Source organism: Marinobacter persicus, from assembly GCF_002934325.1.
GTDB classification, from domain to species: Bacteria; Pseudomonadota; Gammaproteobacteria; order Pseudomonadales; family Oleiphilaceae; genus Marinobacter; species Marinobacter persicus_A.
This window is the reverse complement of the sequence record NZ_PTIV01000020.1, coordinates 1-57,671: the sequence shown is the minus strand read 5'-3', so window position 1 is coordinate 57,671 and position 57,671 is coordinate 1. Positions and strand designations below refer to the sequence as shown.

Annotated in this window: 46 protein-coding genes (1 of these 46 running past the window's edge); 24 read left to right on the top strand and 22 right to left on the bottom strand. The window is 57.9% G+C overall.

Features of this window, described 5'->3' with window-relative positions:
- The 4 genes from metF to BY454_RS11185 form a co-directional block, all read right to left on the bottom strand.
- Window positions 1-530 carry the 5' portion of a methylenetetrahydrofolate reductase [NAD(P)H] gene (gene metF / locus BY454_RS11200; protein ID WP_104416625.1) on the bottom strand. The gene continues 340 nt to the left of window position 1, outside the view, so only the first 530 of its 870 coding nucleotides appear in the window; it begins with the start codon at window positions 528-530; its stop codon lies off the left edge, out of view.
- A gap of 12 nt (window positions 531-542) precedes the next feature.
- The gene (gene ahcY / locus BY454_RS11195) at window positions 543-1,925 is read right to left on the bottom strand and encodes an adenosylhomocysteinase (RefSeq protein ID WP_104416624.1); all 1,383 of its coding nucleotides are present in this window, start codon (window positions 1,923-1,925) and stop codon (window positions 543-545) included.
- 512 nt (window positions 1,926-2,437) lie between these two features.
- Window positions 2,438-3,628, bottom strand: a complete 1,191-nt coding sequence (gene metK, locus BY454_RS11190; protein WP_104416623.1) for a methionine adenosyltransferase — start codon at window positions 3,626-3,628, stop codon at window positions 2,438-2,440.
- 29 nt (window positions 3,629-3,657) lie between these two features.
- Window positions 3,658-4,650, bottom strand: coding sequence for a metalloregulator ArsR/SmtB family transcription factor (locus BY454_RS11185; protein ID WP_104416622.1), 993 nt, complete (start codon window positions 4,648-4,650; stop codon window positions 3,658-3,660).
- Between the two features lie 200 nt (window positions 4,651-4,850).
- Here BY454_RS11185 and tkt point away from each other — a divergent pair, with 200 nt between their 5' ends.
- The 5 genes from tkt (at window position 4,851) to BY454_RS11160 (ending at window position 11,153) form a co-directional block, all read left to right on the top strand.
- Window positions 4,851-6,851 (top strand): transketolase, encoded by a 2,001-nt coding sequence (gene tkt / locus BY454_RS11180; RefSeq protein WP_104416621.1) that lies wholly within the window; start codon window positions 4,851-4,853, stop codon window positions 6,849-6,851.
- Window positions 6,851-7,882, top strand: a complete 1,032-nt coding sequence (gap, locus tag BY454_RS11175; RefSeq protein ID WP_104416620.1) for a type I glyceraldehyde-3-phosphate dehydrogenase — start codon at window positions 6,851-6,853, stop codon at window positions 7,880-7,882. Before tkt ends, gap begins: the two co-directional genes overlap by 1 nt.
- 48 nt (window positions 7,883-7,930) lie before the next feature.
- On the top strand, window positions 7,931-9,091 hold the full coding sequence (locus tag BY454_RS11170) for a phosphoglycerate kinase (RefSeq protein ID WP_104416619.1): 1,161 nt from the start codon (window positions 7,931-7,933) through the stop codon (window positions 9,089-9,091).
- A 222-nt stretch (window positions 9,092-9,313) separates the two neighbouring features.
- Complete coding sequence (fba, locus tag BY454_RS11165; RefSeq protein WP_104416618.1) at window positions 9,314-10,378, top strand: class II fructose-bisphosphate aldolase; 1,065 nt, start codon at window positions 9,314-9,316, stop codon at window positions 10,376-10,378.
- A 121-nt stretch (window positions 10,379-10,499) separates the two neighbouring features.
- Window positions 10,500-11,153: a glutathione S-transferase gene (locus BY454_RS11160; RefSeq protein WP_258075633.1), complete on the top strand. Its 654-nt coding sequence runs from the start codon at window positions 10,500-10,502 to the stop codon at window positions 11,151-11,153.
- A gap of 24 nt (window positions 11,154-11,177) precedes the next feature.
- Here the strand turns inward: BY454_RS11160 and BY454_RS11155 are convergent, their stop codons facing one another.
- The 4 genes from BY454_RS11155 to BY454_RS11140 are packed head-to-tail and all read right to left on the bottom strand — an operon-like array spanning window position 11,178 to window position 14,894.
- A complete protein-coding gene (locus BY454_RS11155; RefSeq protein WP_104416616.1) occupies window positions 11,178-11,801 on the bottom strand; it encodes a DUF2894 domain-containing protein in 624 nt (207 codons plus the stop codon).
- Window positions 11,801-12,457, bottom strand: a complete 657-nt coding sequence (locus BY454_RS11150) for an OmpA family protein (protein ID WP_104416615.1) — start codon at window positions 12,455-12,457, stop codon at window positions 11,801-11,803. Before BY454_RS11150 ends, BY454_RS11155 begins: the two co-directional genes overlap by 1 nt.
- Window positions 12,457-14,193 (bottom strand): DUF802 domain-containing protein, encoded by a 1,737-nt coding sequence (locus BY454_RS11145; RefSeq protein ID WP_374953551.1) that lies wholly within the window; start codon window positions 14,191-14,193, stop codon window positions 12,457-12,459. Before BY454_RS11145 ends, BY454_RS11150 begins: the two co-directional genes overlap by 1 nt.
- Window positions 14,194-14,237: 44 nt before the next feature.
- Entirely contained in the window at window positions 14,238-14,894 is a 657-nt protein-coding gene (locus BY454_RS11140; RefSeq protein WP_104416613.1) for a DUF3348 family protein, read from the bottom strand.
- A gap of 196 nt (window positions 14,895-15,090) precedes the next feature.
- Here BY454_RS11140 and BY454_RS11135 point away from each other — a divergent pair, with 196 nt between their 5' ends.
- Both BY454_RS11135 and BY454_RS11130 read left to right on the top strand, forming a co-directional pair.
- On the top strand, window positions 15,091-16,065 hold the full coding sequence (locus BY454_RS11135) for a DnaJ C-terminal domain-containing protein (RefSeq protein WP_104416612.1): 975 nt from the start codon (window positions 15,091-15,093) through the stop codon (window positions 16,063-16,065).
- A gap of 11 nt (window positions 16,066-16,076) precedes the next feature.
- A complete protein-coding gene (locus tag BY454_RS11130; RefSeq protein WP_104416611.1) occupies window positions 16,077-16,421 on the top strand; it encodes a chaperone modulator CbpM in 345 nt (114 codons plus the stop codon).
- Between the two features lie 35 nt (window positions 16,422-16,456).
- On the opposite strand, the gene BY454_RS11125 is transcribed toward BY454_RS11130, so the two are convergent.
- A complete protein-coding gene (locus BY454_RS11125) occupies window positions 16,457-16,633 on the bottom strand; it encodes a DUF6435 family protein (RefSeq protein ID WP_104416635.1) in 177 nt (58 codons plus the stop codon).
- Between the two features lie 81 nt (window positions 16,634-16,714).
- Here BY454_RS11125 and BY454_RS11120 point away from each other — a divergent pair, with 81 nt between their 5' ends.
- From BY454_RS11120 to trhO, 3 genes are all read left to right on the top strand, one after another.
- Entirely contained in the window at window positions 16,715-17,293 is a 579-nt protein-coding gene (locus BY454_RS11120; protein ID WP_104416610.1) for an acyl carrier protein phosphodiesterase, read from the top strand.
- A complete protein-coding gene (locus BY454_RS11115) occupies window positions 17,286-18,011 on the top strand; it encodes a thioredoxin domain-containing protein (RefSeq protein ID WP_104416609.1) in 726 nt (241 codons plus the stop codon). The genes BY454_RS11120 and BY454_RS11115 overlap by 8 nt, the downstream gene beginning before the upstream one ends.
- A 341-nt stretch (window positions 18,012-18,352) precedes the next feature.
- Window positions 18,353-19,360 carry an oxygen-dependent tRNA uridine(34) hydroxylase TrhO gene (gene trhO / locus BY454_RS11110; RefSeq protein WP_104416608.1) on the top strand — a complete coding sequence of 336 codons (1,008 nt, stop codon included), beginning with the start codon at window positions 18,353-18,355 and terminating at the stop codon, window positions 19,358-19,360.
- Window positions 19,361-19,429: 69 nt separating this feature from the next.
- Here the strand turns inward: trhO and BY454_RS11105 are convergent, their stop codons facing one another.
- The 3 genes from BY454_RS11105 to BY454_RS11095 form a co-directional block, all read right to left on the bottom strand.
- Window positions 19,430-20,377, bottom strand: coding sequence for a YbgA family protein (locus tag BY454_RS11105; RefSeq protein WP_104416607.1), 948 nt, complete (start codon window positions 20,375-20,377; stop codon window positions 19,430-19,432).
- A gap of 263 nt (window positions 20,378-20,640) precedes the next feature.
- Window positions 20,641-22,896 carry a glycosyltransferase gene (locus BY454_RS11100; RefSeq protein WP_104416606.1) on the bottom strand — a complete coding sequence of 752 codons (2,256 nt, stop codon included), beginning with the start codon at window positions 22,894-22,896 and terminating at the stop codon, window positions 20,641-20,643.
- A complete protein-coding gene (locus tag BY454_RS11095; RefSeq protein WP_104416605.1) occupies window positions 22,893-23,951 on the bottom strand; it encodes a lysylphosphatidylglycerol synthase transmembrane domain-containing protein in 1,059 nt (352 codons plus the stop codon). The genes BY454_RS11100 and BY454_RS11095 overlap by 4 nt, the downstream gene beginning before the upstream one ends.
- A gap of 143 nt (window positions 23,952-24,094) precedes the next feature.
- Here BY454_RS11095 and gloA point away from each other — a divergent pair, with 143 nt between their 5' ends.
- Window positions 24,095-24,646, top strand: a complete 552-nt coding sequence (gloA, locus tag BY454_RS11090) for a lactoylglutathione lyase (protein WP_104416604.1) — start codon at window positions 24,095-24,097, stop codon at window positions 24,644-24,646.
- Window positions 24,647-24,673: 27 nt separating this feature from the next.
- Here the strand turns inward: gloA and BY454_RS11085 are convergent, their stop codons facing one another.
- The 9 genes from BY454_RS11085 to BY454_RS11045 form a co-directional block, all read right to left on the bottom strand.
- Window positions 24,674-25,618 (bottom strand): DMT family transporter, encoded by a 945-nt coding sequence (locus BY454_RS11085; protein ID WP_104416603.1) that lies wholly within the window; start codon window positions 25,616-25,618, stop codon window positions 24,674-24,676.
- A gap of 110 nt (window positions 25,619-25,728) precedes the next feature.
- Window positions 25,729-28,395, bottom strand: coding sequence for a type VI secretion system ATPase TssH (gene tssH, locus BY454_RS11080; RefSeq protein ID WP_104416602.1), 2,667 nt, complete (start codon window positions 28,393-28,395; stop codon window positions 25,729-25,731).
- The gene (gene tssG / locus BY454_RS11075; RefSeq protein WP_104416601.1) at window positions 28,392-29,468 is read right to left on the bottom strand and encodes a type VI secretion system baseplate subunit TssG; all 1,077 of its coding nucleotides are present in this window, start codon (window positions 29,466-29,468) and stop codon (window positions 28,392-28,394) included. Before tssG ends, tssH begins: the two co-directional genes overlap by 4 nt.
- Window positions 29,432-31,267 carry a type VI secretion system baseplate subunit TssF gene (gene tssF, locus BY454_RS11070; protein ID WP_104416600.1) on the bottom strand — a complete coding sequence of 612 codons (1,836 nt, stop codon included), beginning with the start codon at window positions 31,265-31,267 and terminating at the stop codon, window positions 29,432-29,434. Before tssF ends, tssG begins: the two co-directional genes overlap by 37 nt.
- On the bottom strand, window positions 31,267-31,749 hold the full coding sequence (tssE, locus tag BY454_RS11065) for a type VI secretion system baseplate subunit TssE (protein WP_104416599.1): 483 nt from the start codon (window positions 31,747-31,749) through the stop codon (window positions 31,267-31,269). Before tssE ends, tssF begins: the two co-directional genes overlap by 1 nt.
- 82 nt (window positions 31,750-31,831) lie before the next feature.
- Window positions 31,832-33,331: a type VI secretion system contractile sheath large subunit gene (tssC, locus tag BY454_RS11060; protein ID WP_104416598.1), complete on the bottom strand. Its 1,500-nt coding sequence runs from the start codon at window positions 33,329-33,331 to the stop codon at window positions 31,832-31,834.
- A gap of 12 nt (window positions 33,332-33,343) precedes the next feature.
- Complete coding sequence (gene tssB, locus BY454_RS11055; RefSeq protein WP_104416597.1) at window positions 33,344-33,877, bottom strand: type VI secretion system contractile sheath small subunit; 534 nt, start codon at window positions 33,875-33,877, stop codon at window positions 33,344-33,346.
- Window positions 33,878-33,930: 53 nt separating this feature from the next.
- Window positions 33,931-34,686 (bottom strand): hypothetical protein, encoded by a 756-nt coding sequence (locus BY454_RS11050; protein WP_104416596.1) that lies wholly within the window; start codon window positions 34,684-34,686, stop codon window positions 33,931-33,933.
- Window positions 34,687-34,739: 53 nt separating this feature from the next.
- Window positions 34,740-35,201, bottom strand: a complete 462-nt coding sequence (locus BY454_RS11045; protein WP_181049696.1) for a copper resistance protein NlpE N-terminal domain-containing protein — start codon at window positions 35,199-35,201, stop codon at window positions 34,740-34,742.
- A gap of 203 nt (window positions 35,202-35,404) precedes the next feature.
- Between BY454_RS11045 and tssJ the strand changes: the two genes are divergently transcribed.
- The 9 genes from tssJ to BY454_RS11000 all read left to right on the top strand — a co-directional run bounded on the left by tssJ (window position 35,405) and on the right by BY454_RS11000 (window position 48,674).
- Window positions 35,405-35,953, top strand: a complete 549-nt coding sequence (gene tssJ, locus BY454_RS11040; RefSeq protein ID WP_104416594.1) for a type VI secretion system lipoprotein TssJ — start codon at window positions 35,405-35,407, stop codon at window positions 35,951-35,953.
- An 86-nt stretch (window positions 35,954-36,039) separates the two neighbouring features.
- Entirely contained in the window at window positions 36,040-37,386 is a 1,347-nt protein-coding gene (gene tssK / locus BY454_RS11035; RefSeq protein WP_104416593.1) for a type VI secretion system baseplate subunit TssK, read from the top strand.
- Window positions 37,383-38,102, top strand: coding sequence for a type IVB secretion system protein IcmH/DotU (gene icmH / locus BY454_RS11030; protein ID WP_104416592.1), 720 nt, complete (start codon window positions 37,383-37,385; stop codon window positions 38,100-38,102). Before tssK ends, icmH begins: the two co-directional genes overlap by 4 nt.
- A gap of 14 nt (window positions 38,103-38,116) precedes the next feature.
- Window positions 38,117-42,115 carry a type VI secretion protein IcmF/TssM N-terminal domain-containing protein gene (locus BY454_RS11025; RefSeq protein ID WP_104416591.1) on the top strand — a complete coding sequence of 1,333 codons (3,999 nt, stop codon included), beginning with the start codon at window positions 38,117-38,119 and terminating at the stop codon, window positions 42,113-42,115.
- A 24-nt stretch (window positions 42,116-42,139) separates the two neighbouring features.
- Window positions 42,140-43,087: a type VI secretion system-associated protein TagF gene (tagF, locus tag BY454_RS11020; protein ID WP_104416590.1), complete on the top strand. Its 948-nt coding sequence runs from the start codon at window positions 42,140-42,142 to the stop codon at window positions 43,085-43,087.
- The gene (gene tssM, locus BY454_RS11015) at window positions 43,087-45,579 is read left to right on the top strand and encodes a type VI secretion system membrane subunit TssM (RefSeq protein ID WP_104416589.1); all 2,493 of its coding nucleotides are present in this window, start codon (window positions 43,087-43,089) and stop codon (window positions 45,577-45,579) included. The genes tagF and tssM overlap by 1 nt, the downstream gene beginning before the upstream one ends.
- A 192-nt stretch (window positions 45,580-45,771) precedes the next feature.
- Window positions 45,772-46,302 (top strand): Hcp family type VI secretion system effector, encoded by a 531-nt coding sequence (locus BY454_RS11010; RefSeq protein ID WP_104416588.1) that lies wholly within the window; start codon window positions 45,772-45,774, stop codon window positions 46,300-46,302.
- Between the two features lie 111 nt (window positions 46,303-46,413).
- Window positions 46,414-47,529, top strand: coding sequence for a type VI secretion system protein TssA (tssA, locus tag BY454_RS11005; protein WP_104416587.1), 1,116 nt, complete (start codon window positions 46,414-46,416; stop codon window positions 47,527-47,529).
- 2 nt (window positions 47,530-47,531) lie between these two features.
- Window positions 47,532-48,674, top strand: coding sequence for a hypothetical protein (locus tag BY454_RS11000; protein ID WP_104416586.1), 1,143 nt, complete (start codon window positions 47,532-47,534; stop codon window positions 48,672-48,674).
- Here the strand turns inward: BY454_RS11000 and BY454_RS10995 are convergent.
- Complete coding sequence (locus tag BY454_RS10995) at window positions 48,665-48,934, bottom strand: PAAR domain-containing protein (protein WP_104416585.1); 270 nt, start codon at window positions 48,932-48,934, stop codon at window positions 48,665-48,667. The genes BY454_RS11000 and BY454_RS10995 overlap by 10 nt on opposite strands.
- A gap of 127 nt (window positions 48,935-49,061) precedes the next feature.
- Between BY454_RS10995 and BY454_RS10990 the strand changes: the two genes are divergently transcribed.
- Genes BY454_RS10990 through BY454_RS10975 form a run of 4 tightly spaced genes read left to right on the top strand, consistent with a single transcriptional unit; the run spans window position 49,062 to window position 57,034 of the window.
- Complete coding sequence (locus BY454_RS10990; RefSeq protein WP_104416584.1) at window positions 49,062-51,692, top strand: type VI secretion system Vgr family protein; 2,631 nt, start codon at window positions 49,062-49,064, stop codon at window positions 51,690-51,692.
- Window positions 51,693-51,694: 2 nt separating this feature from the next.
- Window positions 51,695-52,579 (top strand): DUF4123 domain-containing protein, encoded by an 885-nt coding sequence (locus tag BY454_RS10985; RefSeq protein ID WP_181049695.1) that lies wholly within the window; start codon window positions 51,695-51,697, stop codon window positions 52,577-52,579.
- Between the two features lies 1 nt (window position 52,580).
- Window positions 52,581-56,171: a T6SS effector BTH_I2691 family protein gene (locus BY454_RS10980; RefSeq protein WP_146082709.1), complete on the top strand. Its 3,591-nt coding sequence runs from the start codon at window positions 52,581-52,583 to the stop codon at window positions 56,169-56,171.
- A complete protein-coding gene (locus BY454_RS10975) occupies window positions 56,168-57,034 on the top strand; it encodes a tetratricopeptide repeat protein (RefSeq protein ID WP_104416581.1) in 867 nt (288 codons plus the stop codon). Before BY454_RS10980 ends, BY454_RS10975 begins: the two co-directional genes overlap by 4 nt.
- Window positions 57,035-57,671: the final 637 nt, after the last annotated feature.

The following is a 57,671-nucleotide window of genomic DNA, read 5'->3' as shown; positions in this document are numbered from 1 at the left end:
GCATTGAAAAAGTACTGGGTGATGGCACTGTTGGCGCCGGCCTGTACTTTGCGCGCGAAGTTCTTCAGGTCATCCTCGGCGCTGCGGGCCTGGGGATGGAATTCCGGGTAGGCGGCCACTTCCAGGTTGAAGTGATCGCCGCTGTGTTCCCGGATGAATTCCACCAGCTCGTTGGCGTAGCGCAACTCACCGGAGGCGCCCATGCCCGAGGGCATGTCGCCCCGCAGGGCGACGATCCGGTTGATGCCGTTCTCTTTATACAGATCCAGCAGTTCGCCGATTTCCTGGCGGGTGCCACCCACGCAGGACAGGTGCGGCGCCGTGGAAATGCCCTGCCTGTGCAGGCTCAGTACGGTCTCGATGGTGCGGTCCCGGGTGGAGCCGCCCGCGCCGAAGGTGACCGAAAAGAAATCCGGGTTCACCTCGGCCAGTTGATTGCGCACGTTCTGCAGCTTCTCCCGCCCCTTGTCCGTCTTGGGCGGGAAGAATTCGAAGCTGAAGCGGCGCTTGAATTGCTTCTGGGATTCCATGGGTGCTTCCGTTTAGTACCTGTAGGTTTCCGGCTTGTACGGGCCTTCGACCGGCACGCCGATGTATTGCGCCTGCTCCGGGGTCATCTTGGTGATCACGCCACCAAAGCCCTCGACCATGGCCCGGGCCACTTCTTCGTCCAGCTGCTTGGGCAGCACCTGGACGTAAACGCCCTTGGCCTTGGAATCTTCCGGCAGGTCGCCGAACTTGCGCTCGAACAGGTACATCTGCGCCAGCACCTGGTTGGCAAAGGAACCGTCCATGATGCGGGACGGGTGACCCGTGGCGTTGCCCAGGTTCACCAGGCGGCCTTCGGACAGCAGGATCAGGTGGTCGTTGGCGGCCTTGTCACGGTAGATCACGTGGACCTGCGGCTTGACCTCGTCCCACTCCCAGTTCTTGCGCATGAAGGCGGTGTCGATTTCATTGTCGAAGTGACCGATGTTGCACACCACGGCGCCGCTCTTCAGGGCTTTGAGCATGTTGGCGTCGCACACGTTCACGTTACCGGTGGTGGTCACCAGCAGATCGGTGCTGCCCAGCAGCTCGGTGTTGATGCCCTGTTCGGTGCCGGTGTTGATACCGTCAATATACGGGGACACGACTTCAAAGCCGTCCATGCAAGCCTGCATGGCGCAGATCGGGTCAGCTTCGGTGACCTTCACGATCATGCCTTCCTGGCGCAGGGACAGGGCAGAGCCCTTGCCTACGTCACCGTAACCAATCACCAGGGCCTTCTTGCCGGACATCAGGTGGTCGGTGGCACGCTTGATGGCGTCGTTCAGGCTGTGGCGACAACCATACTTGTTGTCGTTCTTGGACTTGGTGACTGAGTCATTCACGTTGATGGCCGGCACCTTCAGGGTGGCATCGCGCAGCATTTCCTGCAGGCGGTGCACGCCGGTGGTGGTCTCTTCGGTCACGCCGTGGCAGTTGTTCAGGATGGCCGGGTATTCGTTGTGCAGCAGCTCGGTCAGGTCGCCGCCGTCGTCCAGGATCATGTTCGGCTCCCAGCCGTCCACATCCGCGCCGACAGTCTTGTGCAGGCACCATTCGTACTCTTCTTCGGTCTCACCTTTCCAGGCAAACACGGGAATGCCCTGGGCGGCGATGGCGGCGGCCGCCTGGTCCTGGGTGGAGAAGATGTTGCACGAAGACCAGCGAACGCTCGCGCCCAGCTCAATCAAGGTTTCGATCAGCACGGCGGTCTGGATGGTCATGTGGATGCAGCCCATGATGTTGGCGCCTTTCAGCGGCTGCTCGGCCTTGTACTTCTCGCGCAGGGCCATCAGGGCCGGCATTTCGCCCTCGGCAATCTTGATTTCCTTGCGGCCCCAGTCGGCGAGTTCGATATCGCGGACTTTGTAGTCGTCGAAGTTGTTCGGAGTGCTCATGGTGTTCTCCTGTTAGCCTTTTTCTGCGGTCCCGGAACCAGTTTTGGGTACCGCTTGTATGGGTGTCGGCGGAGATGGGGAACGTCTTTCGCGGAACCGCTACAAGCACCCCTTCGGGGTCCGGCCAGCAATCATAGATTGCTGTCGTTCGGCTGCGCATGAAGCTCCGCTTCATAAACGCTTGCCTCACCCCTGTGCGCTTCTCTCAGGCCATCCATGGCCTTCGAAATTCCGCGAAAGACGTTCCCCATCTCCTCATTCAAACTGTTGGCGCTTGCCATCTCCGGTACGCCGGAATACTTGATGTAGCCTTGTTACTTAAATCGACGGCTGTTTTTAATTCGATAAGCCCTCACCACTTGTTCTGAAGCGGTGGTGAGGTAAGTCTTTTGGGGACTGTTGAGGGCCATGGACGGCCCGAAACAAGCGCACATGGATGTGCTTGTAGCGTGTCCCCGAAAGACTTACCTCGGCGCCGCTACCCTCCATAAAGGTAGCGGGCCGGGCCAGAGTCAAACTCCAGCAGCGTCTTTCAGCGCGGCCGCGCGATCCGTCTTTTCCCATGGGAACGCGGTAAAGGTGTCGTTACCCACGGTCATCTCGAACGGGTCACGGCCGAAGTGGCCGTAGGCCGCAGTCTGACGGTACATCGGGTGCAGCAGGTCGAGCATGTTGGTGATCGCGTACGGGCGCAGGTCGAAGTTGTCGCGAACCAATTGGACGATTTTCTCGTCGCTGATCTTGCCGGTGCCGAAGGTATTCAGGGAAATCGAGGTGGGCTGGGCCACGCCGATGGCGTAGGACACCTGGATTTCGCACTTGTCGGCCAGACCGGCGGCGACGATGTTCTTGGCCACGTAGCGGCCGGCGTAGGCCGCGGAACGGTCCACCTTGGACGGGTCCTTGCCGGAGAACGCGCCGCCACCGTGGCGCGCCATGCCGCCGTAGGTGTCGACGATGATCTTGCGGCCGGTCAGGCCACAATCGCCAACGGGGCCGCCGATCACGAACTTGCCGGTCGGGTTGATGTGGAACTGGGTGTCCTTGTGCAGCAGTTCGGCCGGCAGGGCGTGCTTGACGATCAGCTCCATCACCGCTTCTTTCAGGTCTTCCTGGGTCACGTCTTCGTCGTGCTGGGTGGACAGTACCACCGCGTCGATGCCTGCAACCTTGCCGTTTTCATAGCGGCAGGTGACCTGGCTCTTGGCGTCCGGGCGCAGCCACGGCAGCAGGCCGCTCTTGCGGGCCTCGGCCTGGCGCTGCACCAGACGGTGCGAGAAGTTGATCGGGGCCGGCATCAGTACGTCGGTTTCGTTGCTGGCAAAGCCGAACATCAGGCCCTGATCGCCCGCACCCTGATCTTCCGGCTTCTGGCGGTCAACGCCCTGGGCAATATCAACAGACTGCTTGCCGATGATGTTGATCACGCCGCAAGTGTCGCCGTCGTAGCCCACGTCTGAGGAGGTGTAGCCGATGTCCTTGATCACGCCGCGCACCAGGTCTTCCAGGTCGACCCAGGCGTTAGTGGTGATCTCACCGCCAACGATGGCCACGCCGGTTTTAACCATGGTTTCACAGGCTACGCGGGCGTGCTTGTCTTCGGTCAGGATGGCGTCCAGAACCGCGTCAGAAATCTGGTCAGCCAGTTTGTCCGGATGGCCTTCGGAGACCGATTCGGAAGTAAAAATGCTGTAGTCAGACATAGGTTTGCTCCTCGTTGAGCGTTTGCAATCTATTGTTGTTTCCAGAATTCCCGGACCTGCACCTGAAAGCCGTTGCGCAGGCCGATAAAAAGTTGTTCTCCGGCTTCCAGGCCCGCGTCCGCCGCCCAGGCGGTCAGTTCCTCGGGTTCGAAGCCCAGCCACAGGTCGCCGCAGTTGTCCTTGGCCCAGTCCTGATCGTGGCTGCACAGGTCGCTGACAATGAAGCAGCCACCAGAATTCATCAGCGCCGCCGCATCCAGAAAAATGTCGGCGGGGCTGGGTACGTGGTGCAACACCATGTTGGCGACGATCAGATCGAAGGTTTGGCCGTTTGCCAGAACGGTGTCGGTGACTCCCTCGATCAATCCCACGTTATTCAGCCCTGTCGCCTGACAGGTGGCAGAGGCCTTGGCCAGCATGTCCTGGCTATTGTCCACCGCGACCACCTGCTCAAACAGCTCTGCCAACACCGGCAGGAAGCCACCTTCACCCGGGCCGATTTCCAGCACGCTCTGCCAGTGTTCGCGGGCGTGACGCTTGCGGATCAGATCGGCGGTTGGCTCCGCGTACAGATCGAAAGCTGCGATCAACTCCTGTTGTTCCCGAAATTGCTCAGCGTGCCGGGCGAAGAAGGCCCGGGATTGTTCCGCCCGCTGTTCCCGGATGGACTCGATGTTGGCTTCCAGCTGAACGGGCAGCGGCGCCCGGTCCACGGTTTCGAAAATCTGGCGGATGGCCAGGTCTGTCAGCTTGTCGGTGTTCAGGTTCAGCGGCCGGCGATAGAAAATGGCGTTGCCTTCGCGCTGCGGCTCCAGCAGTCCCGCCTTGTGCATCACCTTTAAATGGTGGCTCATGCCGGACTGGCGCATATCAAACAGCTGGCTCAGTTCCAGTACCCCGAAGGTGTCCCGGCGCAGCACGCGCAGAATCTCCAAGCGCAGCGGGTCTCCGCTCGCCTTGAAGATCGGTGCCAAGTCGTCCACGGAGGACGAAGCAGGTTCGGTAGTGCTGGTTGATGTCATAGAGCGCAGTTTAGGAGGCTTGGTTTGGTTATTCAATATCCATATCAAAATTTTTTGATATAGATTTATGGCGTTGGCATTTGCCCCCGCATACCCTAATCAGCGAAAATACGCGCTTTATTTTTGACCAGCTAAACAGAGGTGCATCCAAGCCCCTCTGAAAAGTCATTTTTTTCCTGAAAACCACTGGAGAATAGTCAATGCCGTCCCGTAAAGATCTCGCCAACGCCATTCGCGCGCTGAGCATGGATGCGGTTCAGAAAGCCAAATCCGGCCACCCGGGTGCGCCCATGGGCATGGCGGATATCGCCGAGGTGCTGTGGAACGATTACCTGAGCCACAACCCGGCCAACCCGCACTGGGCTAACCGCGATCGCTTCGTGCTGTCCAATGGTCATGGCTCCATGCTGCAGTATTCCCTGCTGCACCTGAGCGGGTACGACGTTAGCATTGACGACATCAAGAACTTCCGTCAGCTGCACTCCAAAACTCCGGGCCACCCGGAATACGGCTATACGCCGGGCGTTGAGACCACCACCGGCCCGCTGGGTCAGGGCATTGCCAACGCCGTTGGCTTCGCCGTGGCGGAAAAAGCGATGGCCGCCCAGTTCAACCGTCCGGGCCACGAGATTGTGGACCACTACACCTACGCGTTCCTGGGCGATGGCTGCCTGATGGAAGGCATCTCCCACGAAGTGGCCTCCCTGGCTGGCACTCTGGGCCTGGGCAAGCTGATCTTCTTCTATGACGACAACGGCATCTCCATCGACGGTGAAGTGGACGGCTGGTTCACCGACGACACGCCCAAGCGTTTCGAGTCCTACGGCTGGCAGGTGATCCCGGCGGTTGACGGCCACGATCCGGAAGCCGTGCGTGCAGCCATCGAGGCTGGTCGCGCCAACACGGAGCAGCCCACCATCATCTGCTGCAAGACCATCATTGGTTTTGGTTCCCCCAACAAGCAGGGTACCGAATCCTGCCACGGCGCGGCACTGGGTGAAGACGAAGTACAGCTGACCCGTGAACAGCTGGGCTGGGAATACGGTCCGTTCGAAGTGCCTTCTGAAATCTACGCCGGCTGGGACGCGAAAGAAAAAGGCGCCGCCGCGCAAAGCGCCTGGGAAGCCAAGCTGGCTGCCTACGAGGAAGCCGAGCCGGAACTGGCTGCCGAGTTCAAGCGTCGCATGAGCGGTGAGCTGCCGGCGGACTTCTCCGAGAAGGCGCAGGCCTATATCCAGGAGTGCCAGGACAAGGGCGAGACCGTAGCTTCGCGTAAGGCTTCCCAGAATACCCTGAACGCCTACGGCCCGCTGCTTCCGGAACTGATGGGCGGCTCCGCCGATTTGGCCGGCTCCAACCTGACCATCTGGTCCGGCTGCAAGGGCCTGAGCAAAGACGACGCCTCCGGCAACTACATCTACTACGGCGTGCGCGAATTCGGCATGGCCGCGATCATGAACGGCATCGCCCTGCACGGTGGCCTGGTGCCTTACGGCGCCACCTTCCTGATCTTCATGGAATACTGCCGCAACGCCGTACGCATGGCCGCGCTGATGAAGCAGCGTTCCATCTTCGTGTTCACCCACGACTCCATCGGCCTGGGCGAAGACGGTCCCACGCACCAGCCCATCGAACAGCTGGCCAGCCTGCGCACCACGCCGAACATGAGCACCTGGCGCCCGGCCGATACCGTGGAAACCGCCGTGGCCTGGAAATCTGCCCTGGAACGCACCGACGGCCCGACCGCCATGGTCTATTCCCGTCAGGGCCTGCCGCACCAGCAGCGTGACGCCGAGCAGCTGGCCAACGTGGCCAAGGGTGGTTATATCCTGTCTGACAGCGAAGGCATGCCCGAGCTGATCCTGATCGCCACCGGTGGCGAAGTAGGCCTGGCTCAAGACGCTGCCGCCAAGCTGCGGGAGCAGGGCAAAGCCGTCCGTGTTGTTTCCATGCCATCCACTGACGTGTTCGACGCCCAGAGCGCCGAGTACAAGCAGCAGGTGCTGCCGCTGGAAGTCACCAGCCGCATCGCCGTGGAAGCGGGCATTGCCGACTACTGGTACAAGTACGTGGGCCTCGACGGCCGGGTGGTGGGCATGACCACCTTCGGCGAATCCGCTCCGGCCGGTGAGCTGTTCAAGGAATTCGGCTTTACCGTCGACAACATCCTGGAAGTGGCCGACGAACTGCTGGACGCCTGATGAACCGAGCCAAGCCTTTTCGAGTTGCCATCAACGGCTATGGGCGTATCGGCCAGTGCGTGTTGCGGGCACTCTATGAAAACGGCTATCGCGACCATCTACAAGTGGTCGCGATCAACGAACTTTCCGACATCGACACCATCGCCCACCTGACCCGCTACGACTCCACCCACGGGCGGTTCCAGGGCGAAGTGTCGGTGGACGGCAGCGATCTGGTGGTAAACGGCGATCACATCCGCGTGCTGCGCCACGCGGACCCGGAAGATTTGCCCTGGGGCCTGCTGGACGTGGACCTGGTGCTGGAGTGCTCCGGCTCCTTTTCCGATCGAGCCATGGCCGAGAAACATCTGGACTCCGGCGCCAAACGCCTGCTGTTCTCCCAGCCGGCCGAATCCGACGTGGACCGTACCGTGGTCTTCGGTGTCAACGAAGCCGACCTGGACGCCTCGGACCGCATCGTGGCCGCCGCTTCCTGCACCACCAACTGCCTGGTGCCAGTCATTCACGAACTGGACCGGGCCTTTGGCGTCGAGCAGGGCAGCACCACCACCATCCACGCCGCCATGAACGACCAGCCGGTGATCGATGCCTACCACCACCAGGACCTGCGCCGAACCCGCAGCGCCCTGCACAACATCGTGCCGGTGGACACCGGCCTGGCACGGGGCATCGAACGCCTGCTGCCGGCGATGAAAGGCAAATTCAGCTCCGTGGCCATGCGCGTGCCCACGCTGAACGTGTCTGCCATCGACATGGTGGTCAATGTGCGCGAAAGCACCGACGTGACTTCGGTGAATAGCTTGCTACAACAGGCGGCGCACGGATCGTTGAAAGGCATACTCGGTTATACCGACGAACTACTGGCCAGCTCAGACTTCAACCACGATGCCCATTCCGGCGTGGTCGACGGCGGCCAGACACGAGTGACCGGCGGCACCATGGTGAAAGTGCTGTGCTGGTTCGATAATGAATGGGGATTTGCCAACCGGATGCTGGATGTGAGCCGGTGTTGGCTGGGGAAGACACAGTAGCCCCTCTCCCGGATTTTCCTGACAATTTCAAATAACGGAACTGCGATTATGGCCATCAAAAAAATGACCGACCTGGACCTCGCTGGCAAGCGGGTTCTCATCCGTGAAGACCTGAACGTGCCGGTAAAAGACGGCAAAGTGTCCAGCGACGCCCGCATCCGCGCCTCGCTGCCAACCATCAAGGCGGCCAAAGACGCCGGCGCCAAAGTCATGCTGATGTCCCACCTCGGTCGCCCGGAAGAAGGCGTTTACGACGAAGCCTCCTCCATGAAACCCGTGGCCGAACACCTCTCCGGCCTGCTGGGCCAGGAAGTGCGCCTGATCAAAGACTACCTGGATGGCGTTGAAGTCGCCGACGGCGAAGTCGTGTTGTTCGAAAACGTCCGCTTCAACAAGGGCGAAAAGAAAGACAACGAAGATCTGTCCAAACAGTACGCCGCCCTGTGTGACGTGTATGTGATGGACGCCTTCGGCACCGCCCACCGCGCCCAGGCTTCCACCCACGGTGTCGCCAAGTTCGCCCCCGAAGCCTGCGCCGGCCCGCTGCTGGCCGCCGAACTCGACGCTTTGGGCAAGGCCCTCGACAACCCGGCCAAGCCGGTCGTGGCTATCGTTGGTGGCTCCAAGGTCTCCACCAAGCTGGATGTGCTCAACGCCCTGGAAAAAGTCTGTGACCAGATCATCGTGGGTGGCGGCATCGCCAACACCTTCCTGGCTGCCGCCGGCCACCCGGTGGGCAAATCCCTGTGCGAGCACGACCTGATCGACACCGCTAAAGACATCGCCAGCCGCGTCGAAATCCCGCTGCCGGTAGACGTGGTGGTCGCCCCGGAATTCGCCGAAACCGCCACCGCCACCACCAAGAACATCTCCGACGTCTCCGACGACGACATGATCCTGGACGTGGGCCCCGAAACCGCCGGTCAGTTTGCCGAATTGCTGAAAAACGCCAAGACTATCCTGTGGAACGGTCCGGTGGGCGTGTTTGAATTCGACCAGTTCGGCAGCGGCACCAAAGCCCTCGCCGAGGCCATCGCCGAAAGCGACGCATTCTCCCTGGCCGGCGGCGGTGACACCGTGGCTGCCGTTGACAAATACGGTGTAGCTGACAAGATTTCCTATATCTCCACCGGTGGCGGCGCCTTCCTGGAATTCGTGGAAGGCAAAACCCTGCCAGCGGTAGCTGTACTGGAAGAACGCGGAAACTAAGGGGATTGCCGCCCAAAAACGTCGGCGGCAAACCATAAAAGCCAGAATCGCAAAGAGGGAGGGGGAACGGTTTCGCGGAATTTCGAAGGCCATGGATGGCCTGAGAGAAGCGCACATGGATGTGCTAGTAGCGGTTCCGCGAAACCGTTCCCCCTCCCTCTGCAGCAGACTCCGACAATCCGGTCTGCCCCCAAACATCTTAGAGAACGAAGGAGAAAACCCATGGCCCTGATATCGCTGCGGCAACTACTCGACCACGCCGCCGAGCATGGTTACGGTGTACCCGCCTTTAACGTCAACAACCTGGAACAAATGCGCGCCATCATGGAAGCCGCCGACAAAACCGACTCCCCGGTGATTGTCCAGGCCTCCGCCGGTGCCCGCAAATACGCCGGCGCGCCGTTCCTGCGCCACCTTATCCTGTCCGCCATCGAAGAATGGCCGCACATTCCCGTGGTTATGCACCAGGACCACGGCACCAGCCCCGGCGTTTGCCAGCGTTCTATCCAGCTGGGCTTCAGTTCCGTCATGATGGACGGCTCCCTGGGTGAAGATGGTAAAACCCCGACCAGCTACGAATACAACGTCGACGTCACCCGTCGCGCCGTGGAAATGGCGCACTCCTGTGGCGTTTCCGTCGAAGGCGAGCTGGGCTGCCTGGGCTCCCTGGAAACCGGCCAGGCCGGCGAAGAAGACGGCGTTGGTGCCGAAGGCACACTGGATCACAGCCAGATGCTGACCGATCCGGAAGAAGCGGCCGACTTCGTCAAGAAAACCCAGGTTGACGCGCTTGCCATCGCCATCGGCACCAGCCACGGCGCCTACAAGTTCACCCGTCCGCCGACAGGTGACATCCTGGCCATCGACCAGATCAAAGCCATCCATGCCCGCATTCCGGACACCCATCTGGTCATGCACGGCTCCAGCTCCGTGCCCCAGGATTGGCTGAAGATCATCAACGAATACGGTGGCGAGATCCCGGAAACCTACGGCGTGCCCGTTGAGGAAATCGTGGAAGGCATCAAGCACGGCGTGCGTAAGGTGAACATTGACACCGATCTGCGCCTCGCTTCTACCGGTGCGATCCGTCGCTTCCTGGCGGAAAACCCGGCCGAGTTCGATCCGCGCAAATACCTGAAAGCCTCCATGAAGGCCATGACGGATCTGTGCATTGCCCGTTATGAGGCATTCGGTACAGCTGGCAACGCCAGCAAGATTAAGCCGATCAACCTCGAAGGCATGTTCGAGCGTTACGCGGCTGGCGAGCTGGACCCGAAGGTCAAGTAAACCTGCTGTTCAGCAGTCCCGGACTCGTGTCCGGGGCTGCAATCTCTCCCTTTCGAAAAGCCTCCCGCATCCGTTTCCCGTTTCAGCTAATTCAGTCAGGAGGTGCGTCATCATCGACTCTCTGCCTCGTTTGTACTCATTCCGTCGCTGCCCCTACGCCATGCGTGCCCGGCTAGGCATCCTGTTTGCCGGTTTGGAAGTGGAGCTGCGGGAAATCGTCCTGAAAAACAAGCCGGCGCAGATGCTTGCCATCAGCCCCAAGGGCACGGTTCCCGTGCTGGAACTCGCCGAAGACCACAATGGCAACCGACCGGTTATCGAGGAAAGCCGGGAAATACTGGAATGGGCCCTGCAGCAGAATGATCCACAGGGTTTGCGGAACGTCGACCTGGCCGGGGCGAACGCCCTGATGGAACGGAACGACACCGAATTCAAACACTGGCTCGATCGCTATAAGTACGCCGATCGTCACCCGGAATTGAGCCAACTGGAATACCGCCAGAAGGGCGAAGTGTTTCTGCAGGAGTTGGAGAATTTGCTGGCCAGTAGCCGGTATCTGCTGGGTGAGGCCGTCAGTATCGCGGATATAGGCATCCTGCCGTTTGTACGTCAGTTCGCGCACGTGGATCGGGAGACGTTTTACGATCTGCCTTATCCGAATCTGCAGCAATGGCTGAGAGAGTGGTTGGAGCATCCGACCTTCAAACAGACCATGGTCAAATACCAACCGTGGCAGGAAGGCGACGACGTGGTGCGGTTTCCCAGCAAACAATAATTCCCTTCCGCGCGCGTTGGCTGGTCAGTTCTTTCTCGCCAGCTGTTCCAGCGCCATCAACGTATCCGCGTAACGGGCAAACCGGTCCAGATACTCCGGTGACAGGCTCTGCATCCTGGCAATGGCCCGACTGACCAGTCGATGGGCGTTCATCGGCCCGGCATCCTCGGGCGTTTGCTCTATGGCGTGACGAATGCGCGCTTTACGCACTTCAGAACCACGATCAGCCTGGGCCCTGGCCATCGCTCTCAATGGTTGCGGGTGTTGAGCTGCCAGCTCGCCGTTGCCCGGCGTGGGCTCATTTTCCGTAGGACCGAAGATCAACTGCTCCAGGGCAGAGCAACGGTTGTCTGTCGGAGCCGATGCCTGAACCTGGTTGAGCTGTTCAGTGAGTACGGCAAGAAGCGAGGGTTTGTCGGTCTCTGCCAGTTGGGGTTCGGGTTCTGGCTGATCGTATCTGGCGTGGTAATCAGAAACCGCCTGTTCCAGTTTCTGCCAATGTACACTTCCCTGAAGTCCTCGGGCCCGCAGGCGCTGCTCCAGTGATTCCAGGTATCGAAAGCGAACGGGGTCCGCCCGATCTGCACAGGTTTCCCGCAGGTGCCTGAGCAGGGATAGATCAGAAGTGGAGGTAATTGCGCCAGGCATCAGTCCCCGGCTCCCACATTGTTTCCGGTGGGCGCATCATCAGGCGCCCGGGGCACGGTGCTGATCTCCACCCGCCGGTTCTTGGCCCGGGATTCGGCATCTTCATTGGGCACCGCCGGCTGGTGCGGGCCGAAGGCGGCGGCAAACACCCGGTCCTCCGGCAGGCCCTTGGCAATCAGCGTGCGGGTCACGGTCAGTGCCCGCTGGGCCGACAAACCCCAGTTATCCTCGTAACGATTGCCGCTGAGCAGGGGCAGGTCGTCGGTGAAACCACTGACCATCAGTAGTTCGTCGTGCTCGGCCAGGTACACCTGCAATGGTTCCACCAGCGAGGCCAGGACTTGCTCGCCGTCCGCCTGCAGGGCGTCGGAATTCAGTTGAAACAGCACGTTGCCACTGATGCCAATGCGCCCGTTGCGGAAAGTCACCAGGCCCTTGGTCACCGGGTCTTCCAGTGCCTGTTCCAAAGCCACCCGGCGCTCCTGCTCGGCTTCGCGCTTGGCTTTCTCCTCAGCGAGGGACTGGCTCAGCTCCAGCTGCAGGCCGATCACCCACACCAGCAGCAGTACCAGAAGACCCACCAGCGCGGCCATCAGGTCCGAGAAAATCGCCCACACCGGGGCGGATTGCTGTTCACCGCCTTCCAGGTGCTCCATCACACGGCCTCGGTTGCCGGTTTGCACAGCGCGGCGGCGGCATCAATCACGTCTTTCTGGGCGCTCACACTCAGGTCAATCACCTCGCGGGCCTGGGCCACGTAGTAGGCCAACTGTTCGTCGTGGCGGGTGCCGGCGTTATCCAGCGCCTTCTGGATATCCGCGAGACTGGCAATGACCTGCTCGTTCGACCGACTGAACTGCTCAATGGCCGTGCCGAAGGCATCGCTCAGGGCGCCCACTTCCTGGCTGCTGCCAGTGAGGTGTTCACCCAGTTGGCCCAGTTGCTGGCTCTGCTCTTCAATCAGCGTATGGAAGCGTTCACCAATACCGCTGAGGGTGTCGCCCGCGCCGTTCACCAGATTATCCACCGCCTGGCGCTGGCTGTTGATCTGCTCCCGCTGGTTGGCCAGCAGGGCATCCAGTTCGCTGACCAGCTGCTTGCGTTCTTCCAGCAGATCGTTATCGCGCTCGCTGTTGCGGGCCATTTCCGCCTGCAACTGGCGGATCACCTCGGCGGCGGCCTTCGGGGTTTCAGACGCGGTTTCAATCAGCCGGGTCATGGGCGCTTCCAGACCTTCACCCAGCTCCCGCAGGTGTTTGGCCGCAGTGGCTTCCAACGCTTCCAGGCGTTGGCTGATGGCGTCGGTCCGGTTGGCTTCCTGCGTTTGCAGTGCTGACAAATGCTCCGCGGTGGTGGCCGTCAGTTGTTCCAGGCCGGTTGTCTGGCTCTCCAGCCACTTGGTCTGCTGGTGCTGTTGTTCGGCCAGGGTTTGTTGCCAGTGTTCGGTGGCTTCCGTCGTGGTGGCCTGGAAACGGTTGGCCAGCTCCGCCAGTTGCTCACCGGCGGCCGACGACCAGTTCCGGTGTTGGGCATCGGCGTCTGCCCGCAACTGGTCCATCGCTTCGCGCACCACGGGCTGAATCTGCTCGGCGGTTTGCCGGGTGCCTGCCTGAACGGCGGCTTCCAGTGAGCGCGCCACCGAGTGGGCAAGTTCCTGGTATTGGGCTTCGACGTTTTTGTGGAAGGCCTGCTGGTTCTGCGTGAGGGACTGCTCCAGTCGTTCGCCCAGCTGCTCCATGCGGGCAGTCATGCGTTCCATGGCAGAGGCCATTTCCGGCAGCGCCCGGGCCTGGCTCTCGATGGCCTGGAAAGCCTGTTCACGCTGGTAGTCGCCGGACAGGTGGCGCAATTTACTGCGCAAGTCGCCATCCAGGCGGCGGGACACATTCACCCGCTCGCGGCGGCTCAGGGTGGAGGCGAGCCCGAGCATGGCAGAGGCGGCCACACCGGCGATGGAAGTGCCGAACGCCAGGCTCAGGCCCGCAATCGGGGCGGCCAGGGCGCTGCGAACGGCGCTCAGCTCGGTGCTGTTGTCCAGCGCGGAAGCCGCGCCGCTGAGGGTGACGATCATGCCGGCAAAGGTGCCCAGCAAACCGAGCATCACCAGCAGGCTGGTCAAATAGGGAGTGAGTTGTGGGCCGGACAGCGCGGCCGAGTGGCCTTCAATGCGACGCTGGATGGGCAGTTGCATGGCTCCGGGCAGGTCGTTGAGCCAGCTGCGCACTTCATCGGTTTTTGACGGCAGGGTGTCCAGGGCCTGGTCCAGTTGCCCGGTGCTGCGGCGAAAGTTCACCAGTTCCCCAAAGCCCAGGCAGTAGACCAGGGCAATCACCCCGGTAAAGGCCAGCGCCAGGGGATCGGAGCCCACAAAGCCGGCGCCGATCCAGGCCACCACGGCCAGGCCGAGGGCAAAGGCAACAACAAAAAACAGTCTGCTCATGAATATTCACTCACTTCGTTATGACAGGCCTCCAGCAACCCCAATATCGGTTCCAGCCGAACGTCCAGTTCGGCGAGCAACAGATTCTGCGCTTCCTGGCAGTAACGGTGGAGCCAGTCATTGTTGTCGGGTGTTGGGCTGTCGGCGTCTTTCAGTGTCTGGAATCGCTGCTCCAGTTCTTTGGGAACGGTGGCGAAACACTGGCTGGTGTAGCTGGCCATGGCGTGGTCGAAAACCGAATCCAGCTCGGCCAGGTGTGCCAGTGCCGGGTTCTGATCTTTCATGGCTTTGCGCACCTTGTCTCGCAGTTGCCGACTGGCGGCGGCCACTTTCCGCTGCACACCGAGCCAGGCATTCTGCAAGGGCTCGAATGTCGGTTCGTCGTCAAAGGTGACGTCACCGGCCCAGTCTTCGATCCGCCGGATCAGAGCCCTGCGGCTGGTCGCCAGTTCTTCGGTCAGTCGCTCGATCACCGCCGGTTGCGGGCTGCCCGGGCACCGTGAGCGCCAGGCGATGGCTGCATCCAGCGTCATGGTGTCGCCCAGACCGAACAGGCGGCCCAGACGCTCAGCAAGACAGGGCAGGTTGCCAATGTCCGGTGAACGGGGCAGTTGCTGTAGAAGCCAGCTTTGCGGTGAATGATTGGTGGTCACAGCGGATGAAATTCCCAACGTTTCTGGAACGCAAAGGCGGCTATTCTACTGGCTATCCCGGGCTAATGATAATGTCGGAAAGGCGGACAGAGGTTCCCGAACCTGCCAGCGGAAAGACGGGCTCCCTTGTAATTTTCCCGGCAGCGTCAAATATAGGTAGACAGAGATTGATATTTGATCACCTGCGAGGAGTGCCATGGACTTCAAGGATTATTACGCCGCCCTGGGGGTGAGCGAATCCGCCACGCCCGAAGAGATCAAGAAGGCCTATCGCAAGCTGGCGCGCAAGTACCACCCGGATGTCAGCAAGGAGGAGAACGCCAGTGACAAGTTCAAGGAAGTCGGTGAAGCCTATGAGGTACTGAAAGACCCCGAAAAACGCGCTGAATACGATCAACTGCGCAAATACGGCGCCCGCGACGATGGCTCCTTCCAGCCGCCCCCGGGCTGGCAGAGCGCTTCGGGCTTTGGTGGCGGCGGTTACACGGAGGCCGACGCCCGGCAATTCAGCGATTTCTTTGAGGAAATCTTTGGCGGCGGCCGGCACGGCGGCTTTTCTGGCACCGGCTTCGGCGGTGGTGGTTTCCGTCAGAACATGCGCATGCGTGGGGAAGATGTACACGCGAAACTGGCCCTGTTCCTGGAAGAGGCCATTAACGGCTGCGAGAAGCAGGTTTCGTTCACCGTTCAGGAGGCCGATCAGCATGGCCGCGTGATGCCGCGCCAGAAAACCCTGAAAGTGAAAATCCCGGCCGGCATGCGCGAAGGCCAGCACATCCGCCTCAAAGGCCAGGGCGCGCCAGGTGTTGGCGGGGGTGAAGCCGGTGACCTGTTCATTGAAGTGGAACTGGCTCCGCACCCGCACTTCACCGTGGAAGGCCGTGATGTCATGCTCACCCTGCCCATTGCCCCCTGGGAGGCCGCGTTGGGTGCTACTGTCACGGCGCCAACGGTGAGTGGCAAGGTGAACGTAAAAGTGCCCAAGGGCTCCACCAGTGGCCGCAAACTTCGGCTCAAGGGCAAGGGCTTCCCCGGCAAACACCCGGGCGACCAGATCATCGTGCTGCAGGTGGCCATGCCGGAGCAGCATAACCCCGAGGCGGAAAAGCTCTACGAGCAGCTGGCCGAGCTTGAGAAGAACTTCAATCCACGTAGCAAACTGCACGTGTGAGGGAGCAAGCCATGACGAAGCATAATACGACACTGACCGTGGAAGTCCTGGACAATAATGGCAGCACCTTCACCCTGCGCGAAGTGTGCGAGCGCGGTGACTGTCACGCCGAGTTCATCATCAAACTGGTGGATTATGGGATCATCGCTCCGGTGGAAGAGGCAGAGGAAGCCCTGCAATGGCAGTTCGACGTGGCGGCGCTGAGCCGGCTGCAAAAGGCCATGCGCCTGCAGAGGGATCTGAACCTGAACCTGCCGGGCCTGGCCCTGTCACTGGATTTGCTGGATGAAGTGAACGCCATGCGCCGGGACATGGCCCGCCTGGAGCAGCGGCTGAGGCACCTTACCGGCGAGTGATGGCCGTCAACCGACCCCGCGATAGTTGCGCGGGGTCACGATTTCTTTTGCTCCAGTTCCCGTATCTCGGCGTACAGTTTTTCGGCTTCTTCCATCAGGGTGCCATGGGTGCGAAGATCGCCATTACGCTGCGCATGTAACGCTTCTGCAAGCTTACTTTCATAGGCTTTGCGAAGTTTCTTCTCTGGGTCGCCTTTCAGAAAACCAAACATGATCATGGCCTGTGTTGCTAAAGTGTAAATGGGTATACGCAAACACACAGCCAGAGTTCACCCACCAATCAGGGTATAGCTATGAACCACCTGGCCCATCTGTTCCTGGCGCCGGATTCACCGGAAGCTCGAGTTGGCAGCGTGATGGGTGATTTTGTGCGCGGAGTAGACCTGTCCACCTACCCGGATGAAATCGTTCACGGCGTTCATCACCATCGAGCCGTGGACAGTTTTACCGACAGCCATCCAGCAGTACTCGACAGCAAACGCCTGTTCTCCCAGCGCCGCCGCCGTTTTGCAGGCGTGGCGCTGGACATCCTGTACGACCACTACCTGCTGCGCCACTGGTGCCGGTTTGCCGAAACCGACCGTGATAGGTTCATCCAGCAGGTCTATGGTGAGTTTGAGAACTACGAACACCTGATGCCCGAAACCATGGCCCGGGTCACCCGGCGCATGGTGGCCGGCGACTGGTTTGGCGCCTACCAGAGCCTGGACAGCATCGGCCATGCCCTGGACCGGGTGGCCAGTCGCATACGCTTTGCCAACCGTTTTGACGGTATGATTGAGGAAATTTACGAGCACGAGGAAGAACTTGAAGCCAACTTCCTGGTCTTCTTCCCCGAGCTAAAACACTTTGCAGGAGAGCATCATGGGTGAAGCAAAACGCAGGAAACAGACGGGAACACCATCCTCCAGACGAAACCGCAGCCTGGCCCCCAAGCTGGTAGGCGCCGCTGCCCTGGTGGCTTTGATCATGACCGGGCTGTACATCCTGACCAAGCCTCCCACCCCCGATGACGAGGCTTTGCCGGTGGCCGGCCCGGATACTCCACCGTTCCCCGAGGAAATGGACCGGTATGGCGTCTCCATCGGCCCGGAAGAAGCACCGGTGGTCGTACGTGAATTCGCCGACTACCAGTGCCCCGGCTGCGCCAATTTCGCTGAAGTCAGCCAGCGCCTGAAGCGGGAATACGTGGCAAATGGTCAGGTACGCTTCGTGTACTTCGATCTGCCCCTACAACAACACCAGAACGCCATGCCAGCAGCCATGGCCGCCCGCTGCGCGGGTGACCAGGACAGCTACTGGGGCATGCACGACAAACTTTTTGCGGCCCAGATCGAATGGAACGACGCCGGCGACCCGCTGCCGATCTTCACCCGCTACGCCAATGAGCTGGGGCTGAACGAACGTCGCTTCCAACGCTGCATGAACACCGAACTGCACCGTGAAGACATCGAGCAGAGTGCGCAGGTGGCCCGGCAGTTGCGGGTGATGAGCACGCCGACTGTGATGGTCGACAACATTCGGCTGACCCGGCCCGGCTGGGGGCAGTTGTCGGCGGTTGTGGAAAGAGAGTTAGATAAAGCGGAGTAAGTTCTTAGGCAACTGAACCGTGAGCAGCTGGACGGGGTGGGCCTCCCAAAAGTCTTCGTAGCCATGGGTGAAGAGCGACTAGCTCTTCACGGGCTGGCCAAGGACGGCCAGCCCAGGACCTTCAGCGCGACGCAGGAGCAATAAGCGCTGAAGGGCGGAGAGAAGCGTACAGGGATGTATTTACAGCGTCTTTCGGAAAGCCACCCCGCACTGAGGCGCAAAGGATGCTCCGGATAAGAGAGTCTGCGGCCACCCCTCATTTGAAACCACCCCACACTTGGGTAAACTCCCGCTCCCCAAATCATGCTCCGGATTTACGTTCCGGCCCGCAGGAGAACACTATGAGCAACAACGTTGTGGTCTGCGCCATGTACAAATTCGCAGTCCTGAACGACTACAAACAGCTGCGCCAGCCGCTGCTGAACCTGATGCTGGAAAACGACGTGCACGGCACCCTGTTGCTGGCCCGTGAAGGCATCAACGGCACCATCGCCGGCAGTCGCGAAGGCATCGATGCCGTCAAACACTGGATCGCCAGCGACGAACGGTTCAACGGCATCGACTACAAAGAGTCCTTCGTCGACATCCAGCCGTTCAAACGCACCAAGGTCAAACTCAAGAAAGAGATCGTCACCATGGGCGTGGAGGGCATCGACCCCAAACGCGTGGTGGGCACCTACGTTGACCCCAAGGACTGGAACGACCTGATCTCCGATCCCGAAGTGCTGCTGGTGGACACCCGCAACCAGTATGAAGTGGAAATTGGCACCTTCAAAAACGCCGTGAACCCGGCCACCGATACGTTCCGGGAATTCCCGGAGTACGTGAAGGAAAACCTGGACCCGCAGAAGCACAAGAAAGTCGCCATGTTCTGCACCGGCGGTATCCGCTGCGAAAAATCCACGGCGTTTCTGAAAGAACAGGGTTTTGATGAGGTGTACCACCTCAAGGGCGGCATCCTGAAATACCTGGAAGACGTGCCCGAAGAGCAGACCCTGTGGCAGGGCGAGTGCTTTGTCTTTGATGACCGGGTAACCGTAAATCACCGGCTGGAGCGGGGCGATTACGACCAGTGCCACGCCTGCCGCCGGCCGATCACCGAAGCCGACAAACAGCGCCCGGAATACGAGCAGGGCGTCAGCTGCCATCAGTGCATTGAGTCACTGACCGAAGAGCAGAAAGCCCGTTTCCGGGAGCGCGAACACCAGATGCGGCTGGCCGAAGCCCGAGGGGAAACCCACGTGGGCGGCGAGGCTGCAAGAATCATTGCCGAGCGCAAGGCGCGGAAAAAAGCCCGGCAGCAGGAGCAGACACGGAAGAGCCTGCAGGGCGAGACCACTACGGAGTAATCGAGCGTAATCCCGTCATGGGCAGACCAGGCATAGGGCCCCGGAAGTATTGGGCCCTATGCCGGTCGGTTAGACGTTGTTACGAAGCCCCAGTTCATCCGGATAGGGCGTCAGGTACTTCTGGATCGTCAGGTAATCCGCCGGCTCCTTGCGCTGGGCCAGTCGCAGCAGTGTCATCGGCACCACCAGCGGCACCTCACCCCGGCGATAGGCTTCAACCTGCTCCAGCAACACGGATTTTTCCTCGCCGGACATGCCATCTTTCAGGTAGCCCAGCAGATGCTGCATGGCGTTCACGTGGGAGCCCCGGCTCACCCTATGGCTCATGGCCTCCATGAACAGGTGGATGTAGCGATCGGCAATGTCTTCCAACGGTTCCGACTTCAGATCGGCCAATAGCGGCCCGAGCTGGCGGTAGATCTTCTCCGAATGCGCCATCAGTGTGAACTTGTGGCGGGTATGGAATTCAATCAGCGCCTGCTTGGTCAGGTTTTCACCCGCCACGTTCTGCAGCCAGTCATCATAGGCAAACACCCGCTCGATAAAGTTTTCCCGCAGCATGCTGTCGTTCAGTCGGCCTTCCTCTTCCACCGGCATCAGCGGATAGGCTTTCATGAGCGCTTCGGCAAACAGGCCCACGCCGGTGTTGTCGATGTGGTTGCCCTTTTCCGTGTACACCTTGATGCGTTCCATGCCGCAGGTGGGCGATTTCTTCATCAGGATGTAACCGCGCAGGTTGCCCAGTGTCGGCATCACCTCGTCGATGAACCCGCGCATTTCGTCGGTGTGGTCCGCCGCGCCGCTGGTTTCGATCAGGCGCATGCCCTCGGGGTACTTGCGTAGATGGATGGTCGGTCGGGGCACACCCAGGCCAGCTTCCAGTTCCGGGCAGATTGGCCGGAAATCAAAGTGTTTCGCCAGCACTTGCGTGCAATAGCGCGAATGTTTGTGGCCACCATCGTGGCGCACTTCCTTACCCAGCAAACAGCTGCTGATGCCAACAGGGATACCGGTCACAGCGTTCTCCACCTCACAGAAACGGGCTTTGGGTGCCTGTGAAGGCGTGGGTGGGCTTTCCAAAAACCGCTACAAGCACCCGCAGGCGGGTCCGGCCAGCAATCATGGATTGCTGTCGTTCAGCTGCGCATGAAGCTTCGCTTCATAGACGCTTGCCTCACCCATGTGCGCTTATTTCGGGCCATCCTTGGCCCTCAAAATTTTTGGAAAGCCCACCCACGCCTTCACGCTATAACTCTTTACGTTTTTCCAGTGTAAACCGATTAATTAGAGCGCCCCAATCTTTCGGCATAAGTGGTTTGCGCACGTTTCTCATAAGCCGCCAGGGTGGTGGCATAGATGCCGTGGACGTCCTTGGCGAACTGCTCCACCGAATAGTCGGCAGCAAACGCCCGAGCCTTGTCGGAGAACTGTTTGCGCAGCCCGTCGTTTTCCAGCAGCTCCTGTGCCCGCGCGACCCACTGGCCCTGATTTTCCGGCGTCTTGAAGCCGTTGTAGCCATCGCGCACCACGTCTTCGATACCGGAGGAGCGCACCGCTACTACCGGCAGCCCGGCGGACATGGCCTCAAGGATGACCATGCCCTGAGTTTCGGACTTGGAAGCGAACAGGAAGGCGTGGCCCAGGTTGTACCAGACTGCCATCTCATCCGGTTTTATGGCCCCCACCAGTTGGAAACAGGATTCCAGCCCCAGTTCTTCAATCTTCTTTTGCAGCCGGTCGCGCTGGTGGCCATCGCCAATCATCAGGAACCGGAACGGTACCTTGGTTTGCTGACGCAGCCGGTGAATGGCTTCGATCATGAAGTCGATGTTCTTTTCGTTGGATAGGCGGGCCACGCTCACAAACACCTTCTCATCCGTCAGCCCAAGTTCCTCGCGCAACGTCGCCACCTCTGCGTCGCTCACCGCCTGAAAACGGTCGTACTCAATGCCGGTGGGCTGCACGAATACCGGTGTGGTCACACCGATCATGCGCAGGTATTCCTCGGTGGAGTAGGTGGGCACGATGACCCCGTCACACCGGTTGCCAAAATACTTGATCAGCGTATGGGAAATCAGGTTCCGGAACAGCATGCCCGGCAGGGGCACGAAGTGCGCGTAGTGCTCCAGCCGGGTGTGGTAGGTGTAGACAGCCGGCACTTTCAGGCGCCGGGCCATGAACAGGCCCAGGCTACCAAGCCAGAACGGATGGTGAACATGAATAATGTCGGGCTTGAACACCCGGACCCGTTTTCGGATCTGGCTCAGGAAAATATTGGCCATCCTGAATTCCCGGTTCTTGCCCATGGTGAGCAGGGAGGGCACCCGGACCACGGACTTCTCACGTTCCGGCTGGTTCTTGTATCGGGGGGCAACCACCAGGGTGGCATCGCCCCGTTGTTCCAGGCCCCGTCTCAGACGTTCGATGGAGATCGGCACGCCGCCAATGAACGGCAGGTAATTGTTGGTGAACATGACTACCCGCAGGGGCTTTTCCAGCCAGGGGGTCGGGTCCAGGTCGTAATCCGGGTAGTAGTCCTTGCCGATGAAAATAATCTGGTATAGCTTGATGGTGGCCGCCAGGAAGGCAAACAAAATCAGGATAAAGTTTAGGAAGCCGGAATAAAACAACGAGTAGACAAAGAACCACAGGCCTTCCAGGCGTTCCAGTATGGGATGCTGGCCAATTTCCATTGGCACCAGTTGATGCGTCACCTCGCCGTCGGGCGAGATGCCCACTTCCACGTAGTGGTAAAAACTGTTTTCTGTATTCAGCACCAGGCCACCAGCGCCGCCGGTGGTGATGAAACCGGTATCTCCTACCGTTTCTTCGTCATAGATCGCCAGGTTGGCGGAGAACACCAGGTCGATGTCTCGGGTCTCTATCAACTCCATCAGCGCAGTGCGGAAGGCCTTGGGTTGCAGGAAGCTGTCGTCGGTGGTGAAGGGCATCGGGTTTTCGGGTTTCATCGGCGGATGTCCGATAAACAGCACGCGGGCGTTGGTGGTGTCCTGGCTCAACAGATCCTTGAGCCAGCGTATTTGCCACTGCCATGGAGTCTTACCCGTGCTGTCCAGAAAAATCAGGCGTGCATTGCCGGTCCGGATGCTGAAGAAGTGTGGCCCGAAGTGATCATAGAACCGAAAGCTGCCGAAGTCCTCATACTCATGAGGGCCGAATGTCAGGAGGTAAGGCATTTTGAGGTTGCTCAGCGTGCCTTGCAGAGCCCGATATTTGTCTTCACCGCCACCACTCACCGCATTGCCTGCGGACACGAGAAAATCCAGGCTACTGTCATTGAGCTTCGGGATGATGCGCTTCTCAAACACACCCACTGAGTTGTTGATGTTGCCCACTACCGCAAAACGAATGGCCGAGCCTGGGGGGGTACGCTCGTGGATGCGCTCCACCTGTTCGGTGTGGATGGCCTCGAAATCCTGTTTGAAGAAATTCAGGTAGAGTTTGTAGCCCACCAGCAGAATCACAATCAGCAGGCACAGGTAGAACAACAGTTTCAGCGGGTTGCTTCGGGTCATTCCTGTCTCCGGTGTGCTTTTAACAGTTCCCTGTGCATGACCACCAAGCCAACCAACATGCCCAGATAAATGGTGAGGAAACGCCAGGCCACGGTCACCAGCACCAGGTGATTGCCGGTGAGCATGTTCTGGAAGAAACTGCCGAACACGCCTTCGGAAATGCCCGAGGCACCCGGCGTTGGTGAGAAATACATGATGAAGGTGGTGACCACCAGCAATCCCAGCGTTAACAGATAGTTTACGTCATAGCCTAGCCCAACCATCAGCAGCGCGGGGAAGCTGAAAAGACTGAGCAGAAAGGTGGCGGTGAAAAATACCGAAAGGCAGATATAGCGTCGCTCACCCTTGAGGTAATCGCCAAAGCTGTCTGAAAACCGCAGCATTTCCCGGCGTAACTTGAATTGCCAGCGGTCGTGGCGGCAGTCGTTAATGGCGTGGTACCGGTGAAGACCAGCAATTATTCCGCTCAGGGGCGCGATGAGCCAGCGTGTTTTGAACAGCAGCACCAGGAAAAACGCCAGGTAGGCGGTAATAAAGAACGCCAGGGCCGTGATGATCCGGGAAGACCAGAGATCGCCACTGACCGCCTGCATGGTCAGCAGGAAAACCGGTGTCGCCGAGAAGATAAAAATCACCGCCAGTACGGTTCGAATGGTCGTCGCCGCTGTAGCCCGGGCCACCGGCACACCGTGGCGGGTGAGGTACCAGATCTGGGCAAAGCCGCCGCCAGTGGCCATGGGGGTTATGTTGGAGAAAAACAGGTTGATGAATACCAGCCGGACAATCTTCCGTAACGGCAGTGTGTGCCCCAGGGTGCGCAAGGTGTAATGCAGCCGTAGCGCGTCTGAGGCAAAATACACCAACAGCAGGGCGCTAACGGCGAGCAACAGCCCGGGGGACAAGAGTTGGGTGTCGAACTCGAAATTTCGGCCTGCAAACTGGTGGTAGACAGCATAAACCCCGGCACCTGTAAGCAACAGGAACAGCAGGCCGAAAAGTACCAGCCGTCGACCGGAAGTCTGTAGTTGATCTGCGCGTTCTATGTCGTCTGCCATAGGGCTTCCATTGGGTGAAGCAGGGCAGTGTACCTGTTGTGGGTTAAGTGTTGAACCGATCACGGAGACGGTCGGGGCTTGAAATTTCGTGCCAGTACGCGCTCAAATGGTAGCTGAATTCTCGAACAACAAGGTAAATCGACATGCCCAAGCACTTTGAAGAGGCACCGGGCCTACACGATGCACCAGTGCCGGAAACCGAAGGCTATGTGTTTAACCAGACCATGTTTCGCATTAAAGACCCCGAGCGTTCCATGGACTTCTACACCCGGGTGCTGGGTATGCACCTGATACGCAAGCTGGATTTCCCGGAAATGAAGTTTACTCTGTACTTTATGGGGTATCTGGATGAACGCACTGCCCATACCGTTCCCCATAACGATGCTCACCGCACCGCCTATACCTTTGGCCGCGAAGGCATTCTGGAGCTTACCCACAACTGGGGCACCGAGAATGATCCGGACTTCAGCTACCACAACGGCAACGACGAGCCCCAGGGCTTTGGTCACATTGGCATCGCCGTGCCGGATGTCTACAACGCCTGTGACCGTTTTGAAAGCCTGGGCGTGGAGTTCGTGAAAAAGCCGGACGACGGCAAGATGAAAGGCCTGGCCTTCATCAAAGACCCGGACGGCTACTGGATCGAGATTCTTCAGCCCAACATGCTGGAAAAGCAGCGCAGCAAGGGCGGCTGAGCTTTAAGTCCGCGGCCGGCCCCGACCTCAGCTTTCTGCGCTGGCGGTCCGGGGTTGGCCATAAAGCGAGGCCACAATCACCGCCACGGTTAGAATCAGGGCGCCGGCAATACCTATCATCCCAAGCACCTCTCCCAGGAAAATCCAGGCCAGTATCGCGACGAACAGCGGCTCCAGTGTGACAATGATGCTGGAAAGCGTGGCCGGTGTGGTCTTCATGCCCGTGAAAAACAGCAGGTAGCCAATGCAGGTGGGCCCCACACCAATGTAGGCCACCATCAGCCAGTGTTTCAGGCCCAGAGTATCGAGTCCCGCGAACCCGCCACTAAACCCAACCACCGGAAACAGCAGCAGTGCCGCCGTCGCAAAGCAGATGAACGCGGTGGTAAACACCGGGGTGCCGGCGGAATTGTAGCGACTGGTCAGACTGAAACCGCTGTAGACAACCGCAGCCAGCACGGCCATCAAGATACCGGCCAGGCGCAGCGTGCCAGCCGTATCCACATCGCTGACCACCAGCATGCTGGTGCCGATGATGGCCGCGAGGGCAGAAAGAATCGTCAGCACCCCCGGCTTTTCCCCAAGCAGGGGCGCGGCCAGGATAGCCACCATAACCGGTGGCAGACACAGGGAAATCAGCGTGGCGATACCGGCGCCGGTCAGGTCCACCGCGAGCAGATAACTGCCCTGGTAGAAGGCCTGGAACAGGCCCAAAGCGGCCAGGGTAATAAAGGCTTTCAGGCTCAGGCTGCGCAGCGAACTGCCGGGTACGCTCTGCCCGGGATTGGCGGCCTTCAGCCGGCGCTGTTCCCGGCGCATCAGCAGCCAGAAAAAGGGCAGGGCAACCATCAACCGCAACCAGGCCAGAGTCAGGGCCTCCAACTCAGTGCCGGTAAACAGGAACTTGGCCACAATGCCCGTGGTGGCCCAAAGCAGGGCAGCCAGGGCGATGAAAAGAGCACCTTGGAGCATGAACGAGTCCGGAATTCTTGGAGTAAACCGTGAAGATTAACAGCGGCGTGACTGTGCGTCACGCCGAGAGACCGGTCTCGCTCAGGCCAACAGCCGTAGCGCATAGGAAGTCAGGTAAATTCGTACGCAAACTCCCCTTGCTCATTCAGGTTGACGATCAGTTGCTGGATCGCTTCACCTGATGCCATGCGATTGAGTGTCTGCTCAGCAATGGTCGGCATCAGGCTTCCTGAGAGGATGTTGTCCACGTTCCGTGCACCACTGTCGCTTTCGGTGCAGCGAGCAGTGATGGCCTCGATGATGGCTGGGTCATATTCAAAGCTTGCCCGATGATTGGTTTCGAAGCGGCGTTTGATGCGATCCAGCTTTAGTTCAACGATCCGGTTAAGAATCTCGTTTTGCACCGGATAGTAGGGGACGATGTTCAGGCGCCCCAGGAAGGCCGGTTTGAACACGTTATTGAGCTGGTCCCGCAGGCTTTCGGTAATGGCGCCCGGCTCGGGTAATGTCTCGGCGCCCAGGCACTGGCGCATGATGTCGTCCGTGCCGACGTTGGAAGTTAGAAGAATGACCGTGTTCCGGAAGTTGATCTCACGGCCTTCCCCGTCATCCAGCACGCCCTTGTCGAAGACCTGGAAAAATAGTTCCAGCACATCCGGGTGGGCTTTTTCCACTTCATCCAGCAGCACCACGCTGTAGGGCTTGCGTCGGACAGCTTCGGTCAGTACGCCGCCTTCGCCATAGCCGACATAGCCGGGAGGCGAACCCTTGAGACTGGAGACGGTATGGGCCTCCTGGTATTCCGACATGTTAATGGTGATGACGTTGCGCTCACCACCGTAGAGAACATCGGCCAGGGAGAGCGCCGTTTCGGTTTTGCCAACACCGCTGGGGCCAAGCAGCAGAAAGACACCAATGGGTTTGTTGGGGTCTTCCATGCGGGCGCGGGAGATGGAGATGCGCTTGCCAATCTCGGCCAGGGCGTGGTCCTGGCCCAGTACCCGTTCAGCCAGAAGCTCAGGCAACTGCTGAACAGTGGTAATTTCATCCCGCAGCATCTTGCCCAGGGGAATGCCGGTCCAGTTGGAAATTACTTCGGCGATGACGTTGCCGTCCACGTGTCCGTGTACCAGGGAATGCTCATCCTGGATGACAGCCAGCTCGCGACGGACGTCGCCGATCTGGCCACTCAAGTCGTTGGCCTCTGCCTGGTTGCCGTCAGATTCCGCTGTTTCACGCTTGGCTTCCAGCTCCTTCAGGCGGGAGACGATTTCCTTCTCCTGTTCCCATCGGCTACTGAGGTCTCCAATCTCCGCCAGGGTGCTGGTGAGTTGTTGGTCCAGCTCGGCGAGGCCATCGGAATGATCCGCACCTTCGCACTGTTCACGCTGGAGGATGGCGATTTCGGTTTCGAGGTTGTCCTTTCGGCGGTAGGCGTTTTCCAGAGCCGCCGGTTGAGAGGACTGGGCAAGCGCAACTCTCGCACAGGCTGTATCCAGCACGCTGATGGCCTTATCGGGCAACTGGCGGCCGGTGACGTACCGGTGTGAGAGACGGACAGCCTGGACGATGCCCTCATCCAGGATACTGATCTTATGGTGGTCCTGCATGCGCCCACAGAGTCCGCGCAGCATATTGATAGCGACAGCTTCGGAGGGCTCCTCCACTTTGACTACCTGGAAGCGGCGGGCCAGCGCTGCATCTTTCTCAAAGTATTTCTTGTATTCAGCCCAGGTGGTGGCTGCGATGGTGCGCAACTCCCCGCGGGCCAGTGCGGGTTTCAGCAGGTTGGCTGCATCGCCCTGGCCGGCCTGTCCGCCAGTGCCAATCAGGGTATGGGCTTCGTCGATGAACAGGATGATCGGGTGCAGACTGCGCTTGGTTTCCTCAATGATATTCTTCAGTCGGTTTTCAAATTCCCCTTTAACGCCGGCTCCGGCTTGCAGCAGTCCAAGGTCGAGTGTGCGTAGTTCCACGTTCTGCAACGGTGGGGGTACATCCCCATTGATAATCCGAAGAGCGAGTCCTTCCACCACGGCGGTTTTGCCAACCCCGGCCTCGCCGGTAAGGATCGGGTTGTTCTGGCGTCTGCGCGTCAGAATATCAACCATCTGGCGCACCTCCTCTTCCCGACCCAGAACCGGGTCGATACGGCCGGCGCGGGCATTGCCGGTGAGATCGATAGTGTATTGATCCAGTGCCGGCGTCTTGGTCCTGGTTTTGCGGGATTCTCCGGCCACTCCGCTGTTGGGTGCTTGGGAACCTGTGGGCTCCGAGGTGGATTCCCCCAGTGCCCGAACATGGCCGTCTTCACTACTGCCCTGGATTAGATCACAGAGGTGCGCCTGAAGGTCGTCAACATGAATGCGTTCAAGTTCGCGGGCACCTTCCAGAACCACACGCCGTAGTTCGTCCTCTCGTAAAAGTGCCAGAAGCAGATGGCCGCTTCGGACCTGCGTTTCATCATGGTCCACGGAGGTAACCACCCAGGCCCGCTCAATCAGGCGGGTTAGCCTCGGCGACAGTGCCGGTGTGCGAGTGTTGCCAGTTTTGAATGTGGCGATCGTGTCTTCAAGCTGGCTGGCGAGCCGGTCAAGGGAGACGTCGTAGTGCCGCGCAATACGCAGGATGTCGTTGTCGTCGCTGTCCAGCAGTTTAAGCAGCAGGTGCTCGATGTCGACATCGTACTGGCGTTCGGCCAGGCAGAGGGCTGCAGCGCCTTCGGTGGCTTCGCGGCAGGGATCGTTCAGTTTATTGAAGAGGGATTTAAGGTTCACACCATTGCTCCATCATAGGTGATTTCAAAGATTGCATGTCCGTTTGCATTGGCTGTCCGGTCGTTGGGCGTTAGCCACCCCAAGTATCCAAGGCGAGGACTGTCATCGGTACCAAGGCGGGGAACCGGAATTTCCCGTTTGTCGAGAGTCAGTTCAATCTCGAAGTCGAGTTCTATGCCCGCATAGAAGCGTAAAAGCTTCACCAGTTTTTGGTGCGTGTCGGTTTCCGGCAAAAGTTCCTGATACGCCTGTAAGCTCAATGGCCCGAATTGGACGCGGAAGGTGGACTGGTAATCCCGGACTCGGGTACCGGCCACAGCGCCCGAGCCGAGCTGGGCGTTGGTCTGTCCGAGCCGGGTGCACTGATCCGGAGCCAGTTGAATCCAGCGGCCAGAAAACGGGATCACCCGGCACGGTTGGCCAAAGGTATAGCCAAGAATGGCTTCAAGGTTACCGGCGTTGCGTGGTTTCTGGGTCCAAAGCCCTGAAAACCAAGTGAAGAGGTTGCGATTAAGACAACCGGTGCCCGCTGTTGTGCCGAGCCTTCGCTCCGATGTGGTTGGAGTAAAACCACACAGGTGCAGCAACCAGTTCTCGAAATCGGCACTGCCCTTTCGCTCGTATTCGATGTGAAACCGGTATTTCTGCCAGGCTTCATAGAACAGGGCGGTCATTCGATGTGAGAAAAGGTCCATGAATGCATGAGCCCCATCATCGCGTTTTTCGATGTGCCGGTTGATCAACAGTTCCGTGTAGGGCCTTGGCAGAACACCCGATGGTCCCACCAGTCCCATGAAAGTTGTCTGGATTTCGCTCACGGGCTCGTTGCTGGCCGATAGCGATTTTTCATTCTCAAACGACAGATCACTGATCTCGCTCGGTGGAAAGCTAAGCGATAACAATGACCTGAAGCGCAGCGGGTCCTGGTGGGGGCGGTTCTCCGGATCAATGCGACCGTTGCGGCTGTAATGCAGTCGCATCAGTCGGACCATCTGGAAGAACCCGAAACGCCAGGGCTCTGCGCGGGCCTGATCAATCAGACCAGGGGCTGAGTACCGGTTCTCGGATGCCATTGGGCGACTCGCTGTTCGCGCTGACTGGAGCGCAGGGTAAGTTGAGTAAAGCTGTTGAGGTTGCAGTACTGGCCAAAGAAGTGATCCAGCACCATTCCAAACAGATATATACCGCTTCCGATGAATTGATTTTCGTCCAGCTCAAGTGTGATGCCGGTGCCCCGTACGAAGGCCGGTCGCGGGTGGCCTATCCGGGTCATGACCGGTTCACTGGAGATGCGGGTAATGCCGTTGATCTGCTTTCGTATAGCCGAGGCCTGACGGTAGTTGTACAGGGACAGCAGCTCCATCAGCGCTTCCCTTCCTTGAGACACCAGCGACAAATGATTCAGGGACAGGTGAGAGACCAGGCGCCAGATCAACCCTTTCCCCATCGGTGGGCGAATGGGTGACGTAGGTTTGCGCAGGCAGCGTATCTGCTGCACGACCTGTTCCTGCTCAAGTGTGAAGTCGCCCTGCGGATGACCCAGGGTCATGAGTTTCGGCAGATCCCGGTTGCTGCAGGTGAGACGAAGGCTGAGCGTATCGCTGCTGCCGTCGAGCAACTCCAGTTCCCGGTCGACGACCCGTAGCTTCATCTCAGTGCCCGGATCCCGTGCATCGCCGGTACTGACCCGGCGGGCAATCCAGTAACTCTGTTGGGGCTGCCTCTCACTGTCTCTGGGTTCAAAGAAGGGCAGGCAAGGTGAAACCTTGTCGCGCGTGGCCGTGCGCACAACCCGCACGACATCATCGATGGATATGATTTCAGTGGAACCGGCGTTTCGCACATCCGGTATGACCGGGTATTCGTCCCGGGTATGGCTGAGTTTGATGGGTTCCGCCTGTTGCGAGAACAGGTTTGCCACGGGGGTACAGCCCAGCCGGAAGTTGTGCCGGTCAAGCGTCTGGGCTAGCCGGGCAAGCGTTTCTTGCTGATCGTAATCACGGAAGAGGAGGTGCAGCTGAATATTCGTCACGGCCTGGTTGGCCAGGGGGCCTTCCAGGCCACCGAGGTCAAAAAACAGGAACTTTTCCGGGAATGTGAAATACTCGTGAAGAAGGCGATAACCCAGAAATGAGCGCTCTGAATAATCAATCAGGCCTTCCTCTGGCTTAAAACCGACGGGAGATATGGCATCAGGGCCCAGCCGGATTTCACGGGTTTGGCCGGCCTCAACGAAGCTTACGGAAACCCGCGCCACGTTGTTAAACAGCATCTCGCAGAGTGGATGCATCAGGCTACCCTCGCCATCAAGGAAAAAGCGCAGCTTGTCGATGCCCATCTTCCCAAATTCGGTATTTCCAATGCTTTGCAGGTTGAGTGTTAACTGGGCAACGTGGTCATTGCCGTGACGATTGAACGAGGAGCGCTCCAGCCGCTTGAGCTCGGCGCCAGATAGCTCCACTGGCCAGACATCAACCGGGTAGCAGGTTCTAAAGCGGCAGAAGGTTTCCCCTACAGGCCGGGAATGCAGCGCCGTATGCCGAGGCAGATGATACCGACCGGTCAGGGAGGTCTGAGGGCCAGGATCGAATTCGACAATGGAAAGCGCCGGAGTGGGTCTTAGATAGTGGGGGTATAGAACATCCAGAAAAGCCTCAACGATTTCGGGGAAATCATCGTTCAGCTTTTTGTGGACCCTCGCGCTCAGGAAAGCGAAGGACTCAATCATTCGTTCCGCGTGCGGGTCTTCACAGTAGTCGCCTTCCAACAGAAGCCGGGAGGCTATCTTTGGATAGCGGTTGGCGAACTCCTGACCCAGATATCGCAGGTGCGAGAGTTCCTTCTCGTAGTAGGGCAGCAAGTCGTCAAGCATTAGACTAGATTTTGAACCTTGTATTGTCGGGTGTTGACCTGCAGAACGGCGTCAAAAGCCACATGCTGTTGCGCTTCGCTGAGCGTGAGCATGGCTTCAATGCGAAACTGAAGGATTCGGTCGTGGGTATCCGGGTTCAGCAGGTGCACCCGCACGCTGCTAAAACGCTTGTCCCCGTGCTCAATGGTCCGCTCCAGCTGTCTTTGGATCACCTGGCGGTCTTCGGTGCTGCGCACGCCTCGACTCAGAAAATCCGGCAGGCCGAAAGCAAGCAGTGTGCCCTGCAGCGACGGCCAGGCATCGAGCTCACTGCCCACCAGTTCCCGGCGGGTGTTGACCAGCAGCTCCAGGTCCCGCACCACCGATGCCTTGTAATGGGTGGTTGAACACAGGTGGCCGGGCAGGGCCTCGGTCATCTGGCTGGGGTTGTCATCAAGCAGTCGGTCAAGCAGCGTTGGGACCATCTGCATTGCGTCGCTCATGGCGTGGCTCTCCTTGCCAGTCCGGATTGCTCAGCCACCACGACCTCCGATGTCGTGGTGGCATAAGAAACCTGTGGGTTTCTTAAGAGCCCCGGGTTGATTGCGGGAGTTCGGATACCAGTCGAAGGGACGCTGTCAGCTCATCCAGCTGGTAATGCGGGCGCAGGAAAGTAACCGCCTTGTAGGAGCCTGGCTTTCCCGGCACTTCGGCAACCTCCACCCGGGCCTCACGCAGCGGGTACTGCGCCTTGGCCTCCTGGCCGGCGTTGTCGTCGAGCAGCACATACTGGGAGAGCCATTCGTTCAGGAAGTCCTCAACGTTCTGGCGGGAGGCGAAGCTACCAACCTTGTCACGCATGATGGCTTTCATGAAATGCGCGATACGGGAGGTGGCGAAAATATACTGAAGCTGAGACGACAGGCGGGCATTGGCGTTTGCTACGTCGGTGTTGTACTGCTTCGGCAACTGGCTGGACTGTGTACCGAAGAAGGCCGCGTAGTCTGTCCCTTTGCAGTGCACCAGAGGAATAAAGCCGAGATCGGACAGCTCTTTCTCACGGCGGTCAGTGATTGAGATTTCTGTCGGACACTTCAGCGCCACTTCACCATCATCGGTCTGGAACGTGTGGGTTGGCAGGCCCTCAACCAAACCACCCCCTTCAACACCCCGAATCGCCACGCACCAGCCATACTTGGCGAACGCATCGGTTATCCGTGAGCCCATGGCGTAGGCAGCGTTCATCCAAAGGTATTTGTTGTGGTCACGGCCATCGACGTTTTCGGTAAAGTTGAATTCTTCGACCGGTGCGGTGTCTTCGCCATAGGGCAGGCGGCCCAGAACGTGGGGCAGGGTCAGCCCGACATAGCGAGCGTCCTCCGAGTTCCGGAAGGACTTCCACTTGGCGTATTCCACCGTGTCGAAAATCTTGGAAAGGTCCCTGGGGCCGGCCATGTCGGTGAATGAATCCCAACCAAACAGCTCCGAAGATGCTGAAGAAATAAACGGGGCATGGGCCGCTGCCGCGACGTGGGAAATCTGTTCCAGCAGGTACATGTCCTGAGGGTGACGGCCGAACTCGTAATCACCGATCATCATGCCATACGGTGCGCCACCAAAGGTGCCGTATTCCTCTTCGTACACTTTCTTGAAGAGCGCGCTCTGGTCAAACTCAGAAGCGGACTTGAGGTCTTTAACCAGATCCTTCTTGGAGGCGTTCAACATGTGGATTTTCATGTTGGGACTGGTTTCGGTCTGGTCGGTCAGGTACTTCAGGCCGCGCCACGACGCTTCCAGTTGCTGAAACTCACTGGCGTGCATGACCTCGTTCAATTGGTCTGAGAGCAGTGAGTCGATTTCGGCGATGCGTGAATCGAGTACCGCGATCAGGTCTTTGCTGGGGGTTACTTCACCTTCCAGTACCTGATTGACCAGCTCATCAATAAGATCACGGGTGCGGGTACGTTCGGTTTCCGATCGTGCTACCCGGCTCTCGGAAATGATGCTGTCGAGCAGTGACGTTTCCGGTGCGAAAATCTCCCGGGCTTCATCTGGGGCCTGAGCGGCTGTTTGGCTTGTGGTCATGGATAACTCCTTTTATTCCTTGTCGTTTTGGGGGGCGGCTGCAGCTTCACGACCGAGTTCTTCACCCAGCGTTTTGAGCTTTTCGGTGTTCTGCAATACGTCCATCAACAATTCTTCAAACTTGTCATTGCCGCCCATTTTGTTGCGGAGATCGGCGAGTTTGTTGCGCACGTCCAGAAGTTTGCGCAGCGGCTCCACCTGGCGCACAACTTCCTGTGGCTCAAAATCTTCCATGGACTTGAAGTTGAGCTCCACGGGCAGTTGGGAGCCATCATTGGCCAGGGTGTTGTCCACTCGATAGCTCAACCGGGGTTTGACGCCTTTCAGTACGCTGTCGAAGTTGTCCCGGTCAATGTTCACAAATTTACGGTCTTTAAGGCGGGGCAGGGGTTCCAGCGGGTTGCCGGCATAATCACCCATGACGCCAACAACGAATGGCAGTTCCTTCTTTTCGATGCTGTCACCGATCTCCACATCGTAGGTGAGGTGTACGCGGGGTGCCCGGATACGGGAGAGTTTATGCTGGGTACTTTCACTAGCGGCCATGATGTCGTCCTTTGTCGTTATGGCTGGGTATGGTTTTCACGAACTGATGGCAATCAGTTCTGTGCTGCTTCCTGCAATGTCATGGTCAGTTGCTCACGCAAGTCATCCTGCATGGCTTGTATGGCTTCTCCGGAGATCAGCTCCTCAAAGTTGTGACTGCCGGAAATCTCCGTGCTGTTACGTATCACTTCATCGTCAGGCAGGGATGAGGTGACGGGCGAGCTGATGACGCAGAAGGGCAGTTGCCCGAAATCATCCAGACACTGAAACCCAATTGGAAACCGAAGCCCGCGGCACAGCCGTCCCAGACCGCCGGCCCGGCTGAAACAGTGAAACAGCATCAGGTAGTGAAGCACGAAACGATGCAGCTCCGATCCGCTACGGTTGGGGTCATTGACCACTTGCCTGAAAAGCGTGAGGTCGAAGGAGCTGTAGCCCACGACCCAACGCGTCGGGCTGGTCACGCGGACGGTCGTACCGTTTTCCAGGACGTGATCGTATTCCAGTGGAAACAGTTCCGGGGTTGAGCTGATGATATGAAGCGGCACTTCAAGCTCGTTGATCAGATTGAATGGACGCTGCCCGGCGTGTTTGTCAAACAGCGTCCGAAACTCTTTGAAATGGTGCTGTGTTTCCCGCCCACTGCCTCGCGGCGCACCCTGCAGGTATTCCCCAAACAAGGGCTGAGGTCGAACCAGGGGAGACAGCGTAGCCAGGTAATCCGCTGCCTGGGTTTTCAGCAGGTCTGAAATCCGGCGTGTCTGCTTACGTGATCGAATAAAATCGTCAACGTTAAAACTCTGCGTCATGGTCGATTCCTGTTGGGGCGTCGGGTGCTTGCGTTTGAGCCTCTCGAGAGGCTTCAGAGTGTTGCCACTTCTGACGCAAGGCGCTTGAGCACGACTGGAGTGCCTTCGGCGCTATTGATCGGGTTGCCTCGGTCATCCAGCGGTTGTAGCTTGCCATCCGCACTGGCTTGATAGCGCCGTAGCTTTCCGACTTCAGGTTGGAGGACGTAGAGTTCAGATTGTAAGTTGCCGTCACGGTCGTACTGAGACCACTGGCCCCACACGGAGTTGACCCGCTCGCCACCAGGCGCGTCAATTCGAACCTCATGAAGATAAAAACCGGCAGGAGCCCCGGTACTGGCGTTGCGTTTGAGGATCAGGTCTGTGTGGATGCCCTGGCAGTCACTGCAGGGGAGGGTGCCGCCAAATCTCTCCATGACCCGGATAAAATCATGTTGAGGGCGGGGATCACTGGCACAGGCTGTCAGTAACAGTAGCCCGGCAGCAATCAGTGAAGTGCGACTAATCGCTTTCATGCTTGAAGCCATCCTTGGAGTCTGCGTTGTGTGGACTTCCTAGTCCTTGCTCAGGAGGTTATCTTATTGTAACGTTCGAGACATGTTCAAGGTGAACATTCAATAAACCTGATTCGGGTTTTCTGGCAAGGGCGATGAATACTGGAATAGCCCGCCAGTAAAGATGGACCGACGGATCGACGATTCAAGGGAATAGAATCGCAATGAAGGTGTTTCTCCGCAGTTTGGGAGTCTGCTCCCTTGCGCTCGCACTACTGGGATGTGGCGTTGCTGATCGTGTAGGAAACCGCTTTGAGGATACTTGGGCGGGAGAACTGGTTGGTAATGAAGAAAGAGTGCGTGTCGTCATTCATACCGAAGAATCCCTCAATCCGGGTTTCGACGGTAAACCCCTCTCGGTTGTTCTCCGCATATATCAATTGTCTGAACGTGGGCCTTTTGCCACGGCTTCTCCGCGTCAACTCTGGAATGACGCCGATCGCGTCCTGGGCAAGGGACTGTTGTCGCAGCGCGAAGTCACTATGTTGCCCGGCCAGTTCAAGATCGATATTGCGGCCCTTGACCCGGCGGCCCAGTTCGTTGGTGTAGCCGCGTTTTTCCGCAACACCATCAACAACAACTGGCAGGCAGTATTCGATGCAGACGAGCTTCGCAATGACGGTTTGCTGGGTGCCTCGGAAGGCGTCTATATCCACCTGGTGGAAGACCAGATGGAGGTCATGCGCGGGCAGACCTTTCTAGCGGTTGAATAGACAACGCATAGCGACGGAACGCGCCACTGAAATTGATTTTGGTGGCTTTGAATTTGAAACAGGGATGTAGAGGTTCGAACAAGGACGTGGGTAAACGTAACCGCATTATGTGGTCGGAGGGCATGTTCCTCCTGCCACAGCATTTCCAGTACCAGGACGAATTTCATCAGCGCCAGCTGGCCGAGGTCTGCCACAGTCACTCGCCGTTTAACTGGGGAGTCCAGGCGCTGAAATTTGATGAGGGAGCCTTGGAGCAGGGCACCTTACGACTCACCCGGCTCAAAGTGCTGTTCCCGGACGGTACTCTGATTGACGCCCCGGCGCATGACCCATTGCCTCCGGGGCGTGACTTGAACGAGCTGTCACGGAACGGTGAGGTCAGGGTGCATGTGGCCCTGAAAAATCTCGAGCCCTGGTCGTCAAGTTATATCTACCAGGATACCCCGCGTCATGGTGGGCGCCGTTATCTGCAGAGTTTTGAAACCCTGCCGGACCTCAATGAAGGGGCACTTGAAAACGAGCTGGGGACGCTTGAGCTTAACGCCACCCTGTTGATGGAAGGCGATACTCTTGATGGCTTCACCTATTGCCCGATTGCGCTGCTAAAACGCAACGCAGCTGGTGGCTTTAGCCTTGATACCGAGGGTTTTATGCCGCCTACCCTGCACCTGGATGCGGTTGCTTTGCCCTTTGATATTGGTAACCGTCTCATTGGCATGTTGCAGGCGAGAAGTGAGGCCCTCTCCGGTCGCCGCCGGGAACGTGCTGACCAGGTGGCTGAGTTTGGCTCAAGTGATGTGACACTGTTCTGGCTGCTCTACACCATCAATCGTGCCTATCCACAACTGGCGCATCTCCTTGCGCATCCAGGTCTGCATCCGGAGGCGCTCTACCGCTTCCTGGCGGAACTGGCCGCCAGCCTGATGACGTTTTCCATGTCGCACAAGCTGGCGGACATACCCGAATATAATCATCGTGACGCCGCCCAAGTGCTGTTGGAGCTTGAGAGAATAGTCCGCGAGTTGCTGGAAGTGGTGGTGCCCAACCAGTACATCCCGATCCCCCTGGAGCAGACTCGATCTTCTTATTACGTTGGTCGGCTTAACGATGCACGTCTCAAAAACGCCGAATTTTATATCAGCGTCCATGCAGACATGCCCGGTGCCCAGATTCTGGAGCTGGTTCCACGTGCATTCAAAGTGGGTCCTCCAGAGGAAATCGAAGTGGTGGTCAACACCGCCATGCCTGGCGCCACCCTGACGCACACGGCCCGGCTGCCGAGCTCCATTCCAGTGCGCCTGGATAACCATTACTTCGCGCTTGAGCCCCAGGGTGCTGTTTACGAGCGGATGATGGAGTCCCAGGCAATCGCCTTTTACGTCCCCAGTGGATTCAAGAACCTCACCATAGAACTGATGGCGGTGATGAAATGACCGAAGCGCAAGCCCTCTCTCACTCCCATGAGGTCGCTGAACCGCGAACTCTTAAAACGCTATCCCGCGATTTTATCGCCATGGTGCTGATGGTTCGCAATGGCCAGCAGGCGGAGAGCGTGGATAACTTTCTCGAGCGTGTGGACCAGTGGTTGCGCGAATTTGAAGAGAAAGCCCGGGCGGAAAATTACAGCGCTGAGGCGGTAAAAGACGCCCAATATGCTCTTTGCGCATTCCTGGATGAAAGTGTGCTCAAGGGCGGAGCCGGTAACATCCGGGATCATGTGGAGCTGGACCCATTCCAGTACCGGTACTTTGGTGTGCATCTGGCTGGCGAGGGGTTTTACGACCACCTGGATGAGCTCCGCAAGGATCTGCGGGCCAACGTGGATGTGCTGGAGGTGTACCACCTTTGCCTGGCGCTTGGCTTTGAAGGTAAATACAGCTTTGAAAGCCGAGACCAGCTTCGCTACATCGCCAATACCCTTGGGCAGGATATTGCCCGTTGTCGCAAGCGGGAGCAAAGCAGCCATGACAGCTGGCAATTGCCGGACCAGGTTGGTCAGCTGTTGCGCTATGAGATCCCACTGTGGGTGTACCTTCTGATCATTGTGGTGGTCTGCCTGGTGGTCTATGGAGGACTTCGCTGGTGGCTTGGCAGTGAAACCGATTCATTGATTGAACAGATCCAGCGTCTGTTCAACAACAACCGATAACGGAAGAGCTCGATATGCGTTTTCTTCGATTCCTCCGTTCGCTGAAAGGTTTCTGGCCACTCTCCATCGTACTCTGGCTGGTTGGTCTGTCATTGTGCGTGCTGCTCTTGCCGTTGGTTACCCAGGAGCGCGAGTTGATTTTTATTGCCATGGCGCTGGTCACCGCGCTTTGGCTTCTGGTGGTTGTTTTACGGCAGTACAATCGTATCCGTGCCGAGCGGAACATTGAGAACCTGGTTGAGCTCGAAGTACACCGGGAAGCTGCGGACAATGAGCAAGGCGACTTCCAGATCCTCAGTGAGCGACTGAAGCATGCCATGGCCATGCAGCGGGCTGCCCGCTCAGTGGACGGTGGTAAAGCTTCCCTTTATGAGCTTCCCTGGTATTTGGTTATTGGCATGGCGGCTTCGGGTAAAACCTCGTTGCTAACCCGTTCCTCGCTGTCGGCGACCATGGCCGGGGGCAGCAATCTTTCAGGTGTGAGTGGCACTCAGCACTGTGACTGGTATTTCAGTCGAGAAGCGGTGATGATTGATACGGCGGGGCGATACCTCGTTGAAGATCGCCCCGCCAGTGAGTTTTCCAATTTTCTGAAAACTCTGCGTAAACAGCGCAGAAAACCTGCCATTAACGGTCTGGTTCTGGTGGTAAGCCTGCCCGAGCTGCTTGAACAGTCCCGTCAGGAGATGCACGCCCAGGCAGAGCAGCTTGTGGCCCGGGTTGATGAATACCGCCGATGCCTGGGTATCAATCCGCCAGTCTATCTGTTTTTCAGTAAATCCGACCTCCTGCCCGGATTTTCCCGTACGTTTGATACCATGGACGCCGCAGAGCGTCAACGCCCCTGGGGGTTGACGTTTTCTCTTGAAGAGCTTCGCCGCCAGGGCGTCACTCGTGCCTTCCAGCAAGGTTTCCCCTCGCTTGTCAGCGCCTTGCGTAAGCGGGTGGATCGACGTGTTCTGGAAGAGGGTCCCGATACTGACAGCGAGTTGTTGCGGTTCCCGGATTACTTCGCCGAGCTTTTCGGTGTGCTGAGTGATTTCCTGGAACAGTTCGATAGTGAGCACAATGCCAGCCGGGCTCCGGTCCTGCGAGGTATGTACTTCACGAGTGCACTACAGACGGGAGAGAGCCTGCCGGCGCTTCTGGATGAGCAAACTCGTGGTGATTTCGCTCTGGCACCGAATCAAACTTCCGCCTTGGAAGCCAAATCAGGAGAGAAGAGCTATTTCATTACGGACGCTTTTCGAAAAGTTATTTTTCCTGACCGAAATCTCAGCCTCTATTACTCCCAGCAAGGTGGCCAGCGTTCACTGCCGACATTTATGATTGCTGCTTTGGGTGCGCTGGGGATTGCGGCTATCACCGCACAGGGATGGTCCGCCTACAATAACAAGCAATGGATCGATGCCATCCAGCAACGGGTTGATCTGTTGGCGGGGGAGAATAACGCTGATCAACTGAGCCAGCCTAACCGACGGTTGCTGCTCGATACCCTGGAGCAGCAGTTGGCGAGCATTGAGGAATATCGGGAGAACGGAGTGCCTTTGGAACTGAGCCTTTGGCTCTACCAGGGGGAGACTCTGCACGACCCATTGAAGCGAGCCTGGGCCTCCCTGTTCAGAGAGGATGTGCTGAGACCGGTTTCCCTGAGGCTGGTCGAGCAGCTCAGGTCGCTGGATAGCCTTGGTGCGCCCGATCAACAAGCGGCTAACAGGGCTCACCAAACGGCATCGGCCGCATCCAGAAAGCCGAAACCGGCTGTAAACGGTGCTCCACAGGCGGTCGGTAACCAAACCAGAGACATTGGCGACGAAACACTGGCTCGGGTGCAGGAGCGCTCTACCCGCCGGCCTACGTTCGGAAGTGTTCCCACCAGTGCTTCGGAGCTGGGCAGCCGGGCCCGCGGGGAAGTGAGCTCCAGGACTACCGACAACATCCGGGATGCCTGGTACTCGGTGCGAAGTGGCGCAGAATCGTCTCTTGAAGAGGGGCTGCGTAATCGGACGCGTTCGATGGGTAGTTCAATCGGTGAAGGGGGCGCTGATGGTGAGGCACAGAAGCTATCGGGTGAACTGGGGCCATCACTTTCAGAGGAAATGTTAACTCGTCTGTCCCCGGAAGATGTCGGACAACTGATCGAAAGTTATTCCTCCCTGCAGCTGTACCTGATTCTCACGGAGCCCGGAGCCCATCAGAATCAGAGCAACTTTGTTGCTTCCGCTTTGCCCCGCCTGTGGGCTGATTACGCTGAACAGCAGGATCAGAATACTTCGCGCGAGACCATCATGGCGAATGCAGCGCTCTATGTGCATTACCTGCAACAGGGCTTGGCCCCGGCACTGGAGCGCGACAGTGTGCTGGTAGCCAACAGCCGTGATCGGCTTAATAACTTCCTGATCGACAGTACCTTGGTTGATCGGGAATACCTGCGCTACCAGTTGGAAGTCGAGAAACGTTTCAAGCCGCTCACACTTTCCCGCATGGTGCCGGGCTTGAAGGGGCGGTTGCTGTACTCAAGTCGCGCCGTACCCGCTTTCTATACCAGGAAAGTCTGGGATGAGTACTTGCGTCAGGCCATTATTGACACGGTATCAGGTGATCTCCACCAGGAATCGGACTGGGTTCTTGACGACAAGAACGTGGATGATGCGGTGCGCTCCAAGGCCCGGTTTGTCAGTCAGCTAATGGCGCGTTACAAGCGTGATTACGCAATCGCGTGGGAGCGTTTCCTCGACAATACCTATATCTCAAGCTTTGACACCCTGGACCAGGCTAGCCCAACCCTCGCCCATTTGAGCGACCTGCAGAATTCACCGCTGCGTCAGATACTTGAGACCGTTGATGCCAATACCGACTGGGACAACCCCAAGTCCGCTGATAATGCTGCAGGAAACGGTAAGGAAGGCAGCGAAAACTCCTTCTGGGGGCGGGTAATGAGTGTCTTTGATGGCAATGAAGGTGTGACCTCCAACGTCAATATCGCCTCCCTGCCAAAAATCAATGACGGCCTGCTCACACGTCATTTCCGTCCGGTAGCACGCATGCTGGTTGCCGACGATACAACCGGCAGCGATGACTCAGTGCTTAACCAGTACCTTCTAAACCTGAGGCAACTGAAAGTCCGGGTGGACAACGTCCGCAGTGCCCAGGATGTCGGAAGCAGCAGCAAGGCCCTGATTGTCTCGACGCTGGCCGGGGAGCCTAATGAGATCAACACACTACGCAACTTCATTGCGTCCCGGATTTATACCTCGGACTCGCCCCTGGCTCAGGCTCTGGAACCACTGTTCAGCGTGCCGGTTGAAAACACCCGCAACGCGTTGAATGCCCCGGCCCGTGACCAGCTTAACGCCGCCTGGGAGAAAAAAATTGTCAGACCCTGGGACCGGATGATTGCCGGGCGCTATCCGATGAATGATTCGGTGAATGAGGCCTCGGTCCGGGATGTTGAATTCTTTATCGATCCGGACAGCGGCGTCATGTCTCGATTCCGCAAGGACGAGATAGGGGAACTTGCGGGGCCGGGAGGTGACCAGACTACACCCATGGTTGATCCACGCATGCTGTCCAGCATCGATCATGCGACCTCGCTTGGACGCGTTATCGACAGTCTGTCAGACCTCAAGAATGGGTTTGAACTGCAGCTGAACCCCACCTCCGGCCTGACCGACATAATCCTCACAATTGATGGTCAACGCCTGCATTACCGGAACAATACACAATCCTGGGAGCGATTGGTCTGGCCAGGTAATGGTGAAGTCTTTGGCGCTCGAATGGACATTATCAATAGCGAGGGCCAGCGCCACACGGTGTTCGACTACCCCAACCGCTGGGGATTTCTGCGCATGATTGAGAGCGCAAGTGTTAAGTCCATCGATAACGCCAGGCAACGGCTCAGTTGGCACACCTATATGGGTGTGGTGAGTTTCGATGTTCGCAATTTCGGGGGTGTGAAAGTTTCCGATCTGGAGGGAATCAAAACCCTGAGTCTGCCGGAGATGGGTGAGTAAGCAGCTTATGAAAAAGGAATTGTCATGATTGGCTGCTTTGGCAAGGTGCCGTCCAAGGCCGACTTTGTCGGGAAGAATGCTTCAGGATCAGTGATTCAGGAGTTGGACCAGTGGCTGCAGAACGCCTTGATCCAGTTTCTGGACCATGAGGACTGGAAACATCGTTTTGATGCGCTGCCGGTGTGTTTTTTCAACTATCACGCCCGCAATGGCAGTGACGTGATGGGGGCAATGATCAGCTCCTGCGATGCGTCCGGAAGGCGTTATCCGTTTTTCATCTTTCAGATATTAAAGGCGGAGACAGGGCGAGACAGTGCACTGCCATTCATCAACACCATGGTGGAGACCTTTGCCGGACACGCCCAGCAGATCCTGAAAGATTCGGTACACGGAGATCTGCCCATCGACCCCGTGGCCGCGCTTCAGGAACTGCGTGCATTTAATACCCAGGATCTGGCGCTTTATCAGCGCATACATGAGCGATTTTTACGTGACTACAGCTTTGACGATATTGCCCGTGCGCTGGAAGCAGGTTGGCCGGAATTCGTGAGTGGAGCCTGCCTGCACCGCCTTCACTATGCCCTGACTCGATGGCATGAGGGCAGTGCCGAAGCCGTCATGCTCCCGCTACCGGCGGAGCGTGGGCTGAAGCGCCCGGTTGCGGATTTCTGGCAACAATGGCTTGGAAGCGCCTGCGCCATGGGAACTCCGGTCATGAGTCTTCTGATTGACGACTTTATGCGTCCCAGGCTGCTACTAATGCCGGTCTGGCGGAGTGCCGAGCAGTTCTTTGAGGTGTTCTCCAATCCTGGCGATCGTCAGTTTTGTATTGATGTGCTGTCTCCATTTGCTGATAGCGAGCAGCACCCGGGGGCGTTGCCCCTGCCGGATACCGGGCTCAGCCTGGCCGATTTTATGGACCGTTTTCCCGCAATTCGCGGTAGACAAAGGAATGTGAGCAGATCGTGCTAATGAAACGTTTCAAACTCGCTTATCTGAAGTACGTATTTTTCAAGTACCAGCCCTACATCATGGGGATGCTGTTTTTTGCTGCTATTTTCCTCATATGGCGGTTGGGAGTGGCGCTGGGGTTGTCATCTTTGATCAGTCTGTTAACAGGGATTCTGTGTTTTGTCCTGGTCTCTGCGTTCTACATCTTGTTGCTTTACCGCGGGGTTGGTCAGAAACGTGATCTGGAAGACCTGCTCCGGGAAGATGCCGATGCCGCCGTTCTGAGCGCCAGCCCCGGGGACCGGGAGGAAATCAGCCTGCTGCGTGAGCGGTTGCTGAAAACGATTGAGCGCTTGAAAAATAACGGCACGGGTAAGAGTAAAAGAAAGGCTGACGCGCTTTATTCACTGCCCTGGTACATGATTGTTGGTCAGCCGGCCGCCGGCAAAAGCACCATGGTATACCAGTCGGGCCTGAACTTTCCTTTTGCAGATCGTGAGAACGCCCGGGTAGCAGGCATGGGCGGAACCCGCCATTGCGACTGGTTTTTCAGCTCTGACGCGATTTTGCTGGATACTGCTGGTCGGTACATGGACAGCGAAGAAGAAGCCGGAAAGTGGAAAGGCTTTCTGACCTTGTTGAAGGAGTATCGCAGTCAGTGCCCGCTGAATGGCCTGATTGTGACGGTCAATGTCAGTGATGTGGTGCAGGCCAGTGATACCGAGCGCAACAACCTCGCCCGCCGCTTACGTGAGCGGATTCAGGAAGCCCGTGAGCATCTGGAAGCCCGGTTGCCGATTTATCTCGTTTTCACCAAATGCGATCTGCTTGAAGGGTTCACCACGTTTTTCGATCGTCTTGATCCCCGCCACCAGAGTGAGGTGCTGGGCCACACCTTTCCCCACATGCAGCCTGAAGATGTTACCTGGAGCCAGCAGTTTGATGATGCTCTGGCGAGACTCTGCCGTCACTGGCAGCGCATCGCCGATGACGAAATAATTCAGCGCGATATCGTGGATACCCAGCGTGACATCGCGGCATTTCGCTTTCCCCTGGAGCTTAACGCCCTGCGAGAGCCATTGGCCCGGTTTGTGGACGTGCTAACCAACGCCAACCCTTACCAGAGTGCGCCACTGCTGCGGGGCTTTTACTTTGTCAGTGCTCTGCAGGAAGGAAGTGTGATTGAAGGGGAGCACGCCGCCCGGGTAGGACGCCATTTCGCGTTGGCCAGACCGGGTGAGGGTGGAGGTGAGCAAGCTGCTCGCCCTCTCTTTATCGATAAACTGTTCCGGAAGGTCATCATTGCTGATCAGCACCTGGCAGGTCTTTATTCCAGTGACACCCGGGGCCGGCGTCGTAAGCTGCGCTGGACCCTGGCTGCCGGAACCGCCGCTTTGATCCTCTGCGGCCTCTGGATTACATCGGCGGTTCGCAATCATGGTGAGATCGAGGCTATGTCCACGGCGTTTACCGAGGCGAGGTTGGTTGATGATGAGCGCCTTGATGATCAGTACGCCCCCTGGGCAACCCTTGATGCCTTGCGGGAATCCAGCAGCCGCTATTACCAGTGGCGTCAGGATGGGCCGCCCTGGTTTTTGGGCATGGGGCTCTATCAGGGCGAGGCAATCGAGCCTGAGTTGCGTGCCCGTTATTTCAACCGCTTGCGTTCGGTGATGCTGGAGCCCGTGGAGCAGAACCTGACCAATTCACTGTTCACTCTCACGACCATTCCCGTCTATCGCCGGAACAGCGATGAGTTGCATGCGGTCGAAGGACCAGACACCGTGTCTCCTTACGCGAGGCCCCGGGACAACAGTGCCGAGTCCCTGGCCCGGTTTGGACGGACCACCCTGGATACGTACCTGACGCTATCAGACGTTGAACGGGCGGACATCGATTCTGAAGAACTGCGTGGCCAGCTACCCGCGTTCTGGTACCCGTCGATTCAGAAAAGAACTGGCGTCGCAATCAATGAAAATGAACGGGATTACCGTTACGCGGGGCGCCAGATCGATTTCTATCGTCAGCAGATCAAGGAGCCCGATGTTCCCCGTATTTCATCGAACGCGTTTCTTGTGTCCAGCAGCCGTAACTACATAGACAGTCTGCTTGAGCAGACCCTCACCAGCATGGAGACCATTGTGCTGGAGTCCGACACCCTGTTTGCCTTTGGCAGGGGCGACTACAAAGGCCTGCAGGATGCAGGCCTGCAGGAGCTCGATAACCTCGCTGAACGGCTGCTGAATACGCAGGATCTTGGCCAGATCCTGATTACCGGGCATGCGGACCCGATTGGCAACGAGACCGTCAACCAGAAACTATCGCTCCAACGGGCCATGACCGTTCGCCAGTACCTCATTGGCAAAGGCGTGCCGTCTGGGTTGGTTGCCGCGAAGGGAGCGGGCAGTCAGCGGCCGCTGGTTACCTGTAATCCCAACCAGTCTCGGGCGCAATTGATTGATTGTTTGGCACCGAACCGCCGTGTCGAAATAGAAGTAAGGAAACAACAGTAAACAGCTAAGGAGGGCAAATCGTCGAATAGAAAGAGACTTAGAGAGATTAAGCAGGACGTTAATACTTAACCACATCAATAATCATCACTTGATTAGTGTCGGTGTGTTTAGGACGAACATAAATCAGATTGCGAGATTGAAGGGCGCCCTGAGGCGGCTTTCATCAAAACAGCAAAAGGAGATTAAAGCAGGATGGCTTTCGATACTTACCTCAAAATTGACGGCATTCCGGGAGAGAGCCTGGACGAGAAACACCCTGACTGGATCGAACTGAAGAGCTTTGACTTCGGTGCCAGCCAGGCAACTTCCGCAACGGCCAGTTCTGCCGGTGGCGCTTCTGCAGAGCGTGTAAACCTCAGCGAGTTCCAGGTGCAGAAGCTGGTAGACAAGGCTTCTCCGAAGCTCTTTGAGGCGTGCTGCAAAGGCCAGCACATCAAGGAAGTAGTGTTGCATGTCAATCGCGCCGGTGGCGATAAGGTTCGCTACATGGAAATCAAACTGGAAGAAGTCATCGTTTCCTCCACAACGATGCAGGGCTCTTCGGCCTCATCCAGTTATGAGCGCAATGACCGGGAAGACAGTCTCGATCTGCCGTATGAGAACATCAAGTTCAACTACGCCCGGATCAAGATCACTTACACCCAGCAGAAGCGTTCTGATGGCCAGGGTGGCGGTAACGTTGCCGGTGGCTGGGACCGTACTCGCAACAAGGTCTACAGCTAAGTGAGTCTTGTCGCTCCATTGGAGTGACGGGAAGGTACGCCTGGTAACCTGCCAAAGGGATGCCGGGCGTGTCTTCAGAAAACCAAGCCCGGAAGGATGGCGACAGAAGACATGGAACGACTCGGCGAACTCTCCATCGAAGAGCTGCTTAGCCCCATTGAGGGCAGCGCTCATGCTGGAGGTGAAGACCTCACATTTTCTCTGCTTTTCGACGAAATAAAGGAAGCGCGCCGCGCAGACCCGACCTATTTGCCCCAGGGAGAGTGGAAAACCGAACTCAAACAGTCGGATTGGCCTCAGGTGATCAACCTCACCAGCGAGGCACTCACCGCCCAGAGTAAAGATCTTCAATTGGCTGGCTGGCTGTGCGAAGGCCTGGCCCATCGAGAGGGTTTTGAGGGGATTTCGTTTGGCCTGATGCTCGCAGCACGCCTGCTTGAAGACTACTGGGAAACGCTATACCCGGAGTTGGACGAGGAGGATTTTGACGAACGTGTGGCACGCCTGAGTTGGCTGGGCGATACGTTGGTTGCTGTGGTTCGGACCCTGCCGCTGGTGATGGGGGAACAATACAGCCTTGCTGACTACGAAGAGTCCCGACAGGTTGAGAACCTGGCCAGGAACGATCCGGATGCCATGGGGCAGGCATTGGCTGACGGCAAGATTAACGACGAAATCTTTCAACGCTCCGTTGTGCTGACCAATACCGAGTTTCTGCAGGAGAGGCATGCTGTGATCTCTTCGGCATTGGCGTCGTTGAAACTGCTGGATGGTGCTGGAGATCAGCGCTTCGGGCGTGATGCACCAAGTTATAGCGCTCTCGAAAAAGTTATGGAGCAGTGTCGGGATCTGACCGCCAGGCTCCTTCGGGATCGGGGTGCCAGTGTGGTGGCCGGTGAAGAGCCCGATACCATCGAGACCGGAGAGGAGGAGTCATTGGCAGACGGTGACTCGAAGCCCTTTGCTGTTGCGAGGGGTGACCAGCGAACGGGGCCAATGCGCAGCAATCCACAAAGCCGGGAAGAAGCGTTTGAGCTGCTTAATGGCGTTGCCCGCTATTTCAAGGAACGGGAGCCCCATAGTCCGGTTCCGTATCTCATTGAGCGTGCTGTGAAATGGGGCCGTATGCCACTGGAAGAGTGGCTCAAAGATGTGATCAAGGATCACGGTGTCATCGATACGATTCAGGATACGCTGGGGACCCAGTCCCGAAGCGAAGATTATTGATTATGTCCCGCGCCTCAATTTTTGATCTCTTACATCAGCGCCAGCCGATCAGCGAGCCTGAAACAGTGGCATCGCCGGTGCGCGATGATTACGACGCTGACCGACTGCAGCTACTTGATGGTGTGGCACTAACGCCTGCCGGCCTGGTCAGTTCCGACAGTCTTCCGGAAGCCCACACACCCGCGCTTTCGTCCTCGCTGCGTGGCGCAGATGGCTATGGTTTGCTGGTTCACGAGATTACCGGGCTGGCGGAGGTTTCTGAGCCTGAACTCGCGCGGCTGGAAACCAAGGCATTGCGGCTGCATAAACTGGTGCAGTCAGCGTTGGTGGAAGCTCTGATGCTGCTGGATAGACTGCCGGAAGAAACGGGTTACGACGTTGTTCTCTCGGCCCCGGTGGCATCCGGGGAAGCGGCCGGCATCCTCATCGACCGACTCAGGGCGGTCATCGCTGACACCCATTACGGAGACTGGCTGGGAGAGATTCGTCATAGCCAGCAGGGCAGCGATCCTCATACCACCCTGGCATCGCCTGACGGTGGCATGCCTTACGTGCTCTGGATCAGTGTGGATTCGGTTGCTAACGACAAGGACCTGGTGTCTCCAGAGCTACGCAATGTATTGGTACAGAATGCCCGAGGTAAGGGACTTTATCCTGGAGAGGCGGCAGCCGCAGTTCTACTGCACCGCCTGACGGAAGAGGGCGCCGACCCTGAACACGGATGGACGCTCGAAAGGGCCATGGTTCATGAGCACCCGCCGAGAGCGACACGCCGGGACTACGAAAAACGCAAAGCCATGAGTCAGATGCTAGGTGAATTCTGGCCTGAAGACGACGCATTAGGGGCGCCATCCAGAATTGTTATTGATGCGTTTGGGTTGCCCGGCCGTGCGGTTGAAGTCGGTGGCGTGACCATTGAGCGTTGGCCGGAAATTGACACCATTGATGATGGTATCGGTGTGGATGGGCTCTGCGGCTGGGTAGGAGAAGCCGTGACGGGGTTAATGCTGGTTCTGGCCCTGGCAGAGCTCAAGCCGCAGGAGCACGCCGTTATTCTTGGGGTCCATGCCGAGCGCTGTTCCCGTATGTGGGCATTGCGTGGCCCCGTTAGTGAGGCCACGGATGCCGGAGAGGATCACTCGTGACCGCTGTCACCGTTGTGGGAAGAAATCAGGCTCGCGCCGCAGGCGGTTTTGTGGCCATGGAGGGCAACCGGTTTGCCGTTGATTTTCATGGTGGGGTGGCCTTCAACGATCACTGTTGTTCCGCCATGCCCGTTTTGGGGGCAGGTAACCTTGTCGCCTACACAGGCGGCGGGCTTGCCATCAATCAGGTAGTTGCTTTGGGCGGAGATCACTTTGCCGCCGTGGTTTGTAGCATCACCGAGTACGACGATTCCTTTCATCTTAATGGGTCTTCCTGACAAGTTTGAGAGGATAAGCCCCGTCACTGGGGCCTTTGAGAGATTTTAATCTAGCAATCAACCCGTAATGGGGGCAAGCGTCCGTCGGGATTAAAAAGGGAATTTTAAGATGGCTGAGACCATGCTCGACAATCTAATCAATACATTCAACACCCCGCTGTCCCAGTCCCAGCGCCTGCTGAGCCTGTCGGTCAGCGCGCCGCTGATGCCTCACCGCCTGGTGGGCGAACAACGGATCAGCGAACCGTTTCGCTATACGCTCGATTGCTTTTCGCAGCAGGGCGATATCGAACTCAAAACCCTGATGGCCCAGCCGGCCCGCCTGTCGGTGTTGCAGGCCGACGGCAGTCACCGCCACCTGCACGGTCTGGTCTCCGAAGCCGCCCTGCTGGGCGAAGACGGCGGCGTGACCTACTACCAGCTCACCCTGGTGCCCTGGCTGGAGATGCTCAAGCTTAGGCGCAACAGCCGCATCTTCCAGAACCGCTCGGTGGTGGACATCCTTGGTCAGGTCTTTGAGGGCCACGAACTGGCCCGGGGTGGTTACCATTTCGACCTGCGCCGGGAGTACCCCGCCCGCAGTTACTGCGTGCAGTACCGGGAAAGCGACTTCCAGTTCGTCAGCCGTTTGATGGAAGAAGAAGGCCTGTGGTACTACTTCGAGCATTCCGGTAATGGCAGTGGTGAGGATGACGAAGGTCAGGAGGCGAACCGCTTCGACGGCCACCGCCTGGTGATCACCGACGACGCAGACACCACCCAACCCGTTCAGCCCCGGCTTATCCGCTTCCATCGCCAGGCCGCCACCGAGCAGGAAGACGCCCTCACCCAGTGGGGCGGGGTTCGCCAGCAGCAGCCCACCCGCGTCAGTGTCGGCACCTTCGATTACAAACAGCCGTCGCTGACCAAACGCACCGGCCTGAGCACCCTCAGTGACCAGGGCAACCTGCCGGACGCCGAAGTCTACGACTACGCCGGGGAATACTATTACCACGGCCACGACCGGGGCGAGCGCCTGACCGCCAATCGCCTGGAAGCCCATGAATCCCAGGCCAAACGCTTCCGGGGTGCCGGCGGTGTGCGGCAACTGGAAGCCGGGCGCTGGTTCGAACTCAGCCAGCACCCCCGGCACGACACCGGCGGCGAAGCCGAACGCCAGTTCCTGGTGCTCGGCGTCATCGTCCACGCGGAAAACGCCCTGCCGGTCTCGGCTCACCTCAACAGCTTACCCGGCAGCCTGAAGCCCCAGATCGACGCCGCCAAGCGCGCCCAGGGCCTGGAAGACAGCCAGAACGAAGCGGCCAACGACTACCAGCACACAGGCACCGGCTACTTCCTGGTGGAGCTGGAAGCCCAGCGCCGCACCCAGCCTTACCGTTCACCCTTACGCCATAAACGCCCGGTCATTGGCGGCCCCCAGACCGCCACCGTCGTTGGCCCCGACGGCGAAGAAATCCACACCGATGCCCTCAACCGGGTCCGCGTCCAGTTCCACTGGGACCGCCAGGGTCAGCACAACGAACAGGCCGGCGTCTGGCTGCGGGTGGCCCAGCCCAACGCCGGCCCCGGCTGGGGCGGCGTGTTCGTGCCCCGCATCGGCCAGGAAGTCATTGTCGACTTCCTCGAAGGCGACGCCGACCGCCCCCTGATCACCGGACGCGTGTACAACGGCGAACAGCAACCCAACTGGCACAGCCACGGCCTGCTCTCCGGCTTCAAGAGCAAAACCTACCGGGGCAGCAAGTACAACGAACTGGTCTTTGACGACGCCACCGACCAGGAACGGGTGCGCCTGAACTCCGAAAACGAAAAGAGCCAGCTCAACCTGGGCTACCTGATCCATCAGAATGGCAACCACCGGGGCAGTTTCCGAGGCACCGGGTTCGAACTGCGCACCGACGCCTACGGCGCCATCCGGGCCAACGAAGGTCTGTACCTGACCAGTTGGGGCCAGATCGGCGCCAGCGGCGACCAGCTCGACCTCACCCCGGCGAGACAACAGATCCAGAGCGCCTGGCAACTGACCGATACCCTCAGCCAGAGCGCCCAGGACCACAACGCCGACGGCCTGCAAGCCAGCGCCTACCTCAAACAGGCCGGTGAAGACGCCGACGACACCTACGGCACCAGCGAACAGCTCACCGACAGCGACCAAAGCAACGCCGCCGGCGCCAGTGACAGTGGTGGCAGAGGCGAAGCGGCCCGAATGAAAGCGCCCTGGCTGCACCTGGCCTCGCCCGCCGGCATCACAATGAGCACGCCAGAATCCACCCACCTGGCCCAAGGCAAATCCCTGAGCGTGGCCACGGGCGAAGACGTGAACGTTGCTACTGGCAAGAGCCTGGTGGGGTCCATCTCCGAAGCCCTGTCGCTGTTCGTGCAGAAGGCGGGCATCAAGTTGTTTGCGGCAAAAGGCAAGGTAGAGGTGCAAGCGCAAGGCGATGCTATGGAGTTGACCGCCCAGAAAGACCTCAAGATCACCTCCACCGAAGGCCGCGTGGAAATCAACGCTGCCAACGGCATCCTGCTGGCCAGCGGTGGCGGTTACATCCGCATCGAAGGCGGTGATGTCCAGGTACATGGCCCGGGCACCATCGACGTAAAAGGCGCCCAGCATGCGTTTGCTGGGCCGGCGAGCGTCGATGTGCCTATGCCGGAGCTGCCGGAGGGGGAAAACACACTCTGTCCAAATCAGGGCCAATCGGCAGCCAGCGGCGGCGATGGTGCCGTGGAGAACTGACCGTGAAGAGTATTGATGAGACTGTGTTCATTAACGACGCTCTGACGTTTGCAAAATCCGGTCAGTTGTATCGTCTGATCGATCCAGCCCATACGCCGGGACGTCGCCTGAGTGGCCAGGCTCTGAAAAGAGCAGAATTGGTCAGAAATCCATTCTTCGCCGAAACGCCGTCTCAAAAACTCTATCTACAGAGTCTTGATAGTGAATCAATTGAGGAGATGAAGCGTGAGTTATTGCGAGAAAGGAACGCACGAGCATCAAGTCTGCTGGGGCCTGTCCCTTTTTGCGGCTGGCTCATGTCGCGATATTCGTGCCGTACGCTGGCCACTTATCTCAGTAAACAGCTTTCTCAGAAATCTCGGAGAGGCAACCGCGCTCTGTTACGTTTCTATGACCCGAGAGTGCTTCAACAATTGACGCGTATTCTGGAGCCCTGGCAGTTGTCAGCATTATTGGGCCCGGTTGATCGCTGGGTTTATCTGGATAAGGAGAATCGGATTCGTGAAATAGCCCCTCACCGTTCTGGTCAGCGTCACTTGGGCAGCCTTCACTTAACCGCCGAACAGTGGCAGGCCATTCACCGCATTGGACAGATCAATCGTTGTTTTGAACGCTATCGGGCCCTACCGAAAGAAGATCAGCAGACACCTGCCACAGATGGCTTGATCGACAATCTGCTCGTGGCTGCTTATGCAAACGGGCTGACCGAACGGGTGGACATGACTGCTTTCGTGCTTCATGGCCTGATGAGTCACGTTGACTTTCATCGCCACCCCCTTATGCAGAATCTGCTGCGACAAGTGGGGAGCTCCAGCTATATCGGATTGACCAATCGCCTTACCGACAAGGAATGGGAAGTGATTTCAACAGTTGAGGAGATTTCTTAGCATGGCAACAGCATCAAGGATGAATGCTCATGCCGCTGCAGGAGAGACAGCCGGTGCGTCGAGTGAACGTTGCAAATTCTGCGAGCGCAAAGGCTTGCCCATATTGCCGGTGCGTTATGCCGTGTGTCAGCGCAATGATCGGAACAGTGGTATTCCAGAGCTTGATGAAGCCCGTGTTCGAGAGTTCACCGATATCATGCTCGACCAGTCTCTTGATGAAAATGGTAACCGCGTGGCTCGTGAGGTGCCTGCGGATATCAGGAATGAAATTGCAGAAAGTACCGACAGTCAGGTTAACAAGTACATACTGCGCCAGCTGCGCCAGGGTTACCTTTACTTCTATGATCAGGACAACCCTCATGGCATGTATTGGTACGCTTACGCGATCACCAGTGACGGCAAGTTTTACAAGTTCCCAGTTGCGCGTCCTGAAGCTCTGGATGACATCCGCTTTCCCGAAGCTTGCAAGAACAAGGCAAATGACGCTCTGCACGCCTCTCTGGTGACGCTACCAGACCCCGACAACTCCGGAACGCTCTACTATGCGTATTCCGAGCATGCGTGGTCCATTGATCATATCCACAGGATCGGTAGCGACCCCGCCTGGCGCGAAGCCCATATGCAGAAAGTCGATATCCAGGGCTGGGTAAATGGCCAGAGCCAACCGTTCGCCTATGGAACGGACGAACTCGATAAAGTGGCGGAATACAGCGATGGCGCGGACGATCAGGGAACGCAGTTCTGGTCCAGCGGCCCCCGGCGCGAACTGTATAGCCGAGAAGACCTGAAAGAAGCCATGGACCTTCGGCTGGACCATGCAGCCAGTCGCTATCAGGGGAAAGGGTTAATTCTTGCGGTCAAAGATGAAGCCGGCATTATCGATGAGCTTAACGCCTATCGTCACCAGGCGCTTGCCGAGGTTGAGGATTTCCTGTGCGAAAGCGACGGTAATCGTCGCAAGTTGCTGTGCAAGCAGGCGATTGACGCGTTCAAGGAGAACTTCGCACAGAACTACACCGCGAGTCAGAAGAAATCGCTGGACGAAGCTGTTGATAAAGCCCGAGCCGAGCGAGATGCGTTTGAAGACAAGAGCCATTCCGGCGACGATGTCTCCCGGAGAGAACGGGCGCAGGCTCAGCGCACTCGAAATCAGTTGAATCAGGCGGTCAGAGAGGCCGAGGCTGAGCGAGAAGAATTCTTGCTCGAACAACAACGCGGGGCCGAAGAGCGAGCACTACAGAAGCGGCAGCTTCAAGCCGACATTGAAGAGCTGAAACGATTAAAAGCGGAGCGAGAGAAGACGCTTGCCCGCCGAGCAGCTAGCAGTGACGTAATGGTCGCACGCGCGGCCGAAGTGGCGCAACAAGATCCCTTCTATGATAACGAGATCCAACGCAAACAGCTTCTGCTCAACAGCATCAAGTCTGAGGCGGAGCGTATGGCCGAGAAGCATGCCGCCCAACTTGATGAGCTTTATGACACGAAAACGCTGAAAGACTTCACGGACCATCACGAAAAGCAAACCCGCGTTTGCCAGGCCCTTCTAGCCCTACACGATAGTGATTACGTGTTGTGGGTGAAGCACCACCTGGCTGACCTGATAGGCCGCTACAGTCACACGGACTACTGGATGGGGTTGGGGCTGAGTGGCATGCTCGCCAATACGTTAAGGGGCGGTATTCTGTCCCCGGCCAGTGGTAGCCTCTGGCAATCGATTGCCGAAACTATGATGGCCGAAGGCTCGATCATTCTGGCTGCCCTGTTTTCCAACAATGCAGAACTGATAAGCCGGGCGCGCGACACCATGTCATCGGTACCCGCCGGTAACCAACTATCGGCGGATACGCTGGCTGCTTGGGGGGATCGCTTCGGAACCCTCCAGGCCTCAACGCTCAAGCTGGATTATCGACAGCCTTCCTCCGATGATCTTATCAACCGGCTGCGCCCCATCCAGGGTCAACTCGCCAGCACGATCGGTAACGCCATTGCGACACTCGTGACCCAAGACCTTGTTAGCGGCTCCGCCAACGATACCAAGCCTACCTTGCGTCGCTTCATGCACCTGGAACAACTGGTCTTCATGAGTGATCCCGATGTGCAGAAAGGTGAGGCGCCTCCGGCGACACTGATCGAGGTTACGTTGACGATGGCACAATATGCCCATTGGCAGCGCCAGATCGTCCAGCATTATCAGAACAGTACGAACAACAAAGGGGCAGATACCGAACGTGCCATGCCCTCGTTTGGAAGTAGCGGCGGCAATTTTTCCGCGCCCATGGGGGAAAACGGGGTTGTTGTAACCGTTACGATTCCCTGTTTTGGGCTTGATCAGGAGACGGTCCAGCGCCTGGTCGCGAACAGTGCCCCGGGCGACAGTTATGATGCCGAACAAGCCCAGCAGCAATGGGCGGATCTCGCCAAGAGTGCCCGTGATATTGCCGGAAAGATCGCTGGCAGTGGTAGCTACGGCAAGCTGCTGGCGTTCGGACTGACCGCCTGGAATTTGCTGTTGGCGGTTGACCAGGAGTTGCTGGCCGAGGAGAACCACGGGGCCGACTGGAACCGATTGCTGAGTTCAGCGGTCAGTCTACTCAGTGCGGGTATGGGGGCTGCCCAAGGGTATCAGACGATTCGTGCCGCCAGCCTGGGGTCGGGTGCCGAAGGGGCATTGGGTCGACTGGTCAACGCCAGCGCCTGGAAACTGGGCGGCGGACTGCTCGGCGTGGCGAGTGGAACCCTGTCGATCTGGGATGGAATGCGTAAGTTGACCGAGTCATCGCGTGCCAGGCAGGTGGGCCAGAGCCTGACCGCCGATAACCAGAAGATCATGGGTGGTTTCGGAGTGGTCAGCGGTATCAGCACGCTTCTGGTCATTGGTGCAGGCGTGGTCGTCGGACTCGCTGTGGGACTTTTCTTCGGTATCCTGGCGCTCTTGTTGGGTGCCTGGCTGGTCACCCTGGTTGCGCCATCGGTGCAGATGTGGATCGATCGCAGCCTGGTTGGCCACCACTCAAGTCAGGTACAGCCGTTCGAGGACCTAGCCTCGGAACAAAGCTCGCTGGAGATGGTGTTTGAGGGGTTGGTGGTAGAACTGTCGTGGGAACCGGCGGCACCCGACCCGACGAAATATTTTGATAGCACCTCAAGTGGCGGTGGAATGCTGGGGTTCAGTCTCGATTCGGAGGCTCGCAGAGAAGAGGAGGAGCGTGTCGCAGATTTGGTCAGAATCAACCTGAAGGTTCGGGTGCCGAAGTTGGATTGCATGGAGTTAGTGCTTCAATGTGTACCTCGTGAAAAAAGACTGGGAGCAGTTTTTGACTGGACCTACCAAAAGAGCCGGAGCAGTGAAACGCTAATATTTGGGGATGGCAGTAGCTCACTCCCCGGTAGTGAATCCGAACGCCGTCCAGAATTTACGCTGAAAGACAAGGCCTACGAGACGGAGTGGTCGCAAATATACTCGAAAAACGCATTGAGCCAATTGGTTGACCTCACGATCAGATTTACATCTACAGACACCAATTCGTTCAGTCGTGACCTATTGACTATGCAACTCGAAAATCCAGAAAGCGAACCGGAGACACCCGAATGAAACGTTTGATTTTTACGATGATGTTGTGTCTTTCTAGTAGCGTACAGGCTGAAGTCCTGTTTCAGGACCCGACGCGAAAGGCAATTGAGGAAGCTTTTGATCAACTGTCGGAGAAAGAGGTCAAGGATGTTTCTCCCCCCAATGCCAGTAAGAAGCAATATTTATTAGGGCTTCTTTATCTGAATGGTGACAAAGAGTTCCATGTTGAGAGGAGTTGTGAAAAAGCTGTTGAGCTATTAACACAATCCTGGAAGGCTGATATCGCCGATGCCGGTCATGCTCTGGCCACCATGTATTATCACGGCGTTTGTGTGGAAAGAAATATTGACAAGGCGAGAGAGCTCGCAACTGAAACGGCTGAGGATGGTTTTATTCTGGCGCAACGCATGCTGGGGCTGGCCTATGTGGGTGAGGAATGGGAACAGCTCTATTCTTACGATGTCGAAAAAGGTATCTATTGGCTAAGCAGGGCAGGTAACGCTGGCGATAGAGAATCCGCTGGGCAACTATCATATATGTACGAAAGGGGTGAAAAAGTTCCTCGGGATGAAAGTAAGTCTTTTTCGTGGCTGAAAAAAGGTGTCTTCAATAGATTTGAACCAAGAAATAGCATTGGCTTACCCCTATTGGCTGAAAGCTATGAAAAAGGTGTGGGTACTGAGATAGATCTCGTCAAAGCTTATAAATATTATGACCTTTGTGGTACCGCTGGCGTCGAAGGCAAACAACGCATTTCCAAAAAAATGACCCAGAAGCAGATCGACGAGGCTATTCGCCAGTCTCGTGCTTGGCAGGAAGAATATAATACATATGTGCCCAGCTATTATGGGCTGGAGCGTCAAGCGGATGGCACATACCGCTAAACCTCGAGGAAGTAAGCCATCGTCGCGGCTGTCGGTCACTGAGGCCAATACATAGCTGGCGCGCTTCATCCGCTACGTGCAACTGGCCTACATGGGCGATCCAAAGCCGGGTACTACCACATAATCTGCACAACGTCCACCTATCCCAGGCGGAATACCGCCAATGGTGGCAGTGGATGATGCCCTTCTGCAACTCATTGCCCCAGAGCGCGAATGCCAGCCAGGCCCCCTGAAATTCGTCGATGAGAGCAGCGGCAATGTACGCACTGATGGCGGATACAGGCCGCGTAATCGAGCCGGTATCCCGGTTTTGCGCTGGTCACCGATGTCTTCCAGCAGCTAGGCGACGGGGTGTCTTTGTCGACACCTTCGGCCTCGACCAACAACAACGCTGGACAGATCTGTCGACAAGTGCGGTCAGTTTGAACCCCGTTAGAAGTGGCGGGGATTACCGGAGGACCATGCCGGAGGCGGGTTGACACCGAAATCCCTGCAGGGCCTGCCATGGACGGGGCTGATTAGTGGTTACGAGAATGCTCTCCATGCAGTCGGGGACGGTAGTCAAAACGCCGTGATTCGGCTAACAGCAGCACTCGGCGGCCCATTTGCCAAGGTGGCAGCCACGGCGGTTGACGGT

Bases quoted from the DNA above. Each gene is read 5' to 3' on its own strand.
- ahcY (WP_104416624.1), bottom strand. From the start codon at position 1,925: ATGAGCACTCCGAACAACTTCGACGACTACAAAGTCCGCGATATCGAA.
- metK (WP_104416623.1), bottom strand. From the start codon at position 3,628: ATGTCTGACTACAGCATTTTTACTTCCGAATCGGTCTCCGAAGGCCAT.
- BY454_RS11185 (WP_104416622.1), bottom strand. From the start codon at position 4,650: ATGACATCAACCAGCACTACCGAACCTGCTTCGTCCTCCGTGGACGAC.
- tkt (WP_104416621.1), top strand. From the start codon at position 4,851: ATGCCGTCCCGTAAAGATCTCGCCAACGCCATTCGCGCGCTGAGCATG.
- gap (WP_104416620.1), top strand. From the start codon at position 6,851: ATGAACCGAGCCAAGCCTTTTCGAGTTGCCATCAACGGCTATGGGCGT.
- BY454_RS11170 (WP_104416619.1), top strand. From the start codon at position 7,931: ATGGCCATCAAAAAAATGACCGACCTGGACCTCGCTGGCAAGCGGGTT.
- fba (WP_104416618.1), top strand. From the start codon at position 9,314: ATGGCCCTGATATCGCTGCGGCAACTACTCGACCACGCCGCCGAGCAT.
- BY454_RS11155 (WP_104416616.1), bottom strand. From the start codon at position 11,801: ATGCCTGGCGCAATTACCTCCACTTCTGATCTATCCCTGCTCAGGCAC.
- BY454_RS11150 (WP_104416615.1), bottom strand. From the start codon at position 12,457: ATGGAGCACCTGGAAGGCGGTGAACAGCAATCCGCCCCGGTGTGGGCG.
- BY454_RS11135 (WP_104416612.1), top strand. From the start codon at position 15,091: ATGGACTTCAAGGATTATTACGCCGCCCTGGGGGTGAGCGAATCCGCC.
- BY454_RS11130 (WP_104416611.1), top strand. From the start codon at position 16,077: ATGACGAAGCATAATACGACACTGACCGTGGAAGTCCTGGACAATAAT.
- BY454_RS11125 (WP_104416635.1), bottom strand. From the start codon at position 16,633: ATGTTTGGTTTTCTGAAAGGCGACCCAGAGAAGAAACTTCGCAAAGCC.
- BY454_RS11120 (WP_104416610.1), top strand. From the start codon at position 16,715: ATGAACCACCTGGCCCATCTGTTCCTGGCGCCGGATTCACCGGAAGCT.
- BY454_RS11115 (WP_104416609.1), top strand. From the start codon at position 17,286: ATGGGTGAAGCAAAACGCAGGAAACAGACGGGAACACCATCCTCCAGA.
- trhO (WP_104416608.1), top strand. From the start codon at position 18,353: ATGAGCAACAACGTTGTGGTCTGCGCCATGTACAAATTCGCAGTCCTG.
- BY454_RS11100 (WP_104416606.1), bottom strand. From the start codon at position 22,896: ATGACCCGAAGCAACCCGCTGAAACTGTTGTTCTACCTGTGCCTGCTG.
- BY454_RS11095 (WP_104416605.1), bottom strand. From the start codon at position 23,951: ATGGCAGACGACATAGAACGCGCAGATCAACTACAGACTTCCGGTCGA.
- gloA (WP_104416604.1), top strand. From the start codon at position 24,095: ATGCCCAAGCACTTTGAAGAGGCACCGGGCCTACACGATGCACCAGTG.
- BY454_RS11085 (WP_104416603.1), bottom strand. From the start codon at position 25,618: ATGCTCCAAGGTGCTCTTTTCATCGCCCTGGCTGCCCTGCTTTGGGCC.
- tssG (WP_104416601.1), bottom strand. From the start codon at position 29,468: ATGGCATCCGAGAACCGGTACTCAGCCCCTGGTCTGATTGATCAGGCC.
- tssF (WP_104416600.1), bottom strand. From the start codon at position 31,267: ATGCTTGACGACTTGCTGCCCTACTACGAGAAGGAACTCTCGCACCTG.
- tssE (WP_104416599.1), bottom strand. From the start codon at position 31,749: ATGAGCGACGCAATGCAGATGGTCCCAACGCTGCTTGACCGACTGCTT.
- tssC (WP_104416598.1), bottom strand. From the start codon at position 33,331: ATGACCACAAGCCAAACAGCCGCTCAGGCCCCAGATGAAGCCCGGGAG.
- tssB (WP_104416597.1), bottom strand. From the start codon at position 33,877: ATGGCCGCTAGTGAAAGTACCCAGCATAAACTCTCCCGTATCCGGGCA.
- BY454_RS11050 (WP_104416596.1), bottom strand. From the start codon at position 34,686: ATGACGCAGAGTTTTAACGTTGACGATTTTATTCGATCACGTAAGCAG.
- BY454_RS11045 (WP_181049696.1), bottom strand. From the start codon at position 35,201: ATGAAAGCGATTAGTCGCACTTCACTGATTGCTGCCGGGCTACTGTTA.
- tssJ (WP_104416594.1), top strand. From the start codon at position 35,405: ATGAAGGTGTTTCTCCGCAGTTTGGGAGTCTGCTCCCTTGCGCTCGCA.
- icmH (WP_104416592.1), top strand. From the start codon at position 37,383: ATGACCGAAGCGCAAGCCCTCTCTCACTCCCATGAGGTCGCTGAACCG.
- BY454_RS11025 (WP_104416591.1), top strand. From the start codon at position 38,117: ATGCGTTTTCTTCGATTCCTCCGTTCGCTGAAAGGTTTCTGGCCACTC.
- tagF (WP_104416590.1), top strand. From the start codon at position 42,140: ATGATTGGCTGCTTTGGCAAGGTGCCGTCCAAGGCCGACTTTGTCGGG.
- tssM (WP_104416589.1), top strand. From the start codon at position 43,087: ATGAAACGTTTCAAACTCGCTTATCTGAAGTACGTATTTTTCAAGTAC.
- BY454_RS11010 (WP_104416588.1), top strand. From the start codon at position 45,772: ATGGCTTTCGATACTTACCTCAAAATTGACGGCATTCCGGGAGAGAGC.
- tssA (WP_104416587.1), top strand. From the start codon at position 46,414: ATGGAACGACTCGGCGAACTCTCCATCGAAGAGCTGCTTAGCCCCATT.
- BY454_RS11000 (WP_104416586.1), top strand. From the start codon at position 47,532: ATGTCCCGCGCCTCAATTTTTGATCTCTTACATCAGCGCCAGCCGATC.
- BY454_RS10995 (WP_104416585.1), bottom strand. From the start codon at position 48,934: ATGAAAGGAATCGTCGTACTCGGTGATGCTACAAACCACGGCGGCAAA.
- BY454_RS10990 (WP_104416584.1), top strand. From the start codon at position 49,062: ATGGCTGAGACCATGCTCGACAATCTAATCAATACATTCAACACCCCG.
- BY454_RS10980 (WP_146082709.1), top strand. From the start codon at position 52,581: ATGGCAACAGCATCAAGGATGAATGCTCATGCCGCTGCAGGAGAGACA.
- BY454_RS10975 (WP_104416581.1), top strand. From the start codon at position 56,168: ATGAAACGTTTGATTTTTACGATGATGTTGTGTCTTTCTAGTAGCGTA.